The sequence below is a fragment of the Acetobacter tropicalis genome (genome assembly GCF_030644465.1).
In the GTDB taxonomy this organism is placed as follows: Bacteria; Pseudomonadota; Alphaproteobacteria; order Acetobacterales; family Acetobacteraceae; genus Acetobacter; species Acetobacter tropicalis.
On record NZ_JAUYUW010000001.1, the window covers coordinates 1 to 57,153 of the forward strand.

The 57,153-nt window shown below is 53.3% G+C and carries 57 protein-coding genes and 1 pseudogene (1 of these 58 only partly in view); 42 read left to right on the forward strand and 16 right to left on the reverse strand.

Annotation, left to right across the window (positions count from 1 at the left end; translation table 11 throughout):
- The 4 genes from dnaA to gyrB form a co-directional block, all read left to right on the forward strand.
- The coding region (gene dnaA, locus QWU00_RS00005; RefSeq protein WP_035381917.1) for a chromosomal replication initiator protein DnaA at positions 1 to 1,443 on the forward strand (1,443 nt) is incomplete at its 5' end.
- Between the two features lie 145 nt (positions 1,444 to 1,588).
- The gene (dnaN, locus tag QWU00_RS00010) at positions 1,589 to 2,713 is read left to right on the forward strand and encodes a DNA polymerase III subunit beta (protein WP_035381915.1); all 1,125 of its coding nucleotides are present in this window, start codon (positions 1,589 to 1,591) and stop codon (positions 2,711 to 2,713) included.
- A 120-nt stretch (positions 2,714 to 2,833) separates the two neighbouring features.
- Positions 2,834 to 3,943 (forward strand): DNA replication/repair protein RecF, encoded by a 1,110-nt coding sequence (gene recF, locus QWU00_RS00015; RefSeq protein ID WP_035381913.1) that lies wholly within the window; start codon positions 2,834 to 2,836, stop codon positions 3,941 to 3,943.
- Positions 3,944 to 4,042: 99 nt separating this feature from the next.
- Entirely contained in the window at positions 4,043 to 6,484 is a 2,442-nt protein-coding gene (gyrB, locus tag QWU00_RS00020; protein ID WP_035381911.1) for a DNA topoisomerase (ATP-hydrolyzing) subunit B, read from the forward strand.
- 121 nt (positions 6,485 to 6,605) lie between these two features.
- Here the strand turns inward: gyrB and kdsA are convergent, their stop codons facing one another.
- From kdsA to tpiA, 4 genes are all read right to left on the reverse strand, one after another.
- Positions 6,606 to 7,442, reverse strand: a complete 837-nt coding sequence (kdsA, locus tag QWU00_RS00025) for a 3-deoxy-8-phosphooctulonate synthase (RefSeq protein ID WP_035381909.1) — start codon at positions 7,440 to 7,442, stop codon at positions 6,606 to 6,608.
- The gene (locus QWU00_RS00030; protein WP_035381908.1) at positions 7,439 to 9,070 is read right to left on the reverse strand and encodes a CTP synthase; all 1,632 of its coding nucleotides are present in this window, start codon (positions 9,068 to 9,070) and stop codon (positions 7,439 to 7,441) included. Before QWU00_RS00030 ends, kdsA begins: the two co-directional genes overlap by 4 nt.
- Positions 9,071 to 9,208: 138 nt before the next feature.
- Complete coding sequence (gene secG, locus QWU00_RS00035) at positions 9,209 to 9,568, reverse strand: preprotein translocase subunit SecG (RefSeq protein WP_035381907.1); 360 nt, start codon at positions 9,566 to 9,568, stop codon at positions 9,209 to 9,211.
- Positions 9,569 to 9,594: 26 nt separating this feature from the next.
- The gene (tpiA, locus tag QWU00_RS00040) at positions 9,595 to 10,335 is read right to left on the reverse strand and encodes a triose-phosphate isomerase (RefSeq protein WP_035381905.1); all 741 of its coding nucleotides are present in this window, start codon (positions 10,333 to 10,335) and stop codon (positions 9,595 to 9,597) included.
- 221 nt (positions 10,336 to 10,556) lie between these two features.
- On the opposite strand from tpiA, the gene QWU00_RS00045 reads away from it, so the two are divergent.
- The 13 genes from QWU00_RS00045 (at position 10,557) to QWU00_RS00105 (ending at position 24,456) form a co-directional block, all read left to right on the forward strand.
- Positions 10,557 to 12,473: a peptidylprolyl isomerase gene (locus QWU00_RS00045; protein ID WP_035381903.1), complete on the forward strand. Its 1,917-nt coding sequence runs from the start codon at positions 10,557 to 10,559 to the stop codon at positions 12,471 to 12,473.
- Complete coding sequence (trpE, locus tag QWU00_RS00050; RefSeq protein WP_035381902.1) at positions 12,470 to 14,008, forward strand: anthranilate synthase component I; 1,539 nt, start codon at positions 12,470 to 12,472, stop codon at positions 14,006 to 14,008. Before QWU00_RS00045 ends, trpE begins: the two co-directional genes overlap by 4 nt.
- Positions 14,009 to 14,061: 53 nt before the next feature.
- The gene (locus tag QWU00_RS00055) at positions 14,062 to 14,658 is read left to right on the forward strand and encodes an anthranilate synthase component II (protein WP_035381900.1); all 597 of its coding nucleotides are present in this window, start codon (positions 14,062 to 14,064) and stop codon (positions 14,656 to 14,658) included.
- Positions 14,659 to 14,661: 3 nt separating this feature from the next.
- On the forward strand, positions 14,662 to 15,786 hold the full coding sequence (trpD, locus tag QWU00_RS00060) for an anthranilate phosphoribosyltransferase (protein ID WP_035381898.1): 1,125 nt from the start codon (positions 14,662 to 14,664) through the stop codon (positions 15,784 to 15,786).
- Positions 15,783 to 16,655, forward strand: a complete 873-nt coding sequence (trpC, locus tag QWU00_RS00065) for an indole-3-glycerol phosphate synthase TrpC (RefSeq protein ID WP_392388287.1) — start codon at positions 15,783 to 15,785, stop codon at positions 16,653 to 16,655. The genes trpD and trpC overlap by 4 nt, the downstream gene beginning before the upstream one ends.
- A gap of 1 nt (position 16,656) precedes the next feature.
- Positions 16,657 to 17,136, forward strand: coding sequence for a cyclic pyranopterin monophosphate synthase MoaC (gene moaC, locus QWU00_RS00070; protein ID WP_035381896.1), 480 nt, complete (start codon positions 16,657 to 16,659; stop codon positions 17,134 to 17,136).
- A 127-nt stretch (positions 17,137 to 17,263) separates the two neighbouring features.
- Positions 17,264 to 18,274: a pyruvate dehydrogenase (acetyl-transferring) E1 component subunit alpha gene (gene pdhA, locus QWU00_RS00075; protein WP_035381894.1), complete on the forward strand. Its 1,011-nt coding sequence runs from the start codon at positions 17,264 to 17,266 to the stop codon at positions 18,272 to 18,274.
- 6 nt (positions 18,275 to 18,280) lie between these two features.
- Entirely contained in the window at positions 18,281 to 19,657 is a 1,377-nt protein-coding gene (locus QWU00_RS00080; protein ID WP_035381893.1) for a pyruvate dehydrogenase complex E1 component subunit beta, read from the forward strand.
- A 10-nt stretch (positions 19,658 to 19,667) separates the two neighbouring features.
- Complete coding sequence (locus QWU00_RS00085; protein WP_035381892.1) at positions 19,668 to 20,930, forward strand: pyruvate dehydrogenase complex dihydrolipoamide acetyltransferase; 1,263 nt, start codon at positions 19,668 to 19,670, stop codon at positions 20,928 to 20,930.
- Positions 20,931 to 20,945: 15 nt separating this feature from the next.
- The gene (lpdA, locus tag QWU00_RS00090) at positions 20,946 to 22,358 is read left to right on the forward strand and encodes a dihydrolipoyl dehydrogenase (protein WP_035381890.1); all 1,413 of its coding nucleotides are present in this window, start codon (positions 20,946 to 20,948) and stop codon (positions 22,356 to 22,358) included.
- Between the two features lie 134 nt (positions 22,359 to 22,492).
- The gene (gene lipA, locus QWU00_RS00095) at positions 22,493 to 23,467 is read left to right on the forward strand and encodes a lipoyl synthase (RefSeq protein WP_035381889.1); all 975 of its coding nucleotides are present in this window, start codon (positions 22,493 to 22,495) and stop codon (positions 23,465 to 23,467) included.
- On the forward strand, positions 23,467 to 23,943 hold the full coding sequence (locus QWU00_RS00100; protein WP_035381887.1) for a type II toxin-antitoxin system RatA family toxin: 477 nt from the start codon (positions 23,467 to 23,469) through the stop codon (positions 23,941 to 23,943). The genes lipA and QWU00_RS00100 overlap by 1 nt, the downstream gene beginning before the upstream one ends.
- A 144-nt stretch (positions 23,944 to 24,087) precedes the next feature.
- Entirely contained in the window at positions 24,088 to 24,456 is a 369-nt protein-coding gene (locus tag QWU00_RS00105; RefSeq protein ID WP_035381885.1) for a hypothetical protein, read from the forward strand.
- Positions 24,457 to 24,533: 77 nt separating this feature from the next.
- On the opposite strand, the gene QWU00_RS00110 is transcribed toward QWU00_RS00105, so the two are convergent.
- The 4 genes from QWU00_RS00110 to QWU00_RS00125 form a co-directional block, all read right to left on the reverse strand.
- Positions 24,534 to 25,061: a CinA family protein gene (locus tag QWU00_RS00110; RefSeq protein WP_081939122.1), complete on the reverse strand. Its 528-nt coding sequence runs from the start codon at positions 25,059 to 25,061 to the stop codon at positions 24,534 to 24,536.
- Between the two features lie 12 nt (positions 25,062 to 25,073).
- Positions 25,074 to 25,556, reverse strand: a complete 483-nt coding sequence (locus QWU00_RS00115) for a phosphatidylglycerophosphatase A family protein (RefSeq protein ID WP_035381883.1) — start codon at positions 25,554 to 25,556, stop codon at positions 25,074 to 25,076.
- Positions 25,553 to 27,526, reverse strand: coding sequence for a lytic transglycosylase domain-containing protein (locus QWU00_RS00120; RefSeq protein ID WP_035382046.1), 1,974 nt, complete (start codon positions 27,524 to 27,526; stop codon positions 25,553 to 25,555). The genes QWU00_RS00115 and QWU00_RS00120 overlap by 4 nt, the downstream gene beginning before the upstream one ends.
- A gap of 81 nt (positions 27,527 to 27,607) precedes the next feature.
- Positions 27,608 to 28,222, reverse strand: a complete 615-nt coding sequence (locus tag QWU00_RS00125; RefSeq protein WP_035381881.1) for a TerC family protein — start codon at positions 28,220 to 28,222, stop codon at positions 27,608 to 27,610.
- Between the two features lie 165 nt (positions 28,223 to 28,387).
- On the opposite strand from QWU00_RS00125, the gene purB reads away from it, so the two are divergent.
- From purB to QWU00_RS00170, 9 genes are all read left to right on the forward strand, one after another.
- Positions 28,388 to 29,737 carry an adenylosuccinate lyase gene (gene purB / locus QWU00_RS00130; RefSeq protein ID WP_035381880.1) on the forward strand — a complete coding sequence of 450 codons (1,350 nt, stop codon included), beginning with the start codon at positions 28,388 to 28,390 and terminating at the stop codon, positions 29,735 to 29,737.
- 136 nt (positions 29,738 to 29,873) lie between these two features.
- Positions 29,874 to 30,641 carry a phosphoribosylaminoimidazolesuccinocarboxamide synthase gene (gene purC, locus QWU00_RS00135; protein ID WP_035381878.1) on the forward strand — a complete coding sequence of 256 codons (768 nt, stop codon included), beginning with the start codon at positions 29,874 to 29,876 and terminating at the stop codon, positions 30,639 to 30,641.
- Between the two features lie 29 nt (positions 30,642 to 30,670).
- A complete protein-coding gene (gene purS, locus QWU00_RS00140; protein WP_035381876.1) occupies positions 30,671 to 30,913 on the forward strand; it encodes a phosphoribosylformylglycinamidine synthase subunit PurS in 243 nt (80 codons plus the stop codon).
- Positions 30,910 to 31,281 (forward strand): Rap1a/Tai family immunity protein, encoded by a 372-nt coding sequence (locus tag QWU00_RS00145; protein ID WP_035381875.1) that lies wholly within the window; start codon positions 30,910 to 30,912, stop codon positions 31,279 to 31,281. The genes purS and QWU00_RS00145 overlap by 4 nt, the downstream gene beginning before the upstream one ends.
- Complete coding sequence (gene purQ, locus QWU00_RS00150; protein WP_035381874.1) at positions 31,278 to 31,979, forward strand: phosphoribosylformylglycinamidine synthase subunit PurQ; 702 nt, start codon at positions 31,278 to 31,280, stop codon at positions 31,977 to 31,979. The genes QWU00_RS00145 and purQ overlap by 4 nt, the downstream gene beginning before the upstream one ends.
- Positions 31,976 to 34,174, forward strand: coding sequence for a phosphoribosylformylglycinamidine synthase subunit PurL (purL, locus tag QWU00_RS00155; RefSeq protein WP_035381872.1), 2,199 nt, complete (start codon positions 31,976 to 31,978; stop codon positions 34,172 to 34,174). The genes purQ and purL overlap by 4 nt, the downstream gene beginning before the upstream one ends.
- A 24-nt stretch (positions 34,175 to 34,198) precedes the next feature.
- A complete protein-coding gene (locus QWU00_RS00160) occupies positions 34,199 to 34,429 on the forward strand; it encodes a BolA/IbaG family iron-sulfur metabolism protein (protein WP_035381870.1) in 231 nt (76 codons plus the stop codon).
- A 36-nt stretch (positions 34,430 to 34,465) separates the two neighbouring features.
- A complete protein-coding gene (gene grxD, locus QWU00_RS00165; protein ID WP_035381868.1) occupies positions 34,466 to 34,804 on the forward strand; it encodes a Grx4 family monothiol glutaredoxin in 339 nt (112 codons plus the stop codon).
- A gap of 73 nt (positions 34,805 to 34,877) precedes the next feature.
- The gene (locus tag QWU00_RS00170; protein WP_035381867.1) at positions 34,878 to 35,171 is read left to right on the forward strand and encodes a hypothetical protein; all 294 of its coding nucleotides are present in this window, start codon (positions 34,878 to 34,880) and stop codon (positions 35,169 to 35,171) included.
- 99 nt (positions 35,172 to 35,270) lie between these two features.
- Here the strand turns inward: QWU00_RS00170 and QWU00_RS00175 are convergent, their stop codons facing one another.
- Positions 35,271 to 35,687 (reverse strand): YraN family protein, encoded by a 417-nt coding sequence (locus QWU00_RS00175; protein WP_231551863.1) that lies wholly within the window; start codon positions 35,685 to 35,687, stop codon positions 35,271 to 35,273.
- Positions 35,688 to 35,720: 33 nt separating this feature from the next.
- On the opposite strand from QWU00_RS00175, the gene cls reads away from it, so the two are divergent.
- Positions 35,721 to 37,148, forward strand: coding sequence for a cardiolipin synthase (cls, locus tag QWU00_RS00180; RefSeq protein WP_035381866.1), 1,428 nt, complete (start codon positions 35,721 to 35,723; stop codon positions 37,146 to 37,148).
- Here cls and QWU00_RS00185 read toward each other — a convergent pair.
- Together QWU00_RS00185 and QWU00_RS00190 are read right to left on the reverse strand one after the other, a co-directional pair.
- Positions 37,139 to 37,846, reverse strand: coding sequence for an endonuclease/exonuclease/phosphatase family protein (locus QWU00_RS00185; RefSeq protein WP_035381864.1), 708 nt, complete (start codon positions 37,844 to 37,846; stop codon positions 37,139 to 37,141). The two genes, cls and QWU00_RS00185, sit on opposite strands and share 10 nt — an antisense overlap.
- A complete protein-coding gene (locus tag QWU00_RS00190; protein ID WP_035381863.1) occupies positions 37,843 to 38,934 on the reverse strand; it encodes an AI-2E family transporter in 1,092 nt (363 codons plus the stop codon). The genes QWU00_RS00185 and QWU00_RS00190 overlap by 4 nt, the downstream gene beginning before the upstream one ends.
- A 219-nt stretch (positions 38,935 to 39,153) precedes the next feature.
- Between QWU00_RS00190 and QWU00_RS00195 the strand changes: the two genes are divergently transcribed.
- Together QWU00_RS00195 and metC are read left to right on the forward strand one after the other, a co-directional pair.
- Positions 39,154 to 39,996 (forward strand): sulfurtransferase, encoded by an 843-nt coding sequence (locus tag QWU00_RS00195; RefSeq protein ID WP_035381862.1) that lies wholly within the window; start codon positions 39,154 to 39,156, stop codon positions 39,994 to 39,996.
- Positions 39,997 to 40,000: 4 nt separating this feature from the next.
- Positions 40,001 to 41,215, forward strand: a complete 1,215-nt coding sequence (gene metC, locus QWU00_RS00200; RefSeq protein WP_035381860.1) for a cystathionine beta-lyase — start codon at positions 40,001 to 40,003, stop codon at positions 41,213 to 41,215.
- Between the two features lie 20 nt (positions 41,216 to 41,235).
- Here metC and QWU00_RS00205 read toward each other — a convergent pair.
- The 4 genes and pseudogenes from QWU00_RS00205 to QWU00_RS00220 form a co-directional block, all read right to left on the reverse strand.
- A pseudogene (locus tag QWU00_RS00205) lies at positions 41,236 to 42,733 on the reverse strand (YifB family Mg chelatase-like AAA ATPase).
- 22 nt (positions 42,734 to 42,755) lie between these two features.
- Positions 42,756 to 44,009: a phosphoglycerate dehydrogenase gene (gene serA / locus QWU00_RS00210; protein ID WP_035381858.1), complete on the reverse strand. Its 1,254-nt coding sequence runs from the start codon at positions 44,007 to 44,009 to the stop codon at positions 42,756 to 42,758.
- Between the two features lie 98 nt (positions 44,010 to 44,107).
- Positions 44,108 to 44,902, reverse strand: coding sequence for an inositol monophosphatase family protein (locus QWU00_RS00215; protein ID WP_052051500.1), 795 nt, complete (start codon positions 44,900 to 44,902; stop codon positions 44,108 to 44,110).
- Between the two features lie 24 nt (positions 44,903 to 44,926).
- Positions 44,927 to 45,412 carry a c-type cytochrome gene (locus tag QWU00_RS00220; protein WP_035381856.1) on the reverse strand — a complete coding sequence of 162 codons (486 nt, stop codon included), beginning with the start codon at positions 45,410 to 45,412 and terminating at the stop codon, positions 44,927 to 44,929.
- A 151-nt stretch (positions 45,413 to 45,563) separates the two neighbouring features.
- Here QWU00_RS00220 and QWU00_RS00225 point away from each other — a divergent pair, with 151 nt between their 5' ends.
- From QWU00_RS00225 to smpB, 4 genes are read left to right on the forward strand one after another with little or no spacing between them, the layout of a single operon-like run.
- Positions 45,564 to 46,298 (forward strand): 3-deoxy-manno-octulosonate cytidylyltransferase, encoded by a 735-nt coding sequence (locus QWU00_RS00225; protein WP_035382041.1) that lies wholly within the window; start codon positions 45,564 to 45,566, stop codon positions 46,296 to 46,298.
- Positions 46,299 to 46,307: 9 nt separating this feature from the next.
- Complete coding sequence (locus QWU00_RS00230; RefSeq protein ID WP_035381855.1) at positions 46,308 to 47,204, forward strand: prephenate dehydratase; 897 nt, start codon at positions 46,308 to 46,310, stop codon at positions 47,202 to 47,204.
- 10 nt (positions 47,205 to 47,214) lie between these two features.
- Entirely contained in the window at positions 47,215 to 48,105 is an 891-nt protein-coding gene (gene dapA, locus QWU00_RS00235; protein ID WP_035381853.1) for a 4-hydroxy-tetrahydrodipicolinate synthase, read from the forward strand.
- The gene (gene smpB, locus QWU00_RS00240; protein WP_035381851.1) at positions 48,105 to 48,602 is read left to right on the forward strand and encodes an SsrA-binding protein SmpB; all 498 of its coding nucleotides are present in this window, start codon (positions 48,105 to 48,107) and stop codon (positions 48,600 to 48,602) included. Before dapA ends, smpB begins: the two co-directional genes overlap by 1 nt.
- A gap of 116 nt (positions 48,603 to 48,718) precedes the next feature.
- On the opposite strand, the gene QWU00_RS00245 is transcribed toward smpB, so the two are convergent.
- A complete protein-coding gene (locus QWU00_RS00245) occupies positions 48,719 to 49,426 on the reverse strand; it encodes a cold-shock protein (protein ID WP_081939121.1) in 708 nt (235 codons plus the stop codon).
- 370 nt (positions 49,427 to 49,796) lie between these two features.
- Here QWU00_RS00245 and QWU00_RS00250 point away from each other — a divergent pair, with 370 nt between their 5' ends.
- The 9 genes from QWU00_RS00250 to fabF all read left to right on the forward strand — a co-directional run.
- A complete protein-coding gene (locus tag QWU00_RS00250; protein ID WP_052051498.1) occupies positions 49,797 to 50,858 on the forward strand; it encodes a lipid A deacylase LpxR family protein in 1,062 nt (353 codons plus the stop codon).
- A 207-nt stretch (positions 50,859 to 51,065) separates the two neighbouring features.
- Positions 51,066 to 51,422 carry a hypothetical protein gene (locus QWU00_RS00255; RefSeq protein ID WP_145912806.1) on the forward strand — a complete coding sequence of 119 codons (357 nt, stop codon included), beginning with the start codon at positions 51,066 to 51,068 and terminating at the stop codon, positions 51,420 to 51,422.
- 293 nt (positions 51,423 to 51,715) lie between these two features.
- Positions 51,716 to 52,468, forward strand: a complete 753-nt coding sequence (locus QWU00_RS00260) for a glycine betaine ABC transporter substrate-binding protein (RefSeq protein ID WP_035381849.1) — start codon at positions 51,716 to 51,718, stop codon at positions 52,466 to 52,468.
- 11 nt (positions 52,469 to 52,479) lie between these two features.
- Positions 52,480 to 53,739, forward strand: a complete 1,260-nt coding sequence (locus tag QWU00_RS00265; protein ID WP_035381848.1) for a class I SAM-dependent methyltransferase — start codon at positions 52,480 to 52,482, stop codon at positions 53,737 to 53,739.
- Positions 53,736 to 54,305, forward strand: a complete 570-nt coding sequence (locus tag QWU00_RS00270; RefSeq protein ID WP_231551860.1) for a YdcF family protein — start codon at positions 53,736 to 53,738, stop codon at positions 54,303 to 54,305. The genes QWU00_RS00265 and QWU00_RS00270 overlap by 4 nt, the downstream gene beginning before the upstream one ends.
- A gap of 203 nt (positions 54,306 to 54,508) precedes the next feature.
- Positions 54,509 to 55,453, forward strand: a complete 945-nt coding sequence (gene fabD / locus QWU00_RS00275) for an ACP S-malonyltransferase (RefSeq protein WP_035381846.1) — start codon at positions 54,509 to 54,511, stop codon at positions 55,451 to 55,453.
- Positions 55,454 to 55,472: 19 nt separating this feature from the next.
- Positions 55,473 to 56,216, forward strand: a complete 744-nt coding sequence (fabG, locus tag QWU00_RS00280) for a 3-oxoacyl-[acyl-carrier-protein] reductase (protein WP_035381844.1) — start codon at positions 55,473 to 55,475, stop codon at positions 56,214 to 56,216.
- Between the two features lie 271 nt (positions 56,217 to 56,487).
- Positions 56,488 to 56,727: an acyl carrier protein gene (locus QWU00_RS00285; RefSeq protein WP_006557907.1), complete on the forward strand. Its 240-nt coding sequence runs from the start codon at positions 56,488 to 56,490 to the stop codon at positions 56,725 to 56,727.
- A 78-nt stretch (positions 56,728 to 56,805) separates the two neighbouring features.
- On the forward strand, positions 56,806 to 57,153 hold the 5' end (the start) of the coding sequence (fabF, locus tag QWU00_RS00290) for a beta-ketoacyl-ACP synthase II (protein ID WP_035381843.1). It continues 939 nt past the right edge of the window; only the first 348 of its 1,287 coding nucleotides appear in the window; its start codon is at positions 56,806 to 56,808; its stop codon lies off the right edge, out of view.

A 57,153-nucleotide genomic window follows, 5' to 3' on the forward strand; every position in this document is an offset into this window, starting at 1 on the left:
ATGACAATCGGAGTGGACGATGATGAAAGCGCCTTCTCACGCATGGATGACAGCAAGCCTGTTGAGGAGTCATGGCTTCGTATCTGCTCAAAGCTGAAAGGGGAGGTCGGTGAGGTTGAATACCGCACATGGCTGACCAAAATTGCACTCGGCCCGATTGACGGGGACGAGATCACTCTCCTTTTGCCTACCCGCTTCCTGCGCGATTGGGTGCGCAGTCAATATGGCGACCGCCTGAGCGAATTGTGGAATCAGGAAATCTCTTCCATACGCCGGGTAGAACTTCAGGTTGCCCGCCCCGGAGATCCGGTTGCGCCGCCTATCATGCTGGATGAACCTACCACACAAGCAGCACCGCCCCCGGCAACCGGAAGCATCTTTGAGGATACACCGCGCACCGCTCCTGAAGTGAAAAGTGATATTGTCGCCTCTCTGGATACGCGCTTCACATTTGATACATTTGTGGTCGGCAAACCAAACGAATTTGCTTATGCTTGCGCGCGTCGCGTGGCAGAAAAGCCGTCCAGTGTTGGGTTCAATCCTCTATTTTTGTATGGCGGTGTTGGTCTAGGCAAAACGCATCTGATGCACGCAATCGGGGCTGAACTGCTCCAGCGCGGGAATGTCTCTGTGGCCTATATGTCGGCAGAAAAGTTCATGTATCGGTTTATTGCCGCCATCCGCTCCCAGTCCACTATGGAGTTCAAGGAACAGCTTCGCTCTGTAGATGTGCTGATGATTGATGATCTCCAGTTCCTGATCGGCAAGGACAACACGCAGGAAGAATTCTTTCACACCTTCAATGCGTTGGTGGATGCAGGACGGCAGATAGTGGTGTCTGCGGACAAATCACCGTCTGACCTTTCTGGCCTTGAAGACCGACTACGAACCCGCCTCGGTTGCGGTATGGTGGCTGACATTCATGCCACAACCTTTGAACTGCGTATCTCCATTCTGGAAGCAAAGGCTGCCGCATCAGGCGTGGTTGTTCCTGCGAAAGTTCTGGAGTTTCTTGCCCACAAGATCACATCGAACGTGCGAGAACTGGAAGGCGCCCTTAACCGCCTGATTGCGCATGCCAACCTGTTTGGCAGACCTGTGACGCTGGAAGCCACCCAGGATGTGCTGCATGACATTCTCAAAGCGCATGATCGCCGTGTCACCATTGAAGAAATTCAGAAAAAAGTGGCGGAACACTGGAACATCCGCCTAACTGACATGTCATCCGCTCGCCGAGCCCGGGCCGTGGCGCGCCCACGGCAGGTTGCCATGTATCTGGCCAAACAACTGACCAGCCGTTCACTTCCGGAAATTGGGCGCAAGTTCGGCAACCGTGACCATACAACAGTCATGCATGCCGTTTCCCGCGTTGCCGAACTGATGGAACGGGATGCAGCATTTGCGGAAGATGTGGAGCTGCTACGGCGTATGCTGGAGAGCTGATTTTTTCAGTTTTTTCCGATGCTTGCTGCCGTATTTTCAGCCCGTAAGGATTGACTGATTTGAGGCGGCTGATAGGTTTTGGCGGAATGATTTTCAGGCTCCCATGAATTCCCGCCGGGAGCTGGCATGCAGGGAAGAGGCATAGATGAAGTTTTCGGCTGAGCGCACAACACTGCTCAAGGCTTTGGCGCACATCCAGAGTGTGGCGGAAAAGCGCAATACCATTCCCATCCTTGCCAATGTCCTTATTCATGCGGCAGATGGGCAACTGAGCCTGAAGGCCACGGATATGGAAATCGAGGTGGTGGAGGTTATTCCTGCCACCATTAAGCGGGAAGGGGCGACCACTGCTCCCGCGGCAGTTCTCTATGAAATTGTACGTAAATTACCAGACAACGTGCTGGTGGAACTGGATCAGGCCGATGGGGACACCCCATTGCAATTGCGGGCTGATCGCTACGCCACAAGACTAAACGTTCTGAGCGTGGATGATTTCCCTTCAATGGGGGCAGGTGATCTACCATGCCGCTTCAAACTGAATGCGGGCGTTCTCCGCTCCCTCATCGATAGAACACGCTTCGCCATTTCTACGGAAGAAACGCGTTACTATCTGAACGGTATCTTTTTCCATGCTGCTGATGCGGATGGTATTCCGCTGCTACGCGCCGTAGCAACAGACGGCCATCGTCTTGCTCGTGTGGAAACGGACCTGCCGGAAGGAGCTGCTGAAATGCCGGGCGTTATCATCCCGCGCAAAACAGTAGCGGAACTGCGCAAGCTGATTGATGAAGCCCCGGAAGAAATTGAAGTGGCCCTTTCTGAAACGCGCGTGCAGTTCACTGCCGGTTCCATCATGCTAACATCCAAGCTGATTGATGGCACGTTTCCGGAATATGACCGCGTTATCCCGCGTAACAACACCCGCATCCTTCGTGTTGGGAAGAAAGATTTCTCTGATGCCGTGGCACGCGTGGCGGCCATCAGCCAAGAACGCTCACGGCCTGTCAAGCTGACACTGGAACCCGGCCTTCTCACCCTTTCCGCCAGCAGCCCGGAGCAGGGAGTAGCCAAGGAAGAACTGGACGACAATCGAATTTCCTACGATGCAGAGGCTTTGGAAATTGGGTTTCAGGCCCGCTACCTGAACGATATCACCGATCAGGTCGAAAAAGAGGTGGAGTTTGCATTCTCGGATAGTGCTGCCCCTACCATTGTGCGTGATGTTGATAGCCCCTCGGCATTGTATGTGCTGATGCCGATGCGCGTCTGATCCTGCTCCTGAATGCGCGCCATTGCATGATCCTTTCAGAAAGGAAAAAGCTGCTTATGGCGCGCTCGCTCCCTGTTGGGAGTAGCCTCAAGTGTTTCCAGTGTTAGCCGGGTAATCTTTATGCCCCGGCTGCTCAAACTGACACTCACCCATTTCCGCAATTATACCCGGCTGATCTGGTCACCTGAACGTCCTCTCGTTGTCCTCACGGGGGAAAATGGGAGCGGTAAAACCAATCTACTGGAAGCTCTTTCTCTCCTCGCTCCTGGTCGCGGGCTCCGTCGGGCCTCCTTAACAGAACTTGCTCAAAGCGGCGAAACGGAATGGGGTGTATCAGCCCGTCTCCTCCAGAATGCGGAAACCCTTGATCTTGCGACAGGGGTGACTGCTGGCAACGCCACTTCCAAACGCACTTATCTGCTCAATGGACGCGTAGCCCGCACTCAGGGAATTATCGACGAAGCACTCTCTGCTGTGTGGATAACCCCTCAAATGGATCGGCTCTTCAGCGAAGGAGCTTCCGGACGCCGCCGTTTTCTGGATAGATTGGTGATGGGTGTCACCCCGGATCATACCCGCCAACTACTGGCGTATGACCGAGCCATGACACAACGAAACAAACTACTCCAAACCCGATATTCTGAACAAAGCTGGCTCTCTGGATTGGAAGCTTCCATGGCACGCCACGCCATAGCCATTGCAGCCGCACGGGCTGATCTAGTGCAGCATCTGAACCAGTTTTCCCAAACCAGCTTGGGAGAGTTTCCCGCCGCCACTCTCGTTCTGGACTGCGAACTGACAAAGCAGCTTGAACACCACCCGGCTTTGGGAGTGGAAGACTGGTTCAGAGAGCAATTATCCTCAACCCGAGAACAAGACCGTGAAAGAGGGCGCACAACTAGAGGTCCGCATCGTAGCGATTTTTCCCTGTCTGATTTCACAACGGGCCAACTGGCTGCAACAGCCAGCACCGGTCAACAGAAATCCATGCTGCTTGGCGTTGTGCTCGCTCATGCCCGGCTCGTCACAGACCACAGGGGGACGGCTCCTTTGCTTTTGTTGGATGAGCCTCTTGTGCATCTGGACCAGAAACGACGGGGCGCACTGATGGAAAATCTCCGGTCTTTTGACACCACCGCTATCCTGACCGGAACAGACACGGCTCCCTTTGCACCATTACAGGACACAGCACAGTTTATTTCTCTGAAAAGTGGTGATTTTCTGCCATAAAGAGAGAAATGCCGCCTTACAATCTGGCCTCAGTGGAATGGCCGGAGTATAAGGATTCAAACAGGTTTTATTCTTTCTTCGCCGGAGTACCCTTCGCTTATGACTGACCTTTCTCAGCCCACGCCATCTGCCGGTATGGAAGAAGAATATGATGCAGCCTCCATCTCTGTTCTGAAGGGTCTGGACGCCGTACGCAAACGGCCTGGTATGTATATCGGTGACACGGATGATGGCTCCGGCCTGCACCATATGGCGTTTGAAATTATCGATAACGCCGTTGATGAAGCACAGGCGGGCTACGCAACCGAATGCGTTGTCACCCTCAATGCGGATGGAAGCGTAACCGTGCGGGATAATGGGCGCGGCATTCCCACGGACATTCATTCAGAAGAAGGGATCAGTGCGGCCGAAGTCGTTCTGACCCGCCTTCATGCGGGCGGCAAGTTCAACCAGAACTCCTACAAGGTTTCAGGCGGACTCCACGGTGTGGGGGCGGCTGTTGTCAACGCGCTTTCAGAAAAGATGGAAGTGCGGATATGGCGTGGTGGGCTGGAGCACGTTATCCGTTTCCAGCACGGCGAGCGGGAAGGGCCTCTGGAAGTTGTCGGCCCCTCAGAGCATGAGCGGGGAACCCAAGTTACCTTCAAGCCAAGTAATCAGACTTTCCCCAAAACAGAATTTGATTTTGTTATTCTGGAACGGCGTCTGCGGGAGCTGGCTTTTCTTAACTCAGGCATGAAGATCGTTCTGCGTGATCAGAGGACTGAGGAAAAGAAAGAAGAAACCTTTTATTATGAAGGCGGGCTTGAAGCCTTTGTGGAATGGCTTGACCGCGCACGCACGCCTCTGGTCACGCCCCCCATCACTGGCAGCCTCGAAAATTCGGAAAACGGCATCAAGGTTGAATTTGCCCTCACATGGAACGACAGCTTCCATGAAACAATGCTGTGCTTCACCAACAACATTCCCCAGCGGGACGGAGGAGCACATCTGGCTGGTTTCCGGCAGGCATTGACCCGCATTGTTGGCAAATATGCTGAAAGCATTGCCAAGAAGGATGCTCACTCCCTTGTTGGGGAAGACATGCGCGAAGGACTGACGGCAGTTCTTTCTGTAAAAGTCCCTGACCCCAAATTTTCTTCCCAGACCAAGGACAAGCTCGTTTCCTCTGAAGTGCAGCCCGTTGTGCATGCCGCGGCTGCCGACATGATTGGTCACTGGTTTGAAACGCACCCCAAGGAAGCCAAAATTGTGGTTTCCAAAGTACTGGATGCCGCCTCCGCCCGTGAAGCCGCCCGCAAGGCACGCGAACTGACGCGCCGCAAAGGGGTGCTGGATATTTCCTCTCTTCCCGGCAAATTAGCGGACTGTCAGGAACGGTCTCCGGAAAAAGCTGAAATCTTCATAGTGGAGGGTGATTCTGCAGGGGGGACGGCTAAACAGGGCAGGGACCGGCGTTTTCAGGCGATCCTGCCTCTCAAGGGTAAAATTCTGAATGTTGAGCGGGCTCGTTTTGATCGGATGCTCGGCTCAGCTGAAATTGGCACCCTGATCACCGCACTGGGCACCGGTATCGGCCGAGGTGAGGCTGATCAGGGCGGTTTTTCCATTGAAAAGCTCCGCTATCATCGCATCGTCATCATGACAGACGCCGACGTGGATGGTTCTCACATCCGCACCCTTCTTCTGACTTTTTTCTTCCGTCAGATGCCGGAACTGATTGAGCGCGGCTATCTCTACATTGCACAGCCGCCGCTTTACCGCGCCAAACGAGGGAACGAGGAGCGCTATCTGAAAGATGATTCTGCTCTCGAACAGTATCTGCTCGATAAAGCCCTTAACAACGCACTCTTCGTTTATAGCGACGGACGCGAAGTGAAAGGTGAGCCTCTGGCCGCAGACCTGCCATTTATCCGACAGGCTACTCAGGCCATCACGCGTCTTGCCAATAAAACTCCTAATTGGATTATTGAGCAGGCAGCTCTGGCGGGCGCCCTCACGTCAGATCTTGCAACGCTTCAGAAGCGAGTTCCTGATTTACAGAAACGACTGGACGGAGCATCAGCAGAAACAGAACGGGGCTGGAAAGCCGTCGCCAGTGACGACGGGCTGGAACTGGCACGTAATGTTCGTGGCGTAGGTGAAGTGTACCGCATTGATCCAGCAGCACTAAGCAGTAACGATGCACGCTGGCTCACAAATCAGCTTGAACGGTTACAGAAAGACTTCGGCACAGGCGTTATTCTGCGTCATGAAACAACTGAAGCCTCTCTTGCTGGCCCGTCAGAACTTTACACTCGCCTCCTGACTCAAGGCCGCCGCGGCCTTGCCATTAACCGCTTCAAAGGGCTCGGTGAAATGAATGACGAGCAGCTTTGGGAAACTACGTTGGACCCTGCCATGCGTACACTTCTACAGGTCAAGATTGGCGATGTAGAAGAGGCTGGCCAAGTATTCACCACGCTTATGGGTGACGTAGTAGAACCACGTCGCGATTTTATTGTTGGCAATGCGCTAAAAGTCGCCAATCTGGACGTGTAAGACAGGTAAGCTAATCAACGGTGTAATAAAAAAGGAGGCTCACAAGCCTCCTTTTTTATTGGAATATTATGTATTTAAGGTCGCTATCTCATTGGAATGTAATGAGTTTCCTAAAATAGAATCAGGCTAGACTTTTAATAAATCCATCAATTTTTTTAAACTGTGCCAACAAATCTGGTAGTGATTTTATGGGCAACATATTAGGTCCGTCGCTGGGTGCCTGATCCGGGTCTTCGTGCGTTTCAATAAAAAGGGAAGCGACCCCTACAGCCAGGGCGGCACGAGACAGAATAGGGGCAAACTCCCTTTGACCACCAGATGTTCCACCCAGCCCGCCTGGTTGCTGAACAGAGTGCGTGGCGTCATACACAACTGGGTAGCCAGTTTCCGCCATGATCGGCAAGCCGCGCATATCATTGACTAAGGTGTTATAACCGAAGCTTGTGCCACGCTCGCACAGCATGATGCGCTTATTACCTGTAGAGGCAATTTTGGCGGCTACGTGTTTCATATCCCACGGAGCCAGAAACTGTCCCTTTTTCACATTGACCACAGCTCCTGTCTGGCCAGCAGCCAGAAGCAGATCTGTCTGGCGACATAAAAAAGCTGGTATCTGCAATACATCCACAGCTTCTGCTACCGGTGCACATTGGTCAGCCGCGTGCACATCCGTCAGAACCGGTAATTTCAGCGTTTCACGAATATCCGCCAAAATACGCAGACCGTGCTGCATCCCGACCCCACGCGCACTGGACAGGCTGGTGCGGTTCGCTTTGTCATATGAGCTTTTATAAATCAGCCCAATTCCGGCAGCTTCGCATATCTCTTTCAGCGCAGTTGCCGTTTCCATGGCATGCGCTGCGGATTCAATCTGACATGGCCCTGCGATCAACACAAAAGGCTGATCATTGCCAACCGTCAGAGAATTGATCTGAAAATTATGATTGGAGACGCTCATACCAACCGGGCTTTTTCAAGAGCCGCCCCAACAAAGCCGGAGAACAACGGATGCGGCGCAAAAGGACGAGACTTGAGTTCGGGATGATACTGTACAGCCACAAACCATGGATGATCAGGATATTCGACCACTTCAGGCAGAATACCATCAGGAGAGAGACCAGAAAACTTCAGGCCGGCCTTTTCCAGTTGATCACGATAGTGAATGTTCACCTCGTAACGATGCCGATGCCGCTCCCGAATAGACGTCGCGTTATAGATTTTTGCAACGCGAGATCCATCCACCAGGGAAGCCGGATAAGCCCCAAGGCGCATGGTTCCGCCAAGCTCACCCCCTTCACTCCGACGCAGGCGCTCAGCACCACGGGCCCATTCGGTCATAAGACCAACCAGAGGCTCTTTGGTATAACCAAACTCGGTTGAGGAGGCATCAGACAAGCCTGCCAGATTACGAGCACATTCAATAACCGCCATCTGCATGCCAAAGCAGATCCCCATAAAGGGAATTCCATTTTCACGCGCATAACGAATGGCCGCAATTTTCCCTTCTGATCCCCGCTCGCCAAATCCACCAGGCACAAGAATGCCATGAGCACCCGCCAGCCGATCAAGGGCACCATCTGATTTTTCAAGCGCTTCCGCTTCAACCCAATCCAAGGTCACTTTGACCCTATGAGCAATCCCACCATGCAGCAAAGCTTCGTTGAGGGATTTATAGCTATCCAGCAGGGCAGTATACTTCCCCACTACCGCAATACGCACTTCACCATCCGGGTGACGAATGGCGTCAACAATTTTACCCCAGCCGGCTAGATCTGGCTCTTCTTCAAAAGGCAGACCGAAGTATCTGAGAACTTCGTTATCCATACCTTCTGCATGATAGGAGAGTGGGCAGGAGTAGATTGTATCTACATCACGCGCAGCAATAACGGCTTCGGGACGCACATTGCAGAAATTTGCAATCTTACGGCGTTCCGTGTCGGGAATGGCGCGATCACAGCGGCACAGCAGGATTTGCGGCTGAATCCCTACATTCTGCAATTCCTTTACAGAATGCTGGGTCGGCTTTGTTTTCAGCTCACCCGCAGAAGGTATCCACGGCAGAAGTGTCAGATGCACCACCATGGTCTGCGCCTGACCCAAGTCATTCCGTAGCTGACGAATGGCCTCCAGGAAAGGAAGGCTTTCAATATCCCCTACGGTGCCACCAATTTCGACCAGGACGAAGTCAACATCATCCGTATTCGCGACAACAATATCCTTAATGGCGTCCGTGATGTGCGGAATAACCTGAACCGTCCCCCCCAGGTAATCTCCACGCCGTTCCCGAGCGATCACATCGGAATAGATCTTGCCAGTAGTCGTGTTGTCTTCCTTGGTCGCGTTGACGCCCGTAAACCGTTCATAATGGCCGAGATCAAGGTCTGTTTCGGCCCCATCATCCGTCACAAAAACCTCACCATGTTGGTAAGGGCTCATGGTGCCGGGATCAACGTTCAGGTAGGGATCCAGCTTGCGCAGCCGGACCTTATAGCCCCGCGCCTGCAGGAGAGCCGCAAGAGCAGCGGACGCAATGCCCTTTCCGAGAGAGGACACCACACCACCGGTGATAAATACAAAACGGGTCATGGACAGACTTCCTACACGGACAGAACCGGGTGGGTAAAGGTGGACACACGAATTCCTCCGCAGCTTTCAACAAGCGCAGAGGAATAGAGGCAACTCATCCCTCCAATCCTTGTGGGAATGGAGGGAGAGGAATTCATTTTATGGCTTGGAAGGTTCAGCAGCCTGCGGGGCTGGCTGAGCCGGGGCAGGGGGAGCAGAAGGCGTTACAGCTGGAGCCGAAGTGGTTGCAGCCGGAGGCTGCGCCAGAATATCGTGCCCGTCTCCACTCACAGCACCACGGTTAAGGACTGCCAGAACGAGCGAAAGCAACATAAACAAACCCGCAAGAACAGCCGTGGTGCGTGTCAGCAAATTAGCCGTACCACGCCCGGACATGAACGCTCCCATACCCTGACTGCTGCCAATTCCCAAGCCACCACCTTCACTGCGCTGAATAAGCACAGTGCCAATCAAGGCAATGGTAACGCAAAAATGCAGAATCAGCAGGGCAGTGGTCATGGTGTATTCCAGGTAAAATGCTGAAATCAGGCAGCAGAAGCCGCGCCGATAATGGAAAGAAACGCCTCGGCCTTCAGGCTGGCACCCCCAACAAGCGCTCCTGCTACATCCGTAATGGCCAGAATGGAAGCCGCATTCTTATCATTAACCGATCCGCCATACAAAATTCTTATTGTCTTGCCGGCTTCACCAAACTGACGAACCAGCTCCTCACGCAGGAATTTCATGGTTTCGGCAATTTCATCGGTTGTTGCGGCACGGCCCGTCCCGATCGCCCAGATTGGCTCGTAAGCAAGAATACCTGAAAATCCATCAGGCAGAGACCCTTTGATCTGCCACCCCAGCGTATCAAAATGTTCACCACTATCGCGCTGATCTTCTGTCTCGCCAATACACACGATAGGTGTCAGTCCTGCCTTGCCTGCGGCCACCGCTTTTTCCCTAACGGTTTCATCCAGTTCACCATGTTCCTGCCGCCGCTCGGAGTGACCGAGAATAACGTAGGACACTCCGAGATCCGTCAGCATGGAGGCGGAGATATCACCCGTATGCGCGCCAGAGACATCCTTATGGCAATCCTGAGCGCCCAAAGCCACCGCAGTCGGCTTCAGGGCATCGCTCAACAAGGCCAACTGAGTAAAGGGTGGGCAGACCACAACATCCGGCACGGACGGGGGCAGACCTGCTAGCAGAGCTTGCACAAGCACCTGCGAGTCACGGCTAGTACCGTTCATCTTCCAGTTGCCGACGATAATCTGTCTGCTCATGTCCGCTTCCTTACCCTGATTGCACATATAGCCAAGAGGAGACCCTATGCTTGCACCACACGCTAAACCATACAGTTGCCCTGTGGGGCAAGATGCGACTGGTGAGTTTCCTCGCCAGAACACCGTTACGGCTAGTCAAGTGAGCGCCAGATGCTTATGGTGCCGCGTTTGCGGCATGCCTGTGGCATGGTCTCCTGATTTTTCTACGGATCCTTGGGTTCATGATTTCCTATCTGCGTCGTGTTTTTGTTGAATCCTGGCTGGGGCGTGTGTCGGCCATTGTCATTTTCCTGGCTTTTATTGGCTGGGGCGTGGGCGATGTTCTGGGCTACATGGGCACCGAAACCGATGTGGTCGCCAAAGTTGGGCAGAATCGTGTCAGTTCGACAGATCTGGGTCAGGCTTTCCAGGCGGAGCTACCTGCCATTACCAAGCAGATGGGGGTTTCCGATCCGTCTCAGATACCTCCGGCTATGCGTCGGCAGGTAGCACATCAAATCCTGCAACGGCTGATAGGGCAGGCTGAACTTATGGAAGCCGCACGTCACCTGAATGTAGCTGTGCCTGATAGCGCCGTGCGGGATGAAGTCTTCGCGCAGCCCTATTTCAAAGGGGCAAACGGACAGTTTGACCGGAATATTTTCAATGCGCGGTTGAGGGAGCACAACCTGAATGAACAGCGCTTTCTGAACATGATCCGCGATGACCTGACGACGCGCACCATTCTTCAGCCCATCGCTCAAGCAGCCAGCGCGTCCGCCACCATGGCGACACGCCTGTCCGCCTACGGATTACAGACGCATGTGGTGGATATGCTGCGCATCCCGTTTGCGGAGCAGCCAACGCCCGCAACGCCTGATGATGCCGTATTGCAGCGTTTTTATTCGAACCATCCCTGGCTTTTCCGCTCCCCAGAACTACGCCACGCCCGCATTGTTGTACTGTCCCCCGCCACGGTAGCCGACACAATTATCGTGGATGATAAGGATCTGAAGCGCGTCTATGAAGAACAAAGCACGCGCTATAATGTGCCCGAAACCCGGGATGTTCAGGTTGTCACCCTCACAGATGAAAGTCAGGCCCACACGGTTGCCTCCTTGTGGGAAAAAGGGGCTGACTGGGAAGCTGTTCAGGCCGCCGCCAAAGGCGGCGCATCTGTTGAAATGCCGGGCGCACGCCCTTCCACCATTCCATCCGAAACACTGAGTAAAGCTATTTTTTCTGCTCCTCTTTCCTTAGTGCAGGGTCCACTCAAAACAGAATCTGGATGGGTTGTGTTCCGGGTGAACAAGGTCATCGCCCCGAAAAGCACATCCTTTGAAAACGCCAAACAGGACATCCTAAACCAATTCCGCAAAGCACAGGCTCCAGCCGTCGTCAGCGCACGGAGCCGCCAGCTTCAGGATGCCATTGCAGGTGGGGGGCTGGATTCCATTCCCACGGACCTTGGCGCGGCCGCTGCCGCCGGAACACTGGATGCTCAGGGCAATACGCAAGACCGACAGCCGGCTCCGCTTCCTGCTTCAGGCAAGCTGCGTGACGCCATTTTGCAGAAAATTTTCTCCCTACCCAAAGGAAACCAGCCCAATCTTGTGGAAGGGCCGGATAACAGTTGGTACGCTGTTCAGGTTGATACCATTACACCAGAATCCCCACGCACGTTTGAGCAGGCAAAGGCAGACGTTCTGGCCGCATGGCAGGCTGAAGCCCGAAAGCACGCTGCGGACGAGCATGCAACCAGCCTGTATACGGCAGCCAGAGGCAAAGGGGGGATCACCAATGTCGCTGGCGGTGCCCCTATTCAGCGTGACCTCTCATTTTCACGCGCAGCGCCCAACGAGGCCATTCCTTCTGAACTGATGAACTACCTCCCGCAAATGAAAGCTGGGCAGTCCATCATGGGTGAAGATGCTTCGGGTTTTCTGGTGGCAACAGTCACCAAGGTATTCACGCCAGACCCGAAAGCAGATCTGGTTGCTTTCCAGCGCGTGAAAGATGCTCTCAGCCAATCAGAAGGAGATGACCTTGTGGCCTCCTATGTCGATGCCTTGGCAAAGCACACACCCCCTAAAATTGATGAACGCGCCGTCAGCGCAACACTTTCCTCTCTTGGCTTTGATGGAACGGCAGAGCAATGAGCGTGACCGCACGGATTGCCGCATCTCCCGCCCGCCATGAAGTTGAGGCAAGATGGCGTGAAGGCAAGGGGGCTGTTGTTTTTTCCGTAGAGCCCGCAGATCTGTTAACACCGGTTTCAGCCTATATCCGGCTGGCAAACTTTAACGGCGTGGATGGACGCTACACGCTCCTGCTGGAAAGCGTGGAAGGTGGCGTATCACGCGGGCGCTACTCTGTTATCGCTCTCAAACCGGATCTGATATGGGCGTGCCATGACGGCGCTGTCACACTGGACACAAATCCAGATAACCCTGATCAGCCTCCCATTCCCAGCGACAAACCTGCTTTGGAAAGCCTCCGATCTCTGATCCACCAAACACGCATGGATCTGCCGGAAGGTCTTCCACCAATGATTGCTGGCCTGTTCGGGTATCTAGGTTACGATATGGTTCGTCAGATGGAGCGTCTCCCGAACGCCCCTGCGGATGATCTTGAACTTCCCGAAGCCATTCTGATGCGGCCCGGCCTGTTCGCAATCTTTGACACCGTAAGCGATGAGCTCATTCTGGCTGCACCAGTTCGTCCCCAGGTAGGTCAGACCGCGAATGAGGCGTGGGAGAAAGCACACGCCTTGTTAGGGCAGGCTCGAACCTGCCTGAATGGCGCATTGCCAGTCACCCAAACTGAAACAGCCACAGCTCCGTTTGAAGCGCCAACCTCCACTTTTACCAAGGAGGAATTCTGCGCATCTGTCGAACGTATTCAGGACTATATCGCCGCAGGTGATGCTTTTCAGGTTGTGCCCAGCCAGCGCTTTTCGTCGCCATTTCCGCTGCCTTCTCTGGCATTATATCGGGCATTACGTCGCATCAATCCGGCACCATTTTTGTTCCATCTGGATTTTGGCACATTCTCTCTTGTGGGCTCTTCTCCAGAAATTCTGGTGCGCCTGCGCGATGGGAACATGACGGTGCGCCCCCTAGCTGGCACGCGCCCCCGCGGGAAAGATGCGGAAGAGGATCTGCGGCTCGAACAGGATTTGCTGGCAGACCAGAAAGAACTCGCTGAGCACCTGATGCTGATTGATCTGGGCCGCAATGATGTCGGGCGCGTTTGCTTGCCCGGCTCAGTCAAGGTTACGGAACGGTTTGTTATTGAACGTTTTAGTCATGTCATGCACATCTCTTCCAACGTGGAAGGACGTATTCGTCCTGATCTGGAAGCTCTTGATGCATTGGTTGCAGCATTCCCGGCAGGAACTCTTACCGGCGCGCCAAAAATCCGTGCCATGGAAATTATTGATGAAATAGAACCGACACGTAGAGCAACATATGCTGGATGTATTGGTTATTTTGGTGCAGGCGGAGATATGGATACCTGCATCGGATTGAGAATGGCCGTTGTCAAGGATGGCATGATGCACGTTCAGGCCGGCTGCGGTGTGGTAGCCGACAGCGTGCCTGAAGCAGAATATGAAGAAACCCGCCAGAAAGCACGGGCTGTCTTCCGTGCAGCCGCAGAGGCCGTGCGTTACGCAAATCAACAGGGAAATTAAGGTCTCGCTCTATGCTATTTGACCCGAAGGCAGCATAAGGCCATCATATCATCATGATCCTTCTGATCGACAATTATGACAGCTTTACGTTCAATCTTGTTCACTATCTTGGTGAACTGGGTGAAACGTGTGATGTCCGCCGGAATGATGCCCTCACTGTAGAAGACGCCTTTGCGCTTCAGCCTGATGCCATTGTTCTTTCTCCCGGCCCATGCTCTCCTAATGAAGCAGGCATATGCTGTGATCTGATTTCACACGCAGCCAACACTATTCCCATTTTTGGTGTCTGCCTGGGCCACCAAGCCATCGGGCAGGTATTTGGCGCGAGCGTGGTGCGATCACCCGTTCCCATGCACGGTAAGGTTAGTCCCGTTTTTCATAATGGAGCGGATGTTTTTACCGGGCTGCCCAATCCATTCAATGCGACCCGTTATCACAGCCTCACACTGGAGCCTGCTAGCATTCCGGACATACTGGAAGTAACGGCGTGGACAGAAGACGGGGTCATTATGGGAGTGCGGCATAAGCAATACCCTATCTCAGGTGTGCAGTTTCACCCTGAGAGCATTGCCTCTGACTGTGGCCATGATCTTTTGCGCAATTTTTTAAAACAAGCCCGGACATGGGCCTCTAATAAAGCCGCTGCCTGATACATGCCAGAAACCAATTTGTCCCTGCAAAGTGCCCAACAGGACGACTTTTTTTCCACTATTCTAACAAAGTTGGGTGACGGCGCGAAACTGACGGCTCTGGAAGCAGAAGAAGCCTTCGGGGCCATTGTTGACGGAAGCGTTTCATCAGAGCGTATTGCCGCTTTCCTAATGGCCTTGCGCGTCCGCGGTGAAAGTGGAGATGAATTGCTGGGTGCCGTTACTGCTCTGCGCACCCGAATGCTGCCTGTGCCCCATGCACCTGTGGACACAATAGATGTCTGCGGAACAGGTGGCGATAATTACGGCACATTAAACGTCTCTACCGCAACTGCCTTCATTTTGGCCGCGCTGGGCATTCCTGTAGCCAAACACGGCAACCGAGCAGTTTCTTCACAGTCAGGCGCTTCAGACGTACTGGCAGCTTTAGGAATACCGCTCTCCCCAGATCCCCAGCTTTTATCTGCTCAACTCCAAAAGCATCATCTGGTTTTTCTCGCGGCACCGCACCATCATCCCGCCATGCGTCATGCTGCCCCGACGAGAAAAGCATTAGGAGTCCGCACGCTTTTCAACCTCATCGGCCCCCTGGTGAACCCGGCAGGAGTAAAGAACCAGCTTGTAGGTGTGTTTTCTGAGGCATGGCTTTCTATCATTGTGGATGTGCTGGCACAGCTTGGATCGGAGCGTGTCTGGGCTGTCTGTGGGCAACCCGCAGAAGGAGGGCAGGGGATAGACGAAGTAACCTTGGCTGGTCCTACCAAGATTATTGCCCTTGAAAACAGGCAGAAAAAATCCCTAATTCTGGAACCCGGGATGGCAGGCTTTTCTGGTGCGCCTATTGCAGCCATCAAGGGTGGAAATGCTGCTGAAAATGCCGCAGCGTTGGAAGCGCTTCTCCGTGGCGCGCCGGGACCTTACCGTGATACTGTTCTCTTGAATGCAGCCTGTGCGCTCCATGTAGCTGGACGCAGGACAATTCTGCGGGGATCAGAAATTGACACGCAGGCACTTCGGGAGTGCATTGTGGAAGTCAGTCGCCCGCTCGCCGATGGCACAGCACTGGCTGTGTTGAATGGTTTGCGTACGTCATCTTCTGAGACGCATGCTCAAAACGTGACAGGATGATTATGAACGAAATACCCAATTCAGCCGCAAATGCAGTGACTGATGCTGAAGCATGTATCAAGGCGGAAGAACAGCCTGATGTGCTTTCGCGCATTGTCGCGCGGACAAGAGTTGAGGTTGAGCATCGTTCAACCCTTCTGCCCCTCAAGGAGATCATTGCCAGAGCGCAGGAGAGTAAAGATGCTCCTCGCGGCTTTGGGCGAGCTCTGAAGGAAAAGGCTGCTGACAGGACCATTGGCCTGATTGCCGAAATCAAGAAGGCCTCTCCTTCTGCTGGTATCTTGCGAGAAGAGTATGATCCTGCACGCATTGCCGCCAGCTATGAGCAGGCAGGAGCGGCTTGCCTTTCTGTTCTGACAGAAAGTTCGTGCTTTCATGGCCAGAACGAAGATTTGCAGATTGCTCGGGCTGCCTGCTCTCTGCCGGTCCTCCGCAAAGACTTCATTCTAGATCCCTGGCAGGTTTATGAAAGCCGGATGCTGGGCGCTGACTGTATCCTGCTGATCATGAGCATTCTGAAAGATGAAGAAGCTCTAGCCCTCGTTGATCATGCCAAAGGTCTTGATATGGACGTTCTGGTTGAGGTGCATGATGAAGACGAACTCAACCGCGCTTTGGCGCTAGACACTTTCCTGATTGGCATAAATAACCGCAATCTCAAAACATTAGAGACCAATATTCAGACAACGTGTGAACTGGCACCGCTTGTGCCACCTGACAGAATCATTGTCTCTGAAAGTGGTATCAAAACGCATGCAGACGTTATGAAACTGGCGGAAATCGGCGCAACCGGCTTTCTTGTCGGGGAATCCCTCTTGCGCACACCTGATCCCGGCAAAGCGGCACGGGCTCTTCTCGGATTTGCCTGAAGTGACGAACCCTTCCCACCTCACTCACCTGAATGAAGCAGGGCAGGCGCGTATGGTGGATGTTTCCACCAAACATGCAACCAAACGAAAAGCCATTGCCTGCGGTGTGGTGCAGATGAAAAGCACCACACTGGATCTCATTACGTCAGGCACTGCTCCAAAGGGAGATGTGCTCGCCACAGCACGTATTGCAGGCATTATGGCTGCAAAAAAGACGGCGGAGATCATTCCTCTGTGCCATCCGCTGGCGCTAAGCAGTGTAACGGTGGATCTGGTTCCTACAGATAACAAGATTGAGATCACGGCCACTGTTGTTACAACAGGGGCAACTGGCGTAGAGATGGAAGCGTTGACAGCGGTATCTGCTGCTGCGCTGACCCTCTACGATATGTGCAAGGCCGTTGATCGGGGTATGCTGATTACCGACATTCGCCTTTTTCATAAAAGTGGCGGTCAATCTGGAGACTATCACGCCCAGTAAGTCTATCAGGAACAAGACATTAGATGCTTCGCAGATAACCAGTCCGGTCTTTATATGACAACCTCATGCTCACAAAAGACAGTGCTGCAGATCTTTGAGACCACTCAAAACATAAAAGGAAAAGCCCATGGAGGCGGGTAAGACTATTGCTCAGAAAACTGGTGGGAACGGGCCATCCCTGACCCGGGAACAGTTCACGCAAGCGTTTCATGATATGCTGCTTATTCGCCGATTTGAGGAAAAAGCCGGGCAGCTTTATGGCATGGGTCTGATTGGCGGTTTCTGCCATCTGTATATCGGTCAGGAAGCGGTGGTCGTCGGCATCCAGATGGCTCTCAAAGATGGTGACAAGATTATCACGTCTTACCGTGATCATGGGCAAATGCTGGCTGCAGGCATGACACCCCGTGGCGTTATGGCAGAACTGACAGGCCGCGCCACCGGCTATTCGCATGGAAAAGGCGGCTCCATGCATATGTTCTCGCGTGAAAAGAATTTTTACGGCGGGCACGGCATTGTGGGCGCTCAGGTCGCGCTAGGAATAGGCTTGGCTTTTGCCAACAAATATCGGGAAACTGATGAAGTTTCCATCGCCTACTTTGGGGATGGCGCCGCCAATCAGGGGCAGGTGTACGAAAGTTTCAATCTGGCAGCCTTGCACAAGCTCCCCTGCATTTTTGTCATTGAAAATAATCTTTACGGCATGGGGACCAGCATAGAACGTGCGTCTGCATCGCACGAACTCTGGCGCAACGGAGAACCATGGGGCATTCCGGGTCGCCGCATTGATGGCATGGATATTGCCGCCGTACACGAGGCGGCCTCTGAGGCCGTTGCTCACTGTCGCGCAGGCAAGGGCCCCTATCTGCTGGAAATGATGACCTATCGGTATCGTGGTCATTCAATGTCTGACCCCGCAAAATACCGCAAACGTGAAGAAGTGGATGCCGTGCGCAAGACACGTGATCCCATTGAGCACGTTCGTCAGATTCTGTTGGATGCGGGAGTGGAAGACACAGCTCTGCGATCCATTGAGAATGATGTCAAAGCCGTTGTTAATGATTGTGCTGAATTCGCGCAGACAAGCCCAGAGCCTGATCCTGCCGAACTTTATACAGATGTTCTGCTAGAGGCTTGATCGATTATGGCTATTGAAGTTTTGATGCCGGCCCTCTCTCCCACAATGACAGAGGGCACTTTAGCCCGCTGGTTGAAAAAAGAAGGAGAGGCCGTTTCAAGCGGCGACATTCTTGCTGAAATCGAAACCGACAAGGCAACGATGGAAGTAGAAGCCGTGGACGAAGGTATTCTAGGCCGTACCCTTGTGGCCGAAGGCACGCAAGGCGTTGCCGTCAATACTCCTATTGCAATTCTTGTTGCAGAAGGGGAAGAGGTTCCGGAAAATCTGGAACAGCCCCCCCCTGCTACTACCAAGACGAGTGCGCCACAAGAAAAAGCACCTTCCGAGGAAGCCGCCCCCTCAAAAGCACAAGCGTCGGTGTCTTCCTCACTTCCAGAAGTTGAGCCCGAAAGAGAGTGGGGTGAGACGACCGAGATAACTGTTCGTGAAGCCCTCAATCAGGCAATGGCTGCTGAATTGCGCCGCGACCCAGATGTATTTCTGTTGGGCGAAGAAGTGGCTCAATATCAAGGTGCCTACAAGATTTCCCAAGGGCTTCTGGCTGAATTTGGTGAGAAGCGCATTATTGATATGCCGATTACCGAACACGGCTTTACGGGCATGGCGGTAGGGGCCGCATTAACCGGTCTCAAACCCATTGTTGAGTTCATGACCATGAACTTTTCAATGCAAGCCATTGATCATATTATAAATTCTGCTGCCAAAACCCTCTATATGTCTGGCGGACAGATGGGCTGCCCGATTGTTTTTCGTGGTCCTAATGGTGCAGCGGCACGCGTAGGGGCTCAACACTCCCAATGTTACGGAAGCTGGTACGCCCATGTTCCTGGGCTGAAGGTGATTGCGCCTTGGTCTGCCGCAGATGCCAAAGGGCTCCTGCGCGCCGCCATTCGCGACCCCAATCCGGTTGTCTTTCTGGAAAATGAAATTCTTTATGGTCGCAAATTTGAATGCCCGACAGATGAAGATTTCATCCTGCCGATTGGCAAGGCAAAAATTGAACGTACCGGAACAGATGTTACCATTGTAGCCTTTTCCATCATGGTGGGTACGGCTCTTCAGGCTGCCGAAAAGCTGGCGGAGCAGGGCATCCAGGCGGAAGTCATCAATCTACGCACTCTTCGTCCACTTGATACGGCAACCATTGTTGAAAGCGTGAAGAAGACCAGCCGTCTGGTAACCGTGGAAGAAGGATGGCCGTTCGCTGGCATTGGTGCGGAAGTGGCCATGCAGATTATTGAGCATGCCTTCGACTGGCTGGACGCACCGCCGGTGCGTATCGCTGGCGAGGATGTGCCCATGCCGTTTGCCGCCAATCTGGAAAAGCTTGCACTTCCGCAGCCCCAGCACATCATAGATGCCGTTAAGGGCTTGGTCTGAGGAAAACACAATGGCTATTGAAGTTCTGATGCCGGCCCTCTCTCCCACAATGACAGAGGGCACTTTAGCCCGCTGGCTCAAGAAGGAAGGGGACACTATTTCCAGCGGGGATGTTCTTGCGGAAATCGAAACCGATAAGGCGACCATGGAAGTGGAAGCCGTGGACGAAGGCATTCTCGGAAAAATCCTGGTGACAGAAGGTACGCAAGGCGTGCCTGTCAATGCGACTATCGCCATTCTGGTTGAAGAAGGTGAAGCCGTTCCGGACGTTGCGGCACCACAAAAAGCGGCTTCTACTGCTCCCAAAATTCAAGAAACCGCTCCGGCTGAACCTGCGGTCAAGGCCGCACCGGCCCTCTCTCAGACTCCACCTGCGCTCTCCGCTGTAGGGGCAGGCCGCAAGATTTTCGCATCTCCTCTTGCCAAACGGATCGCAAAACAGAAGGGCCTTGATCTCGCCGCGATAAAAGGCACAGGCCCCAACGGCCGTATCGTTCGGCGGGATGTGGAAAACGCATCTGCCAAGCCCCAGTCTGCGTCTCCTTCGGCACCAAAGTCGGGTAGCGCTGGGGCGGGTAGTAGCACGAGCGTTCCGCACTCAACGATGCGTAAGGTGATCGCCCGTCGCCTCAGTGAAGCTAAAAGCACCATTCCGCATTTTTATGTGTCGGTTGATATTGAGCTGGATGCGCTGATGGCTCTTCGCTCCCAGTTGAATGCCACATCACCAGAAGAAGGACCCGATGCGTTCAAGCTTTCCGTGAACGACATGCTGGTCAAGGCTGCCGCAGTCGCTCTGAAACGCATCCCAACGGTCAATGCTTCCTTCACGGAAGAGGCAATGATCCTGCATGATGACGTGGATATTTCTATTGCAGTCTCCATTCCCGATGGATTGATCACCCCTATCGTCCGGCAGGCTGACAAGAAAAGCCTGAAGCAGATCAGCCTGGAAACCAAAGATCTGGTAAAACGGGCACGGGCAGGAAAGCTGAAACCAGAAGAATTCCAAGGCGGAACGTTCTCCATCTCCAATATGGGGATGTATGGGGTGAAAGATTTCTCGGCCATCATTAACCCGCCCCAGGCCGCTATTCTCGCCATCGCAGCAGGACGGAAACAGCCTGTGGTGAAGGGAAATGAACTGGCCATTGCAACAGTCATGACAGTGACACTCTCCGTTGATCACCGCGTGGTGGACGGCTCTGTAGCTGCTGAGTGGCTTTCCGCTTTCCGGTCAGTGGTGGAATCTCCCCTGACTTTGGTCATTTGATACAAGGGGACGATCATGAGCCGGACTGATTTTGATATTCTCGTTGTAGGCGGTGGCCCGGGTGGTTATGTGGCTGCACTCCGAGCTTCTCAGCTTGGGCTTTCCGTGGGGTTGGTAGAGGCTCAGCATCTTGGAGGCATTTGCCTGAACTGGGGATGCATCCCCACAAAGGCGCTTCTTCGGGCTTCTGAAATCAACCACCTCCTGCACGATCTCGGCCCTTACGGTTTCAAGGCTGACAATGTCAGCTTCGATTTCACCAAGGTTGTGGCCCGCTCACGGGCGGTCTCCAAACAGCTCTCCTCGGGCGTGGCGCATTTGCTCAAAAAAGCAAAAGTGCCTGTGTTTGACGGTTACGGTAAACTGGATGGAGTGACCCCTGACGGTAAGCGCAAAATTCTTGTCACCCAGGATAAAAACGCTCCTGTCACGTTGACCGCAAAGCACGTCATTCTGGCCACAGGAGCGCGGGCTCGTGCATTACCCGGCATAGAGCCTGACGGTAAGCTGATCTGGTCTTATCGGGAAGCGCTGGTGCCGGATGCCATGCCCGCCAGATTGCTGGTAATTGGCTCGGGGGCAATCGGCACAGAATTTGCCTCATTTTACCGGAATATGGGAGCCGACGTTACTTTGGTAGAAGTCGCGCCTCGTATTCTTCCGGTAGAAGATGAAGAGATCAGTGCGTTAGCCCAGAAAGCATTTGAAAAACAGGGCATGAAGGTCCTGACGAATGCCAAAATCGGCGCATTCAAAAAAACGGAGCAAGACGTTACAGTCCCGGTGGAAGTCAACGGTAAAATCCAGAGTTTCACTGTTGATCGGGTGATCTCTGCCGTCGGCATTGTAGGAAATGTTGAAAATCTTGGGCTGGAAGGCACCAAGATCAAGGTAGAACGAACCCATGTGGTGACAGATGCCCTATGCCGCACAGGCGAACCTGGGGTCTATGCCATTGGTGATCTGGCTGGTGCACCATGGCTGGCGCACAAAGCCAGCCATGAAGCTGTCATGTGCGTAGAAGCCATTGCAGGAAAAACTGTCCATCCCATTGATATTACAAAAATTCCGGGTTGCACTTATTGCCGCCCACAAATCGCTTCCGTTGGCTACACTGAAGCGCGAGCAAAAGAGGCAGGTTACAAAGTTCGTGTGGGCAAATTCCCTTTGATTGCTAACGGGAAAGCTATCGCCATGGGTGAAACCGAAGGATTCATCAAAACGGTTTTTGATGATAAAACCGGCGAATTGCTTGGAGCCCATATGATCGGCGCGGAAGTGACAGAAATGATTCAGGGCTATGTGATTGCCCGCACCGGGGAACTGACAGAAGCGGAACTGGCAGAGACCATATTCCCACACCCGACCATTTCTGAATCCATGCATGAAGCCGTTCTGGCAGCATACGGTGGCGCACTGCATTTCTAGACACCAAAGAGTGACTTGCTCTGTTATCTCGTGGGTGTGATGGCACGATAAGCGGAGTTGGAATGTTCTTGCCTTGACGCTCGGGAAAGGGCGTTCCAGTTCTGGTATAAATTAAGGTGTTAGCGGGTAATATCATGTCTACACGTGTGTTGATTGATCATAGGAAAGGGGGGGCCAGCAAAACCCGGCACCCTGAAAAGGCACACCGGCCCGATAACCCTATCGCCCGCAAGCCGGAGTGGATACGCGTTAAAGCGCCATCTCATCCAGTCTATCACGAAACCCGTAAACTGATGCGGGATAACAGGCTTGTCACGGTATGCGAGGAAGCCGCTTGCCCGAATATTGGGGAATGCTGGTCACAACGCCATGCCACCATGATGATCATGGGGGAAATCTGCACACGCGCCTGTTCTTTCTGCAATGTCACCACTGGGCTCCCCAATGCTCTGGATGTAGATGAACCAGAACGGGTGGCAGAAGCCGTTGCCAAACTCGGCCTCCGTCATGTTGTCATAACGTCTGTGGACAGGGATGATCTTGTTGATGGTGGAGCGCGCCATTTTGCTCGGGTCATTCAAGCGATACGCGCCATTTCTCCCGAAACAACTATTGAAATTTTGACACCAGATTTTTTACGCAAAAACAACGCTTTGGAAGTTGTTGTTGAAGCAAAGCCTGATGTCTTCAACCACAATCTGGAAACTGTACCCCGGCTTTATCCTACCATCCGGCCTGGTGCGCGGTATTATCAGTCCTTACGTCTGCTTGATCGGGTAAAGCAGCTTGATCCTTCCATCTTCACCAAATCCGGACTGATGCTTGGGTTAGGGGAGGAAAAGATGGAACTCGCACAAGTCATGGATGATTTGCGTATTGCAGATGTGGATTTTATTACGATGGGCCAGTATCTCCAGCCTACGGTCAAACACGCGGCTGTCGCCCGGTTTGTTACCCCGGCAGAGTTTGAGGAGTATGGCACCATGGCGCGTGTAAAAGGGTTTCTTCAGGTAAGTTCCAGTCCGCTGACACGCTCTTCCTATCATGCGGATGCAGACTTCGCAGAACTACGGGCATCCCGCGCAGCCCGACTGAAAGGAACCGTCTGATGCCTAAACACGCAGAAAAGCGTGTTCTCGCGTATAGGCCGGAGCAGATTTTTGACTTGGTAGCGGATGTTGGGCATTACCCGGAGTTTCTGCCATGGTGTGTGGCAGCCCGGGTCAGATCCCGCACGGCCAAAGAACTTGTTGCCGACCTGACAGTCGGGTTTGGTCCCTTCCGGGAAAGCTTTACCTCTCGCGTCACGCTGGACAGGCCGACCTATATTACCGTCCAGTACGAACGCGGACCCTTTCGTTATCTGAAAAATATCTGGAAATTTACACCGGATGAGAAAGGGTGTCTGGTCGAATTTTTTGTAGATTTTGAGTTTCGTTCCAAAATCCTTCAGGCGGCCATCGGGGTCGTATTTGGTGAAGCTGTGCGCTTGATGGTGTCCGCTTTTCTGCGACGAGCCAAAGATGTTTACGGCCCTCCCATCAGTACCCCCCCAACAGTACGCGAAGAAAGATCTGTTACTTAACAGAAAATCGTTTCCCGCCGGTTACGTTTTGCCTTGTGCTACGTTGTTGTTGAAAGAACGAAAGTTCGATACATTACAAAAATGTTGGAAAATGGTTTTCTAGCCTGAAAATCATTCCAATATCTGGGATAAGGACAAACCGTCATGAAGAAACTCTTCGCCGTTGCTGCTCTCGCCTCTGCCTTAGTGGTAGCTCATCCGGTTTTTGCAGCCCCTCATCATGGCCATAAATACGAACATGCCCATAAATCAGCCAAAGCTGATAACGGCAGCGCTTCCACAGATGATTTGAACAGCAAGAGTCTGGCCGCAGCTCAGGGTGGGCAAGCTGCACCTCCCAATGGTGTAACACCTCCCGCCACTACGCTCCCGACAGCCCCCGGGCTGAAAGCCCCGAGTGTAGATGCGCCAGTGCCTGCTTCTGGAACCGGTGTGACTGTACCGCCAGCCCCCGCTGCTCCAAAGCTACCTTCCACCACAGAACCAGCTAACGCACCTACCGGCGGCCAGTAAGACGCTATTATTCTCTTTAGAATTTAACTGCCTCTCCGAACGAACCCCTGAAGAGTGCAAACTCCTTGGGGGTTTTCTTATTCTCTCTCCAGCCGCTGCCCTACCAGCCGCAAGGCATGCAAGGCAGCAAGGCTTCTTACTCTCGTGCGATCACCGGCGAAATTCTGGGCATCCGACACTGTAGGCCCATTTCTTACGGCAGTAGCAAACCAGACCAAGCCCACAGGCTTGGACACAGACCCTCCAGAAGGGCCTGCAATACCTGAAACTGATACAGCAACGGTTGCATCTGGAGCCATACGCAGTGCTCCCTCTGCCATTTCTGAAACAGTCTCAGCACTTACCGCACCATATTGTACGAGAGTAGTCTCTCTTACCCCAAGAACCACCTGTTTCATGAGGTTGGAGTACGTAACAAACCCTCCCTCAGTCACATCTGACGATCCTGCATGATGGGTCAGTGCGGCAGCAACCAAACCGCCTGTACAGCTTTCCGCCGTTACAATTTTTCCTTGATTTACTCGCAACAGATCCAACGTAAGAGAAGACTGAACCAACAGCTCTTCTGAAACTGCTGACTCAATAAGAAATGTGGCATTGTGCATTGAGCACTCTCCTTAAGAAGACTTCCACCACTTGCCTAGTCGCCTCAACGTTTTGATACATCCGGCGGTCATGACACCCGCAACAATGTCATCTCCCATAATACCAAGCGCATCATGGCGTCGATCGAGAACACCTACGGGGCCAGGCTTCTTGATGTCGAACAACCGGAAAAGGGCGAACGCAACAAGAGACCAGATGAGAGTAGCGTCTTTTCTGACATTATCTTTCGGACAGAACGCAGCACACGCCAGAAGGCTGATCCACATACCAGCAACTTCATCAATCACAATCCAGCTATGATCTTCACCTTCGCCAGCCCGGTCTGCCGCCCACCAGCCTGCAACACTTGCCACAACAGCCCCCGTTGCGAGCACACGTGGACGATTGATAAAGGGAAGCGCTACGACAAGCGCCGCAAGAGATCCAACTGTACCTGGCGCTTTTGGTGACAAACCACACCCGGCAAATGTTGCAATAAAGCGTGAAATTTTCATGTTTTCTGGCCCAGAGCCGCATAAATGGTCATATTTTCCCACACACGCTCTACATAGTTTCTTGTTTCTGAAAACGGGATGCCTTCTATCCAGTCGATCATCTCCGATTGAGATGCGCCTGTCCGTCCCGGATCTCCTCCTGTGGAAAGCCACCGCGCCAACCGGGTTGGGCCTCCGTTATAAGCGGCAGCTATATAGGGTACGACACCCCCAAACCGATCCTGCAAGTGAACAAGATAGGCCATTCCCAGCCGCATATTGTTATCAGGATCATGCAACCCATTTGCCGTAGCCGCAGAAGCAGAAAGTCCGGCGGCAGGTACCATATCTCCGGCAGTGGAGGGTTTGATTTGCATGAGACCAATGGCGTTGGATGAACTGACGGCATCCGCGTTGAAATTACTTTCCTGCCTCATAAGACCAAGAACCAGCCCTGGGGGCAGGGAACTGGACGGGGGCGCATAGGGCTGTGGCCACCCCGCATGCAAAAGAAAAACACCTTCTCGACCCACATCCCGCGCCACGGCTACAGAAATATCTGGAAGATTGAGCTGGAGCGCCAAGCTGGAAAGAGCCAGTTTATCAGGGAGCGTAACAAGCTGCTGCCTGAGTAGCGCAAGGAAGTCCCGTGCATGGGGCCGGTCTCCCCAAGAGACGAGAATCTGTGCGGCCTGTGCCAAATCACTACCGGAAAGGCGAACCGTTTCCGCTGTCGCTACTGAAGGATCATGATCGGCCTTCAGGCGGCGCGGAACATCATCAGGGATCTCAGTTGGGGTAAGAAGCGTGGCTTTGTTGTCAGCAAGCTCAGCGGCAGCCATCTGTCCGTAAAACGTGCCGGGGTAAGAAGTCGCCTGACGGAAATCAGACTCCGCCGTTGCCTCATCATGGACAGCACGATGAACTCTCCCAAGCCAGTAAAATCCTCTGCTCTTGGTGATCAAGGAAGAAGAAGACGCAAGATGCCGGAAAAACGGCTCGGCAACGGTGGGCGCATTCTGCTTTTGCAAAGCAATCCAGCCGCTCAAAAACTCAGCGTCCAGATGACTGGAGCCACTGCTTGCGCCATCATTGGCTAGGAAAAAAGCCTGTTCATTCTGACCAAGCAACAGGAACTCTCGAGCCAAAGCGTCGCGCTCTCTCCAGAAAGATGCCTGATGAGTCGAGGCTTCGGCCTCCAAACCTTTGCTTTTCCACAAGGCAAGAGCATCATCATAGCGTTTCTGGAGACGGAGCCAGCGGGCAAAATCAAGAATCAGACTGGGGTCTGACGCATCAGCGGAGTTCAGACTGGCGACTCTGGTTTGCGCAGAGACATCCCCGGCACGCAAAGCCACTCTGGCTTGCGCAAGAGGCTGACGCGCGGGACTTACATACGCCATAGTCTGGCGGGCGGCAGATAACAGACCCGCTTTTTCTTCTCGCTCAAACCGCAACCATGAGGCTGCGGGAGTGATGGCCTGAGGAAACGCGCCTGTTAGAGCGTTTGCGCCCTTGGGAGTGTCATTCCCGTTCATCCAAGCCTGATGCGCTTCCGCTGCAAGTTTTTTGGAGAGAGCCGCATCTGAGGCGCCAACCTGTCCCTGACACTGAGCCAAGGCAGGGCCGTAGGTGAGGGGTTCCTCGCGGCATAGCCGACTTAAGATTGCCGTATCCTGCTCTTCCGCTAACGCCTGCTGCATACGCAGTTTCAACAACTGCCAACGGGGCCAGACTGGCCGTGTATTCAGAAAATCCGCATATTCCTGCGCACTGCCATGGGATGAGCCCACCAGACTGAGCCAGACCGTCAAACGGCTAGCCACAGGATCAACTGGGGAGGTGCCTGCCGCCGCCTGTTGGGGGGAAGGCCATGCAGGCTGAGCGGCTGACGTGGGTGCCTGAGCACTCGGTGCTGAACAGCCGCTCAGAAGCAGAGCGATCAGGGGAAGAGCGACGCAAGTTCGCGGCGCAGAAGAAAAAAACACCATGCAGGAAAGATGAGTCATCCGGGGATGGCTGGCAAGCCATCCCGTTACCTGAAAGAAGGAAGCTTCCTTCAGTCTCACACCTTAATGAGGTATGTGCCCCCAGATTTCTCCGCCACCTTTCACAATAAGTTCAATGGCAACCCCTAGCACAATCAACAGGCCCACCCAGGAAATCCATTTGTACCGATCAAGGAGACGTGCAATATAAGATGCTGCAATCCCCATCAGCAGTACGGACAAAACCAGCCCCATAACAAGAATGCCGGGATGCTCAGCCGCTGCACCCGCCACAGCGAGCACGTTATCCAGACTCATTGAAAGATCAGCGATCAGGATACGGAAAACCGCTTTCCCCAGACTACCCGGCGGCCGTGTAGTTTCATTCTCTTCATGATGCTGATCTGAACGCATTTCACGATACATGCGCCAGCAGACCCAGAGCAGAAGGAAACCTCCAGCCAGTGTCAGTCCTACAATTGCCAGAAGCTTGACCGCCACCAGCGCCATAAGAATGCGGATGAGCGCAGCCGCCCCAATTCCTGCAAAAATGGCTCTCTTACGATCATGCGGCGAGAGGGAGCGAACTACCAGCCCGATAACAACGGCATTGTCTCCAGCCAGTGTCACGTCAATCAACACAACCTGCAAAAAGGCGATCACTGCTTTCAGACTGAAGGCATCAAGAAAACCGTGCACAGAAACTCCGATTCGACTGAGTAGAGGATGACGAACAGCGCCAGATGGACTGAAATTCCTTAAAGCCTACCTCAAGTCAAAGTTTTATTCATTACGGGAAGACGGGGAGCCCGAAATCGGTTAGAGAAGCGCGCATTATCCCGTTCTCAGGAGGAACACCGCGTTATGGTGCCGCGCTACACCCGCCCTGTCATGGCCGCTATCTGGTCACCTGAAAATCGCTACCGTATCTGGTTTGAGATTGAAGCACTGGCCTGTGAAGCCATGGCGGAATACGGCGCTGTGCCGAAAGACGCCGCAAAAGTGGTACGTGAGAAGGGTGATGCCGCTCTGGCTGCCTTTTCTGATGCCGATCTGGCCCGCATTGATGAAATTGAAGCCGAAACCCGGCATGACGTGATTGCCTTCCTGACATGGCTTGCTGAGAAAGTCGGACCGGAAAGCCGCTTTGTGCATCTGGGCATGACCTCTTCTGACGTGCTGGATACCTGTCTGGCCGTTCAGCTTGTTCAGGCCACAGACCTGCTCCTAAAGGATCTGGATGATGTTCTGGCAGCGCTGAAAGCACGGGCGTTTGAACACAAACATACCCTGACCATTGGCCGCAGCCACGGCATCCATGCGGAACCAACCTCCTTCGGGCTCAAGCTGGCCGGGCATTACGCCGAGTTCGTGCGCAACAAATCCCGCCTTGAAGCCGCCCGGGCAGAGATTGCAACCTGCGCTATTTCTGGTGCCGTGGGCACGTATGCCCATCTTGACCCGCGCATTGAAAGCTATGTGGCAGAACGTCTGGGCCTGAAACCGGAACCCGTTTCCACACAGGTCATCCCGCGTGACCGCCACGCTGCCTATTTCTGCACTCTGGCCGTGATCGCCAGCGGCATTGAACGACTTGCAACAGAAGTCAGACATTTACAGCGCTCAGAAGTACGCGAGGCGGAAGAGTTCTTCCATCCCGGGCAGAAGGGCTCTTCCGCCATGCCGCACAAGCGGAATCCTGTCCTGACCGAAAACCTGACGGGGCTGGCTCGCCTTGTCCGGTCTGCCGCCATCCCGGCACTTGAAAACGTGGCGCTATGGCATGAACGCGACATCAGCCACTCATCGGTTGAACGGAACATCTGTCCGGATGCCACCATTGGGCTAGACTTTGCGCTGGCTCGCCTGTCTGGCCTGATCAATAAGCTGCTGGTTTACCCGGATCGCATGGCTGCCAATATTGAAAGCCTTGGGGGAGTTGTCCATTCCGGCGAAGTCCTGCTGGCACTGGCCCGTGCAGGCCTCTCTCGGGAGGACGCTTACCGCATTGTACAGCGCAACGCCATGGCCACATGGACCAAGCTAGGCACACCAGAATGCCGGACATTCCGCGAAAATCTGGACGCAGACCCTGAAATTTCCGGTCGGATTGCACCAGATGTTCTGGATGCAGCAATGGATAGTCGTCAGCACCTCAAAGCGATCGATGCCCTTTATGAAAAAGTGTTCGGTGAGCCGGGACCCGCTCAGTAAGGCAGGATGCGTAACTATATCTTCAATTTCCGAAGCCTGCTATGACGGCGTCTGAGCAGGGGAGGGCATGGATCAGCCCTTCCGCCAGACCGGTTATCAGGGATCGGTTTCTAGTGACATACAGGTAAGGATGACCATGGCCCGTCGCCGCCAGCTTTACGAAGGTAAAGCCAAAATCCTTTTCGAAGGGCCCGAGCCCGGCACCGTTGTGCAGTATTTCAAGGATGACGCCACTGCCGGCAACGGGGCCAAAAGTGGAATCATTACCGGGAAAGGCGTGCTTAATAACCGTATCAGTGAGCATCTGATGCTGCGCCTGCAGGAAATTGGTATTCCCACTCACTTCATCCGTCGCATCAACATGCGCGAGCAATTGGTGAAGGAAGTTGAGATCATTCCTCTGGAAGTGGTTGTTCGCAATATCGCAGCAGGCAGCATAGCGAAGCGGTTTGGTATTGAGGAAGGCACGCGTCTGCCCCGCAGCATCATAGAATTCTACTACAAGAACGATGCACTGGGCGACCCTATGGCGTCAGAAGACCATATTATCGCATTTGGATGGGCGGCTCCGCATGAGCTGGAAGAAATGACCGGCATGGCCATGCGGGTGAATGACTTCCTGTGCGGTTTGTTCAATGGGATCGGCATTCAGCTTGTGGACTTCAAACTTGAGTTTGGACGCCACTGGGAAGGCGATGACATGAGCATTGTGCTGGCAGATGAAATTTCACCCGACAATTGCCGCCTATGGGATATCCAGACCAGCGAGAAACTCGACAAAGACCGTTTCCGTCGTGATCTTGGCAGCGTTAAGGAAGCTTATCAGGAAGTTGCCCGCCGTCTGGGTATTCTGCCCGAAGCTGGCAATAACGGTGATCTGAAGGGCACGGAGACACTGCAATAATCATGCCGACAGGAACAGGGGCTCTATCAATGAAAGTGCGTGTAACCGTCATGCTGAAGGAAGGTGTGCTGGACCCTCAGGGAAAAGCCATCAGCCATGCTTTGCAGACACTTGGCTTTCCCGGTGTGAACGATGTTCACGTTGGCAAGATTATTGAACTGGATATAGCAGGAACCGATCGCGCCGCCGTGCAGAAGCAGGCGGAAGATATGGCACGTGATCTGCTGGCCAATCTGGTGATTGAAGATTTCACGGTGGAGGTGCTTGGATGAAACGCCTTGTTCTGATTGCACTTGCCGGGGCCTGTCTCGCTCCCGTTACGGGGCACGCCCAACGTATTTCCCCCATGCAGGCTGGCAATTTTGCCCGCGTGTGCGCCAAACCCGCTGGGGCCAGCGTGTGCGATGCCTACATCACAGGTATGGCGGACGCAGGCGCGCTCTCCAAGATCAATGACCGTAATGAAGGAGATGCCTCGGCTCCGGCAGGGTTCTGTATCCCTCCATCAGAAAACGCGTCTTCCATGCGGTCCAAGGTTATGGGCTGGCTGAAAGCCCATTCTGACAGCCTGTCCAAGCCGGTGGGGGAAAGTGTCTTCCGCGCCCTGCATGACTCCTATCCGTGTAGCGTGAAAAAATGAAATCTGCGATTGTCGTTTTTCCCGGCACCAACCGTGAGCGCGATATGGCAATCGCGCTCAAGCGTGTAACTGGCAAAGCCCCGGCCATGCTGTGGCACCGGGACACTAGCCTGCCGGATGTTGATCTGGTTGTGCTGCCCGGTGGCTTCAGCTACGGCGATTATCTGCGCTGTGGGGCCATGGCGGCCCATTCCCCCATCATGGCTGAAATCCGGTCTTTCGCGCAGAAAGGTGGTCACATTCTGGGGGTCTGTAATGGTTTCCAGATACTCACAGAAACAGGCCTTCTTCCGGGTGCCCTGCTACGTAACGCCAATCTGCGTTTTCTATCTCAGGACTGCCACTTACGGGTTGAACGCACAGATACACCTTTTACCCACAAATGGGAGAAGGGTGCCGTTTTTCGCACCCCTCTGGCACATGGTGATGGGAACTATACCGCAGACGCCCAAACGTTGGAACGACTTGAGGGAGAAGGGCTGGTTGCATTTCGCTATGCCGGAGCCGATGGTACAGTGCGCGCCGAGGATGCCACAACCAACCCCAATGGCAGCATCAACAGTATTGCCGGTATTATCAGCGAAAATACACGCATCTGCGGCATGATGCCTCATCCGGAAGACCTTGTTGATCCGCTTATGGGTGGAGAAGATGGTCTGCCGCTGTTTGAAGGTCTGATGGAGGCTTTTGTCCGGTGAAAAAGACCGTCGATCTTTCTCTGGCTCAGGAATTTGGGCTGACACCTGAAGAATATGACCGTGTTCTCAAGATTATGGGCCGTACGCCCAGCCTGACAGAACTGGGCGTGTTCTCCGTCATGTGGTCCGAACACTGCTCTTACAAATCATCACGTAAGTGGCTCCGGACCCTGCCGACCCAAGCTCCCTGGGTTATCCATGGCCCCGGTGAAAATGCAGGTGTGGTCGATATTGGAGAAGGCTATGCCGCCATCTTCAAAATGGAAAGCCACAACCATCCCTCTTTCATTGAACCGTATCAGGGGGCCGCAACAGGGGTTGGGGGCATTCTGCGAGATGTCTTCACCATGGGGGCACGTCCAGTCGCCAACCTGAACGCGCTGCGCTTTGGTAGTCTGGAAACGCCCAGAACCCGCCAGATCATTGATGGTGTGGTACGGGGTATTGGCGGATACGGTAACTGCGTGGGTGTCCCGACTGTAGGGGGAGAAATCAACTTTCATCCCGCCTATGATGGCAACCCGCTTGTAAACGCCATGACTGTGGGTATTGCCCGCAAGGATCGCATTTTCCTCTCTGCTGCAGCAGGTGTTGGAAATCCGGTTGTGTATGTCGGCTCCCGCACCGGACGAGACGGCATTCATGGCGCCACCATGTCTTCCGCAGAATTTGATGAAAATGCGCTCGCCAAACGCCCCACAGTGCAAGTGGGTGACCCTTTCATTGAAAAGCTGCTGATTGAAGCCTGTCTGGAACTGATGGCGACTGACGCCATTGTGGCCATTCAGGACATGGGCGCGGCAGGGCTGACGTCTTCTTCCGTCGAAATGGCAGGAAAGGGCGGTGTCGGCATTGAACTGGATCTTGATGCCGTACCTCAGCGCGAACCGGGCATGACAGCCTATGAAATGATGCTGTCTGAAAGCCAGGAACGTATGCTGATTGTCCTGCGTCCTGATCGTACGGAAATTGCACGCAAAATCTTTGAGAAATGGGAGCTGGATTTTGCCGTTATCGGTCATCTAACCGATACGGGGCATATTGTGGTCAAGCATAAAGGATATGTGGAAGCCAATATTCCGCTTGATCCATTGGCTGAGCAGGCTCCCATTTATGATCGCCCCGCCACCAAACCGCAAACACCAGCACCCCTTGATGGCATTCACGCGCCGCTCTCTCTGGATGCCATGCTGCTGCGATTGGTTGGCTCCCCCGATCTTGCGTCCAGAGCATGGGTATGGAACCAGTATGACAGCACGGTAGGGGGACAAACCGTCCGCCGCCCTGGTGCGGCTGATGCCGCAATTGTTAAAATTGAAGACACCTCTCTCGGTCTGGCTCTGACAACGGATTGCACGCCGCGTTACTGTCAGGCTGATCCAAAAACAGGCGGCGCGCAGGCTGTTGCAGAAGCATGGCGTAATATTACAGCAACAGGAGCACGCCCCTTGGCGGTGACGGATAACCTGAACTTTGGTAATCCGGAAAAGCCGGAAATCATGGGCCAGTTTATCGCTGCTATCGAAGGTATGGGTGAAGCCTGCCGTGCGCTCGACTTCCCGGTCGTAAGCGGCAACGTTTCTCTCTATAATGAAACTCGCCAGCCAGATGGCTCAACCATGTCCATTCTCCCCACCCCTGCAATCGGGGCGTTGGGTGTGCTGGAAGATGTCTCCAAGGCCATCGGTCTGGGCATGATAGATGGGGCCGATGTGGTTCTGGTTGGGGAAACAAAGGGCGAATTGGGCCAATCTATCTGGCTACGTGAAATTCTAGGCCGCGAGGAAGGACCTCCTCCTGCCGTTGATCTGGCCGTGGAAAAGCGGAACGGTGATTTTGTACGTAACGAAATCCTGATTGGCGCGATTTCGGCCTGCCATGATCTTGCAGATGGCGGTATTCTGGTCGGGGTAGCAGAAATGGTTATGGCCAGCCGGGTAGGGTGCGAACTGGAAAGCCCAGATTCAGGCATACGCCCGGAAGCCTTCTGGTTTGGTGAAGATCAAGCCCGCTATCTTGTGTGTGTCAGCAACGCGACAGAGTTCTGCGACCGAGCCCAAAAAGCTGGCGTGCCAGCTAGGCTGATAGGCCGTGCAGGCGGAAATGATTTGATTTTGCCCAGTGGCGTCACAATATCTTCAGCGCGCCTTGCCGTTGCACATGAGGCTTTTTTCCCAGCCCTGATGGAACGCTGAGAAGACAGCTTAGGAGTTTTACCAATGGCGATGTCTGCCACAGAACTTGAAACTTACATCCGCCAAGCCTTTCCAGATGCCCAGATCAAGATTGATGATCTGGCTGGAGACGGAGACCATTATGCCTGTTCCGTTACCAGTGAAGCGTTCAAGGGGCTTTCCCGCGTAAAGCAACATCAGCTCGTCTATCAGGCCCTGCAAGGTCACATGGGGGGCAAACTTCACGCTTTGGCCCTTCAGACTTCAGCGCCCTGAAAACGGCATTTTCTTTCTCATTCAAGGACGTCTATCATGTCTGAAACCGTAAAACAGCATATTCAGAACGAAATCGACACCAACCCTGTTGTTCTGTTCATGAAAGGGGATGCCGATTTCCCACAATGTGGGTTCTCTGCTCGTGTGGTGCAGATTCTTTCTCATCTGGGTGTGCCCTTCAAATCCATCAATGTGCTGGCAGATCCAGCCATTCGTCAGGGCATCAAGGATTTTTCCAACTGGCCGACCATCCCTCAGCTTTATGTCAAAGGGGAATTTATTGGCGGCTGTGATATTGTTATGGAAATGTTCCAGTCAGGTGAGCTTCAGACACTACTCAAAGAAAAAAATATCGCCTGTAACGCTGAATCCTGATTTTTAAGTTGTCAGCTCTTTGGGTAGCTGTGTAGTCTACCCAAGAGTTTGATGAGGTGAGGAAGCTTTTTTGATGATGCGTCTTCCGTTTGTGCGTTGTGCTTTTGCGTTTGTTGGCCTGAGTGCTGGCTTTGCTGCTGTCAGTTCTTCTGCACATGCAGAACGTATTATTTCCGATCTGGAAGCAAGCAAGCTGACCTTTGCTTCCCTAACGGCTCCCCCTCCTGTTGTGCGTATCCACCATGTCACCCACACCACCCGACAGGTTGCAAGCAACCATCATACGTCCGGTCGCAGCATGGTGCGTCTGGTGTCTTATCACCCCAAGCACGCCACTGCGCACACCACACGTCGGCATCGCACCTGATACAGAACGTGAAGAAATCTTTGCTTTTTTGTGAATTGTAAAAAAGCAAAGATTTTTTACAACTCTTCTGTGCTTGAATGGCTGAATAATTCCTTCATTTTACATCTGTCGGATAATATCTTTTATCCACACAATTTCTTTTTTCTCATCCACAGTGATGAGATCAAATCTTAGTTCTTCATAATACCATTCAGGATGTTGAGCGAGCAGACATTCGGCTGCACGAAACAACCTTCTCTGTTGAGCAGGAAGCAGACATTCAGCCGCTTCTCTCCCTATTTTGCGTTTTTTGACCTCCACAAAACAGATCAAATTATCCTTACGCATAACAATATCTATTTCGCCGCGTCGCGTTCTTGCTCTTTGCAGCAAAATGGTCCAGCCCTCCTGCATGCAAGACACCTTAACGGTTTCTTCCGCAGACAGGCCATCATTGTAAGCTACATATCCACGTACCTTGCGGGCAAATGAAACCTGCCCCTGTTGTATGGGCTTTTTGTCAGTTATCGTACGCACAGCCTCATCCTTTACAAGGATTTACCCAGAACCATGCCGTTTGATATTCTGCCGCATTTACCTTTGCTGACAGTAACGGTCATACGTTTTGTTCTGGTTACCTCAGTTTCACTCCATATTCTGCTTACAAAACGGAATACGTCCTCGGCAATAGGCTGGATCGGCACTTGCGTCATGATGCCTGCGCTCGGTACCATCCTGTATCTCATGTTCGGCATAAATCGGGTACGGCGGCTGGCAAAAAAACTGGTAAGCGGTCGCTCCATTCATCGCTTTCAGGCTACCCAGAACTCATCATGGAACAGAGACCTGGACGGACAATTTGCGCCCCTAGCACTTATGGTTGGCAAATTAACCAGTCGCCCGCTTGTCGGCGGAAATTCCATCTCCTGTCTTCATGATGGTGATGGTGCTTACCCACACATGCTTGCTGCCATTGATGCCGCAGAAAAAAGCATCCTGCTTTGCTCTTATATTTTCCGCAATGACACAATCGGGGGTGAGTTTATTGAAAAACTGACGACTGCCCAGAAGCGGGGCGTGCAAGTACGCGTACTAGTTGATGGTATTGGAAGTGGCTACTTTATTTCAGGAGTGTATCGCCGCCTGAGAAGAGTTGGTATTCCCTGTGCGCGTTTTATGCATTCCATGCTGCCATGGCGTATGCCGTTTCTTAACTTGCGCAATCACCGCAAGATTCTTGTCGTAGATGGAAAAATTGGTTTCATGGGCGGGCTGAATATTGCCGATGAAAACCTCATTTCACGCAAGCCTAAAAACCCCGTTTCGGACACACATTTCAAGCTGGAAGGCCCCATTGTCAGACAGTTGGCAGAAGCCATGGCATGGGACTGGTATTTTGCCACAGAGGAAGAACTGGATGGCGATATCTATTTTCAGGAACATGAAGGGGAGGGGCAATCCATAGCGCGGATTGTCACCGCGGGCCCAGATACAGATCTTGAAAAAATAGAATACACCATGCTGCAGGCCATCACGCTCGCACGCAAACAGGTCAGACTCATGACCCCTTATTTTCTTCCTGGGTCACGCCTCCTGTCTGAATTGGCGCTGGCGGCATTGCGAGGGGTGCAGGTGGATGTCATTATTCCGCTCAAAAGCAACCACCCACCGCTAGACTGGGCATGTTCTGCCAATATTTCCCCTTTGCTTGATGCGGGGGTTCGCGTCTGGCTGGTCAATCCTCCCTTCAACCATTCCAAGCTTATGGTCGTAGATCGGGCCTGGTCCTGTGTGGGAAGTTCAAACCTTGATATCCGCAGCCTGCGCCTAAATTTTGAGATCAATATGGAAACATATGATGTCACTCTTGCAGGCATATTGGATGATTTCATGATCCGCCACCGCAACAAGCGCCTGACTCATCATGATCTGGACAAGCGCCATAGCCTCACCAAAATAAGGGACGCAGCAGCTCGCCTGTTTATGCCTTACCTGTGATTCACTTTTGCGAGCACGCTGACAAGCGGCTTCAAACGCACCGCTATCGGCCGATGATCTGAAGCAAAAACGGGCAACACGCGGGCGTTAAGGCACGCCATACCATCCACAAGACAGCGGTCAATACGAATGGGCAACAGGTCAACCATTTTATGTGTGGGGGCTTTCGGGCCAACATCATGAAAGCCAGGCACCAGAGTGGGGCCCACCAGATTGAAATCTCCCAAAATAGCGCAGGGAGGCGGCAACAACGCTGCAATACGTCGCAGTTGCCGCCTATTTAACATCTGCCCATGTGAGAGATGAACGTTAGCCAGAGAAAACGGGCCGTAATCAATAATCTGGGCATGGCGCTTGACCACAGCACCAGAGGGAATGGTGCAGGCGCGTGGAGCACGGGCAAAGGGTGTACGGCTCCAGCACGCTACGCCATGGATACGCCCGGGTAGAGGGGCGCGAGCATAGTAGCCCCCCATGATATCCGGAAGCATATCAATCTCTTCCGTCGCTTCCTGCATCAGCAGAATATCAGGCTGCTCTGTTTCTATCAGGGCGACCACATCATGAACCGTTGCGCCCGTCCGGCGCAGAAGGTTCCAACTGATAACCTTGGTACCTTCACCATCCACGAAATTCAAAGCAGAGCGAGCCTGATGGCGCTTCCTACCATCCATGAGACGAAGAAAATGACGCCTCATAAAGGCATGCTCCTTTTATCATCAGAGGGTAGAAGCGAAGATCGCTCCCGCCCGGCAAATTCCACAGTAAGGGTGAAACCAACAGCTAACAGAATGGGGCCAAGAAATATTCCCAAACCCCCAAAGGCCAGAACCCCACCAATAACGCCCAGAACAGTAAGGAGATAAGGAAGCTTGGTGCCCCGCGCAATGAAGAGAGGCCGAATTATATGGTCTGCGCCAGAAATAAACACCACACCATACAGAAGCAGAAAAACGCCCCGCCACAGATGATGATCTGCCATAAGCCACAGCCCGGCAGGCACCCAGACCAAAGGAGCCCCTACAGGCAAGACAGCGAGGAAGGATGCGATTACTCCGAACATGACGGGCTCGGAGAGATGAGTGAACCAGAAACCCAGTCCTGTCAGCAATCCCTGAATAATTGCGGTACCCAAAATGCCGTAAACTGTTCCGCGAACGGTGCCGCCAATAATGTGCAGATGCCGCCCAGCATGGGGGCCAGCAACCCGTGTAACAACCGCCGTGAGCGTATCCGCCAGAGACGGGCCACTGAGCCAGAAAAAGAACGCTATAAATAACGCCATAACCAGATGCAGAGCGCCATTGGCTACCTGCATGAGCAATACAAGGAGAGACTGCACAATGTCCCCCGCATAGGGCCGTAGCTCTGCGCCGATATGATCAACGTTGTGAGCCAGATGCTCCCACTTTACCGCCAGCTCCTGCCCAAACATGGGCAGTTTAATGAGCCACTGGGGTGGGGGAGGCAGTTCATGAGACACACTGAATAGAGTATTCAGCCGATAAGCCCACCGTGGCCCTGCGGAAACAGTGGCGGAAGCCAGAAACGCCAACGGGAGAACAAAACAGAAAGCGCAGAGCCCCGCCATGGTCATGCTGGCGGCAACCGGCTGCATCTGCCGCCGTAGATATTGGAAAACGGGCCAGGTAGCGTAGGTCAACACGGCGGCCCACAAGAGGGCAGAAGAAAAAGGTGCCAGAACGATCACACAGCCATAAGCAATGCCGCCGAGGAGAAGCCCCAGCATGATACGTTCGATTGTGATGCCTGACCCATTGACCATGTAGCTAGTAAAACACGGAAAGCGCCTTCTGTCTGGCACTTTTATGCTCATCCCTGATCAGAGCTGTCAGATTAGGAACACAAATCACCCACTGGCCCGATAACTCTCCAGAAGCTGCTTGAGCGAACGCTTCATTCAGACAATCTGGCTTTACCCATATGCCTGATCATGCGTTAGACTTCATACTTATATGCTGCGGCAATGGAATGAGTATGACTGATGTTTCCTCTATTTTCCGTAAATGAACTTTCCGATACGCTCTCCTCAGAAAACGTTCGCCTTTTTGATGCAACAGCTCTTCTACCAGGCGAGAGCTTCAATCCCTACACGCGCTTTGAACAGGCCCATATTCCGGGTAGCCAGTATTTTGATGGAGACGAGTTTTCTGACCCCGAGAGCACCCAGCCCCATACTGTTCCCACACCGGCGCGGTTTGCTAAACTCTTTGGCCAGTTAGGAGTGAGAGATACGGATACAGTTGTTTTCTATGATCAGGGAAACGTTGCGTCCGCCTGCCGTGCCTGGTGGTTGGCCAGGTTATTCGGGCACAAGTCAGTTTATGTGCTGGATGGCGGCCTTCCAGAATGGCAACGCAATAACCTGCCCACCGTAGAGGGGAGAGCCTCCACGCATGCGGTGATCGCATATCAGCCTCGTCCGCATTATAAACGCCTGAAGGGGCTGGGCGACATGCTGGACTGCATCCTGAATGACACAGCCCCTATTCTTGATGCTCGCTCGGCGGATCGTTTTTATGGCCGAACTCCAGAACCTAGGCCCGGGCTTGCCTCAGGCCACATGCCAGGTGCCCTGAACATTCCATTCAAACGGATACTTGATGAAAAAGGCTGTTTTCTGCCAACGGAGCAACTTAGGCACATTTTTTTGGAAGCCGGTGTACCTGAAGACCGAGGAGCCATTACAACCTGTGGATCGGGTATGACCGCAAGTGTGCTCAATGTGGGGCTATGCAGAGCCGGTTTTCCTGACAGCGCCTTATATGATGGATCATGGGCAGAGTGGGGCGCCATACCGGACGCCCCCGTAACAAAGGACGCATAAGGGTATGGACGCAGAGTTTCCAGTTAGTAAAGGATGGGAAAAGCTCTCTTCCACCCTTACTCGTCAGGGGCGCCCTCCGCAAAATGAGGAGGGGGCTCCCGTCAACCTGCCTTTGACGCGCGGATCAACCGTGCTCTTTCCGTCATTGGATGCCATGCAGAAGCAGGGCCACAGACGTTATGATCACGAGTACATCTACGGTGCCATGGGCACACCAGTACAGCATGAACTTGAAAAAATTATTGCGTCTCTGGAAGGTGGAACAGACTGCCAGATTGTCAGTTCCGGTCTTGCTGCCTGTACAACGCCGCTGCTGGCTTTTCTAAAAGCGGGCGATCACTGCCTTTTGCCAGATAGCGTGTATGGACCCACTCGACGTTTTGCAGAAACACTTCTCAAGCGCTTTGGTGTCACGACCACTTATTATCCGCCTTGCGCGGATGCAGCGACAATACAGAGCCTGATGCAGCCCAATACGCGGGTTCTGTTTGCTGAAAGCCCTGGCAGCCATACTTTTGAAGTGCAGGATATGTCCATGTTGGCCTCCGTTGCGCATGCCGGGCAGGCCAAACTCATGCTGGATAACACATGGGGGCTAGGCATCTTTGCGCCCTTCAAGCACGGCGTGGATATTTCCATTCAGGCTTTGACAAAATATCCTTCAGGACACTCCGACGTTATTGCCGGGGCCGTTACCGTCAATACACAGGAAGACTGGCACATGCTGCGGGATGCTTCCATTCAATTGGGACAACTTGCCAGCCCGGATGATTGCTGGCTGACACTACGCGGTTTACGCACGATGGGTGTACGGCTGGCGCATCAATCTCGCGCTGCTTTGCAAATTGCTCACTGGCTGAAAAATCGGCCTGAAGTGGCACGCGTTCTTCATCCTGCTCTCTCCGATTGTCCGGGACATGAAATCTGGAAACGGGATTTTACAGGAGCCGGAAGCCTGTTCGGCGTGGTGCTCAGCCCCCAAATCAGTCAGCATGCCATGGAAACCATGATTGATTCCCTCAAGACGTTCGGCATCGGAGCGTCTTGGGGCGGATATGAAAGTTTGGTTCTTCCAACATCCGGCGGCATCATCCGCAAGCATCCTGTTACCGGAGCCCCTCAAGGACCAGCCTTCCGTTTGCAGATTGGCTTGGAATGTCCAACCGATTTGCAGGACGACCTGGCTCAGGCTTTTGAAATTTTCAAAACGGCAGTTTGAAGACCTCAAAAAGCCTTTTCTTAATCCAGCCCAGCTCGAAGTCGATAAGTCGCGGCTTCAGCCACATGGGCGGGCTGGATTTCCTCTTCTCCTGCCAGATCCGCAATTGTTCTCGCCACACGCAGGAGGCGTGTATATCCACGCGCTGAAAAGCGAAATCGGGTTGAGATTTTTTGTGCCATTGCCTGTCCTGCAACAGAAAGACCAAGCTCCTCCAAAGAAGCTTCCGCATTTTTACGGCCATTCTGGCGGGCATATTGCACGATACGCGCCCCGCTTACCCGCTCGGCAACAGGAGCACTGCTTTCACCCGGTTGCTGAGTCATATAATCCAAGGGCGTAAACGGCTGCATGGCAACATGCAGATCAATACGATCCAATAGTGGGCCAGAAAGACGGGCGACATAATCTTCACCACATCGAGGCGCCTTCCGGCATTCCCGCTCGGCATCTCCCAGATAGCCACATCGACAGGGATTCATGGCGGCAATAAGCTGGAAACGGGCAGGGTAGGTAACGTGGGCGGCTGCACGCGCGATACTGACGCGCCCCGTCTCTAGCGGTTGACGCAATGCTTCAAGAGCACCCCGCGTAAACTCCGGCAGTTCATCCAAGAACAGAACACCATGATCCGCCAAACTAATCTCTCCCGGCCGGGCGCGTGTTCCCCCCCCCAATCAACGCAGGCAAACTGGCAGAATGATGAGGCTCCCGATAAGGAGGCCGACGAAGAGGGCGGCCGTCTTTTAACAACCCTGCAGCACTATAAATACGGGAAACGTCGAGGCTTTCTTTCGGTGTCAGATCTGGCAGCAATCCGGGCAAACGCGCCGCCAACATGGATTTTCCTGCTCCCGGCGGCCCTGATAAAAGAAGGGAGTGCCCTCCAGCTGCAGCAATTTCTAAAGCACGACGACCCGTTTCCATTCCTCTGATATCAGCAAGATCAGGTACTGCCTCTTGCAAATCTGGCAGTGCAATAGCCAAGAGAGGAGGGAAAATTATTTGCAAACCATTAAAATGATTAATCAAGCTTAGCAAAGTGGGCGCGCCAATTACGGCAATATCTCCACCACAAAGCGCTTCCTGAGCTTGAGAGGCCGGGCATACCAACCCCAATTCCATGGAAGACGCTTCAATAGAGGCAGACAGCACTCCTGCCACAGGATTAAGAGAACCATCCAGAGACAATTCTCCCAATGCCGCAAAGCGGGACACTTCTTCGAAAGGAATAACCTCCATAGCACTTAACAATGCGAGTGCTATCGGAAGATCAAAATGTGAGCCTTCTTTGGGAATATCCGCAGGAACCAGATTGATCACAATCCGCTTGGCGGGCAGGGCAAGGCCCATGGACGTAAAGGAGGCACGAACACGCTCCCGCGCTTCTCCCACGGCCTTATCTGGCAAGCCGACAATCAGAAATGCAGGGAGGCCAGACGAAATCTGGACTTCAACCCAGACAGGTCTGGCCTCTATGCCTGAAAAAGCAAAACTCCGAATGCGGGAATTGATCATTCCCGCACTCCGAACGCAGACCTCACTGCCCTTTATAGATCAGGCGGGCACGAATTGTTCCGTCAAGCTCGCGCAGAGCGTGCAGAATCCGATCATCAAGATCCGTATTCTTTCCTGTATCCGCCTCTACCACCACATACCCGATTTCCCCATCTGTCTGGAGGAACTGGGCCGTAACATTGCAGGTTTCACGCAGAAAAATTTCGTTCAGACGCATCATCATACCGGGCACATTATGGTGCACGTGCATGAATCGTGTTCCACGGGGGCTTTGCGGCAACTGCACACCTGGGAAATTCACAGACCCAAATGTTGAGCCTACATCAGAATACTCAACCAGTTTGCGCGCCACTTCTACGCCAATCCGTTCCTGAGCTTCTGCCGTAGAGCCCCCGATATGTGGGGTCAGGATCACGTTATCTATGCCCTGAAGGGGCGTTTCAAGGCGATCATTCGGCCCTTTTGGCTCTTTGGGGTACACATCAATTGCTGCCCCCAGCAAGTGACCATCTTTAAGCGCTTCGGCCAGAGCATCAAGATCAACAACGTTTCCACGTGCGTTGTTGATCAGGAAGGAGCCTTTTTTCATGGCTCGGATCTGATCTGGCCCCATCAGATTTCTGGTGGAAGGCAACTGTGGCACGTGCAGACTGACCACATCACTTTCGGCCAGCAATTCTTCCAATGTGTCCACAGACCCTGCATTGCCGTGGCCCAGTTTATCCACCACGTCAAAATACATCACACGCATGCCAAAGGCTTCCGCCAGCACGGAAAGCTGGGAGCCAATGGAGCCATACCCCACAATACCCAGCGTCTTGCCCCGTACTTCCCAACTATTGCTGGCAGACTTCTTCCATGTGCCAACATGACACTCGGTAGAACGCGGGAAAATTTGGCGCATGAGCATCACAATTTCGCCCATAACCAGTTCGGCTACAGAGCGGGTGTTGCTGTATGGCGCGTTGAAAACAGGGATACCGTTCAAACGTGCTGCATCCAGATCAACCTGATTGGTCCCGATGCAGAAACATCCGATGGCCACAAGCCGATCAGCGCCTTCGATGACTTCTTTAGTCAACTGCGTGCGCGAGCGAATACCAACAATATGCACACCTTCCAGCGCTTTTTTCAGGGCATCGCCCTCAAGCGCGCCTTTATGGCGGACGACGTTCTCATATCCACTGGCTTTGAGCAAAGCGACGGCACTGTCGTGAATGCCCTCAAGCAGCAGAATGCGGATCTTGTCCTTCGGAAGGGACAGTTGCGTGCTCATGCGGAATAACCATACCTGTTGTGCCGATGCGCAGGCCTATCGCAAATTGCGACAAATTCATAGATCCTGCGTCATGATAACTTTCGTAAGTCTCGCGCTTACGGTCGCGTCGCAAGGGCTTGAACCGCTGCGGAATGGAGGGAGGCATCTCCCACGGCGAGCACTGTTCTGTCTCCTTCAGCATGTAGGGGGGAGCCATCCCAAGCTGTTATTCTGCCGCCTGCGCCTTCAATCACGGGCACCAGCGCAGCCCAGTCCCATGGGTTCATGTCACACTCGGCAATGATATCAATCTGGCCGAGCGCTAGCAGGCCATATGCATAGCAGTCACCGCCCCATGTCATGCGTTTTGCCCGCTTTTTAAGGGTTTTCCATCCCTCATGCGGAGCGCTTTCCAGCATTTCAGGAGAGGTACAGGAGAGTTCTGCTTGACCAAGTTCCAGGCAGGCACGTGTTCCTGCCAGCCCGCCAAAACGGGAAGAAAAGCGGGTAGGCTGACCTGAAACGCCAACCCAGCGCTCCTCGGTAACAGGCTGATCAATAATCCCCAAAACTGGAACCCCATTCTTCAGAAGGGCAATCAGAGTTCCAAACAATGGACGGCCTGTCACAAACGAACGCGTTCCATCCACAGGATCAAGCAGCCAGCGATAGGAGGCGTTTTCATTTTCCAGCCCAAACTCTTCTCCAAATACGCCATGTCCTGGCAGCCGTTCGCTCAAAATAGCCCGCATCACACGCTCCGCCGTCCGATCCGCCAAAGTCACGGGGCTTTGATCTGCCTTGTCGATCACTGCCACAGAAGACCGAAACCAGGGCCGCACGACGCATCGGGCGGCGTCAGCCATCATGTTAGCTACATTCAGGAAAGGAGTCAGGTCATCTGGGGTCATGAGAAGCCTTTAAAAAAGAATGATCTATTCGGCCAATGTGTGCAGATAGGCTATGATATCCGCTCGTTGTGCAGGGGAGGATATCCCGACAAGCGACATCCGGGTGCCGGGTGCAAAGCGAGCAGGAGAGGTCAACCAGTCTGACAAAGCCTGATCTGACCAGACATGCGCTTTCTGCCCTGCAAGAGCCGACGAATACGCATATCCCGTAATACTTGCTCTTGGTCGGCCCGCTACACCGGCCAGATTAGGTCCCACACCATCGCTCGCTGCACTGACAAGTGCATGACAACTGGAACATATCTGGTGCGCCAACTCTTCTCCATGATCCGCGTCAGCGTGAGCCATGTAGGGCGCGATCGGCACGTTCTCTGTACCGGGCACAGAAAAGGCAGGCTTGGCAGGAGCTGTGATGGGAACAACAGTTGAACCAACTGCGCCACAGATCCAGGCTGTAGCAATGCTCAGCAACACAGCGGCCGCAGCCTTGTTGAGAAACACGCTATCCATTGTCGGCGCTGCTTCCTCCTGTTGCGTTTGGCGTGCAGCTTTCCTAAACTACGTGCCGCTTCGTGTGAAGCAAGTCACCGCGCTGGTTACGCAGCACCGTTTTCACAGTGTTTCCAAGGCTATATTCCGTGCTGAATTGCAGAGCAAGCTGATGGCCACTCCGCTTGTCATTATTCCCGCAAGGCTTGCTTCCACCCGCCTGCCAGGCAAACCGCTTGCAGATATTGCAGGCAAGCCCATGATTATCCGGGTTCTGGAAGCCGCACTGGCCGCTGATATCGGGCCAGTGGTCGTCGCTGCTGCGGAGCAGAGCATCTGTGATACGGTGCAGGCAGCAGGCGGCAACTGCGTTCTGACCGACGCGGCGCTCCCGTCCGGCTCCGATAGGGTCTGGCACGCAACCCAACAAATCGACCCACAAGGCAAGCATGATCTGATTATCAACCTGCAGGGCGACTTACCCACTTTTCCACCAGCCGCTCTTCACGCCATCCTGAAGCCACTAGCAGAGCCATGGGTTGACCTTGCAACCCTTGTGACCCCTATCCTTTCGGAAGAAGAAAAGCTGACTTCTTCCGTTGTAAAGGTCGCATGTGATTTTCCCGGCAATGCCGCTACGGCACCCGCATTATATTTTTCACGCATGCCACTGCCTTGGGGAGAAGGCCCGCTCTGGCATCATGTTGGGGTCTATGGCTGGCGTCGTGACGCTCTCCAGCGTTTTGTAAGCTTGCCAGAATCCGGGCTGGAAAAGCGAGAGAAACTAGAACAGCTTCGTGCCCTTGAAGCAGGCATGCGTATTGGCTGTGCCAAAATTGACATTGCGCCTTTTGGTGTAGATACCCCAGCAGATCTTGAACGCGCCCGACAGGCCTTCGGAGCATAATCTAAAGACATGACCAAAAAGGTTATCGCCTTTCAGGGCACACCTGGCGCCTATTCCGATCTGGCATGCCGCACCGCCAAACCCGGCTGGCAAACGCTACCGTGCAAGACATTTGCTGAAACGATTGAGGCTGTCCACAAAGGTGACGCTGAACTGGCCATGCTGGCGTGTGAAAATAGTCTGGCTGGCCGCGTGCCGGACATTCATTCACTCCTGCCCAATTCAGGCCTCTATATTGTGGGAGAGCATTTCCAGCGCGTGGAGCATTGCCTTCTTGGTGTCCCGGGAGCCCGCATTGAAGATGTGAAACGCGTTCACACCCATCCTGTTGCCATGGGGCAAATCAGCACCTTGCTGAAAACCCATAATTTCACGCCCGTCATTGAGTTTGACACAGCCGGGGCGGCAGAGTTGGTCGCGTTATGGAAAAAACCCGAGGAAGCAGCCGTTGCATCAGAACTGGCAGGGCAATTGAACGGGCTACAAATTCTGCAGAGAAACGTTGAGGATGCAAAGCACAACACAACGCGCTTCTATATTGCATCCCGCTCCGAACAGCGCCCGTCACCTGGCACGCCTGACAATATGACAACGGTTATTTTCAGCGTCAAAAATATCCCGGGCGCGCTTTACAAGGTTCTGGGAGGATTTGCGACCAGTGGGATCAACATGACCCGACTGGAAAGCTACATGACGGGCGGCAGCTTTGCCGCGACCCGCTTTCTGCTGGATGTTGAGGGGCACCCTGAAGATGCCCCCCTTGGCAAAGCGTTAGCTGAACTTGATTTCTTCTCCGAAAACGCCAAAATCCTTGGTGTTTACAAGCAGTCGCCCTTCCGGCGGCAAATGTCAGGCCGTCCCCCTGAAGAACCGTCTTCAGGATGCGCAGACGCCATTGCAGGATAGACGACAGCCCATGTCAGATATAATATTTACCGGCTCCATTACCGCTCTTATTACCCCCATGAACCGGGATGGCAGTCTGGATTTCACCTCTTTCGAAAATCTGGTGAACTGGCAGATAGAGGAAGGCACTTCTGCTCTCTGCGCCATGGGCACCACCGGAGAAAGCCCCACGCTTTCTCACGCAGAACACCATGCCGTGGTAGAGCGGACAATCAAGGTTTCTGGCGGTCGTGTGCCTGTTATTGCGGGCGCAGGCTCCAACAGCACGTCAGAAGCCGTTGATCTGGCAAAACATGCGGAGCAGGCTGGAGCCTCAGCCGCGCTTGTGGTGACGCCTTATTACAATAAGCCCACGCAAGAGGGGCTTTATCGTCATTTCATGGCAATTGCCGATGCCATTTCCATTCCTGTTGTGCTGTATAACATCCCAGGACGCTCTGTGGTTGACATCAGCGTTGAAACGATGGCGCGACTGGCAAAGCACGCCAATATTATTGGCGTGAAAGACGCAACAGCTAACCTTCTTCGCCCCCTGCAAGTGCGCCGCGCCGTTACCAAACGCTTCAATCAGCTTTCTGGAGAAGACGGAACAGCTGTTGCTTTTCTGGGGGCTGGTGGAGATGGCTGCATCAGCGTGACATCCAATATCGCTCCCTCTTTGTGTGCCTCTATACAGAAAGCGTGGCAAGAAGGACGCGCAGGTGACGCCATTGCTGCTCAGGATAAGCTGTTACCGCTGCACGATGCACTTTTCTGCGAAAGCAACCCAGGCCCGGTAAAATATGCCGCAAGCCTGCTGGGTCTGGCAGGGGAAACAACACGCCTTCCACTCGCCCCTTTGTCAGAAACATCTCGCCAGATGGTTCGTGCGGCGCTTGTTGATGTCGGGCTGCTAAACTGATGGCCCAAAAACCTCGTAAAAATACCATGATCTCTCATGGTATTGCCGCTCAAAATCGAAAAGGGCGTTTTAATTACGCCATCAAGGAAACCGTTGAAGCAGGACTTGTCCTAAAAGGTGCAGAAGTCAAAAGCCTGCGTCTTGGCCGCGCCATGATTACAGAAGCCTATGCCGGCGAACGCGATGGAGAGCTTTGGCTTTTCAATAGCTACATTCCTGAATATCAGGGGGGGGTGCTCTCACGCTTTGATACTCGCGCCCCGCGCAAGCTTCTTATGCATCGGAAACAGATTGAAAAATATCTGGGGGCAATCGCACGGGAAGGCGCAACCCTGGTTCCGCTCGACATTCACTTCAACAATCGTGGCGTCGCTAAAGTGACACTTGGCTTGGGGGAAGGGAAGAAGAACGTCGATAAACGTCATGCCATTGCTGAGCGGGACTGGCAACGCGACAAAGCGCGCTTACTACGCAACAAGGGGCAGGGGGACTACTAATCCTACAACCTAAAGACCGGCCCTACACCTTAATAAATCTCTTTAAATTTCCAACGCCTACATACAAAAAACCCCGCCGAAGCGGGGTTTTCTGATTTCCTGCAACACAGAAAATATTAGGCCGGGTCAATCTGTGCAGCTTCCGGACCTTTCTGGCCCTGAACCACTTTCACATTTGCAGTCTGGCCTTCATTCAGGCTGGAAAGACCGGAGCGTTCAAGAGCAGACGCGTGGACAAAAATGTCCTTGCCGCCACCATCCGGCGTGATAAAGCCAAAGCCCTTGGTCGCATTGTACCACTTGACCGTCCCGCGAATTTCTTCTGCGAAGGACAGATCAGGAGCAGGACGCGGAGCGCGCGCAAAGCCACCACGAGGAGCGCCACCACCAAAGCCACCGGGAGCAGAACGAGGACGTTCCGGCTGTGCCGTGCTTTCGTCAACAGAGATCACTTCCGCGACCTGACGACCTTTCGGGCCCTGACCGATACGTACAACTAGTGTTGCACCGGGACTTACGCCTTCGTGACCAATCTGGGACAGAGCATTGGCATGCAGGAATACATCGCCCGAACCATCAGCTAGTTCAACAAAGCCGTAGCCTTTTTCGCCATTGAACCACTTGACAGTCGCTCCGATTTCCGGACCGGAAGCGATAACCTGCGGGCCACCTGCACCGCCACCAGCGGGTCTACGCGGAGCGAAGCCACCACGGTCTGCACCAAAAGAGGGGCGTTCGCCATAAGAGGGCGTTGACATAAAATCGTCGTCAAATCCGCCGCGGCGCGGAGAGCGAGAGCTGCGGTCGGTCCTGTTACTTCTCAACGGTCTTGATCCTGGAACATGGAGAAAGCCGAACTTTCTCCAGATATTGAAAAACGGGCAGATTGCCTAAGACTGGTTGACGCAATACTCATAACTGAGCACAACCCTGTTCCATTCCGTAGCACTGCAACCACACCCGGTATTTTTTCTAGCATACCGTCTGTAGCGTAGCTATAGGAAAGCATGAAACGAGCACGCGTTTCATCCCTTTTCGTGCCTATAACAATTTTGTGATACTCGCATGAATGCTGCAGTTCATCATGCCCGGTTCATGCGTGCCATGCGTAGGTAAATCAGGGTTTTCTGTTGAGGCGCTATCAATTAAAGAAAATAAAGATTACATCTGCGCCTGCAGAGTGAGAGGAAAAATATGTCTGCTGTCGTAAAATTGCCCCGCGTCCGGCATATGGCTGCCACAACCCTTCTTTTAGCTGGCAGCGCTCTTGCTTCCGTCTCTACAGCAGAAGCGACTCCTCTGCAGGACAAGCAGGGCACATGGACCCTACAGGGAGAGAACGATGCCGTTTCCACCCTCAAATCCACATCTGACCAATATTACACAAGTGGCCTGCGGCTAAACTGGACATCCGGCACAGATACACTCCCCACCCCCATAGCCTCCATCAGCAAGGCCATCTGGGGAGAAGGGGTGCAGCGCATCAGCATGGGACTGCAACAATTAATTTTCACCCCACGAGACACGCAATCTCCCAGCCCATGGGCACCTGGCCAAGCTCAAACCAGCCTGCTGCGCGATCGTCCTTACGCCAGCGTTCTTCTGGGCACGATCAACCTTATCAGCGATACGGACACGTCCCGCAGTGTATTCGGCATTCAAGTAGGGGTCATGGGCCCGGCCGCCATGGGCAGACAACTCCAGAATGGTTTCCACGGCGCCATTGGGGACACTAAAAATCAAGGCTGGGGGCATCAGCTTCAGAACCAGCCTATATTTCAGGTGCAAGGCGGACGGACGTGGCGCTTACCCCTCGTCAAGGTTGCAGGCATTGAAATGGACATGCTGCCTTCTGCCGCCGCTGCGATTGGTGATTACCAAATCTACGGACGTATTGGTGACATGATCCGGATCGGGCAGGGGCTAAATAGTGACTTCGGCATCCCAACCATCGGTGGCTCTGGTACAGATGGGACAGATGCCTACAAAGCCACGCGCCCCTTTGCATGGTATTTCTTTGGCGGGGTAACTGGCGAGGCTGTCGGCTATGACGCCACCCTGCAGGGCAATACAATGCGCAGCAATTCTCTGCACGTGAACAAGAAATGGGATGTGGGAGAGATTCATGCCGGGCTTGCCGTCATGTTTTATGGTCTTCGTGTCTCCTATAGTCAGGTCTGGCAGACGCAGCAGTTTGACGGAGCGAAATCCGGCCTCTTCAATTACGGTTCTCTGATGGTATCTGCCAAATTCTAAAAATTAAGCACAAAAAATAGGCATGTGGCTAAAAAATAGCGTCGAAACTTTTCCATTTGATTAGATTTTGTGGTTTTTGCGCAACTTTAGGAACTTTCTGCCTGATTCTGAGGCGATCCCATGCGTTTTATGTTGGCCTGATAGAAAAGACCATTTTACAGTCAACACCAGAAGCCCTCTGGTGTTTGATGGGAATGGAAAAGTCTGATGCTGCACATGAACGAAACACCGTCCGTCTGTAAAATCATTCCGTTTCAGATGGAAATTTTGTCACGACACCGGGAATACCTCTCCCGTTGGATTGAGGCTGGACTACCAATGGGCGTTTGTGATGCGGATGTTTTCTCCGCCTCTCAACGTGAGCCCGGCCTTTCCTCTGAATATGTCGTCATCTGGGTGCGCGAAACACCAGACCCAGCTTACAAAGTGTTCTCTCGCGGAAATAAATGGATCGTTGTGGATGCTGTCCGTGAGCATCAACTCGGACAGTTCAGCTCCTTTGCGGATGCTCTTAATATGGTGCGCCCTGTTCTTCCGCGTCCTGAGAAAATTGTTGCGGCCTGATCCTTCCGCCTAATTTTCTCACCTAAGCCATGAAACGTACTTACCCCATGCCAATGGGGGAGAGTTAATGGCTAAAATTACTCTTATGCTCGTAACACACTGAACGTCATCCACGCGTTATAGTATTTTACAGTTGTGTGTTGGCCTATTCGAGCCCCTGCATAGTGTGTTGTTTAGCACTCTCATCTCACTTTAAAGGGGCAGATACTTCATTTCAGGGATTGCGTCTTAGCGTCTCTCCTGCTGCAAGGAGCAGGAGAAAGACATGCGAGCCCGACCTGAAGGAAGATGATATGACCACCATTACTCTCGCCCATCCTGATAGCACCATCCATGAGGCGACAGCGGCGGCAATCATCCGGGTTCTTGAAGCGAACGACGTTGAACCAGAAATTGTTGTCGGCCCTAAAGCAGCCCTTGGGCAAATGCTGAGTAACGGAGAGGTCGATCTCTATATTTCCGCTTGGCTGCCCGAACTGGATTCAGATCTTCTGACATCAGGCGTAACGCCGCTTGGGCACCTGTTCAACCCAGGTGCATATTGTTGCATCTCTCAGGAAGATGCGTCTGTCACATCGCTGACGGATGTTGCCCAGACCACTCAGAATGAGTTGTCACGGACCATTATTACACCAGCATCCCTGCAACAGCAGGTTGAGCACATGCTCGCCACCTACGCTTTGGCTGATGCAGGCTTTATTCTGGAAGTTATGGAAGATGAACAGGCGTTGGCCTCTCTTTCCCATAAGCTTGGAACGCAAGAACGCATCCTTATGCCTCTGACCCAGCCTTGCTTTTTATTCCATCAAGGCGGCTTCCGTATCCTGACGGACCCCAAAGGCGGAATGGGAAAAGAAATGGATGCGCGCATGTTGCTTCGTCCTGGCCTAGCAGAGGAACTTGACCGAGATCTGATGGACGAGCTGGATGAACTGATGCTGAGCACAAAAGTGATTAGCGCGATGGATTACGCCATGCGTACTGAAGGGTTAACAGCCGACGAAGCAGCGGAATCCTGGCAACGAGGCAAACTGCTTCCACGCTGAAGGGAGCTGTTATGACCATGCCATCGGACACCGATACGCGGGATACGGAACTTGCGGCTCAGTATGAAGCTTATCCTTATCCTGAACGGAACGCGCAAGACGAGACAAAACGCCTGCTTATTGGCAGCCCAAGCCATCTTCGCGAAATAGATTACTGGGTATTTGGGGCCCGTAGATCCCGCAGTAAGCCGCTACGGGCGCTTGTGGCCGGGTGCGGAACAGGCGATGGCGCCATCATGCTTGCCACTCAGATGGCACGCTCCAACCGGCCCGGAGAAGTGGTCTGTATCGACCGCTCCCATCATGCTCTTTCTATTGCTCAAGCTCGCGCAACTACCCGCGAACTGGATAATATCCGCTTTATTCAAGCCTCTCTGACTGACTTGAAAAGTCTAGAGCTCGGCTTGTTCGATTATATCGATTGTTGCGGTGTGCTCCATCATCTGCCTGACCCTGCAGCAACCCTGAAAAGCCTTGTGCATTTGCTCGCACCGCAGGGAGGAATGGGCCTCATGGTCTATGCTCCTTACGGTCGCACTGGAGTTTACATGCTACAGGATGCTCTTGAGCAGTTAGCGCCACATACAGAGCCACCAGCAGCACGGCTGGATACAGCCAAACGAGTGATGCGCTCTCTTCCTGCTACAGCATGGCTTCGCCATAATGGTAATTTTGGAGACCATCTGAGCGGGGGAGATGCAGGGCTGTATGATCTTTTGCTTAATCCGAGAGATCGTTCATACACCATTGACGCATTCCTGGACCTATTGAGCGAAGCGGGACTTGACGCATCCTGCCTTATGGAGCCCGCACGGTATGATCCAACGCTGTTTCTACCCGACCCTCGCCTCAGAAAGCACCTCGGCACATTAAGCTGGCGCGAAAAAGCCATTGTTGCGGAGGCTTTGACTGGCAATATGGCAACGCATGTTGCATACGTTGTTCGACAGGGAGAGCGTATTACCCCCCCAGACTATAATGATTTCGATGCCATTCCACTCATGCGGGAGATCCCGGGCATTGAACTTGCAAAACAGATGCTGGCGGATCACACGCTACCCTTTACCTTTGGCACATTGGCTGTCCCCATACCTCTCCCTCCGCAAACACGAGGTCTTTTGCCCCTTATTGATGGGCAGCGAACAGTGGGAGATCTGGCGGAAATTCTAAGCACCCGCGGCGTAACGGAAGATAAATTCAGAAAAATCTGGAATGAAATCTTTCCAACACTTGAAAGCCTCAACCGAGTGCTACTGCAATCTCCCGCGTGAAACAGAAGACCATTTCAGACGGCATATGTCGTGATGCTGCTTCTACTTCCACAAAAACAGCGCCTGTTCCTATTATCATTTTTGGAGCGGCGCTGAAAAAAGATGGCTCTCCGACACCCGCGTTACGGGATCGGGTCAAAGCAGCTCTGGCATTTGGCAGACATCATAAAAATGTTCTTTATATTCCCACAGGAAATGTTCCCCAGAAAGGGGTGACAGAGGCGGAAGTCATGGCCTGCCTCCTTCTCAAAGAAGGCGTATCAGCCACCGAGATCGTGGTTGAAAAAACGGCGACAGACACTTTTGACTCTATAGTAGCCTGTACAAAGATATTAAAAAAACAAAGCCTTAGTAACACCAGAATTGCCTTAGCCACTAGTCCGTATCACATGCCGCGCTGCATGTTGTTAATGCGACTAGCAGGCTGGAAGGTGCATCAGGTTCCGTTTCCTTACAAAAATCTAGCGCGGACGAACCTGTTCCACAAAATCCTGATCATCGGTCACGAAATCCTTGCGAGTGGATGGGATGCGTTGCTCGTTCTGGCTTGGCGTATTGTGCGCTAGAAAGCGGCGTCGTATCCTCCGCGCCACATCCGCGAGGATTTTATCCGAAGAGCACGGCAGGAGGCTTACTGCAGCCAGCCCGGCATTTCCAAAGAAGCGATCAACCAGACCGCTTTTGCATTTTCGGTTCATCCTCATTTAACCGTCTACCACGGTTATTTTGCCCATATGGGGCCAAGTAACCTTTAGAAACAGTAGGTAAAATGGCCGTTTACGCTTTTGTTTTTCCAGGGCAGGGCAGTCAGTCCGTGGGCATGGGGTCTGAACTGGCCCAGGCCTTCCCTGCAGCCCGTGCCGTATTCGAAGAAGTAAATGAAGCGCTCGGGGAGCGTCTTTCCAAGACGATTTTCGAGGGCCCCACTGAGGCCCTAACCAGCACGGAGAATACTCAACCCGCCCTTATGGCTGTTTCCATGGCGGTAATGCGCGTTCTGGAAACCGAAGGTGGCCTGGACCTTGCGAGCAAAGTTACGCTTCTAGCTGGTCATTCTCTAGGAGAATACGCAGCCTTGGCCGCTGGACGTGCTTTCAGCATTCCGGATGCTGCACGTCTTCTACGGCTTCGCGGGCAAGCCATGCAAAAGGCCGTTCCCGCTGGGCAGGGGGGCATGGCTGCCATTATTGGCGGCACTTTGGGACAAATACAGGAAATCTGCGCTCAAGCCGGAGAAGGAAGCATTCTGGAAATTGCCAATGATAACGGCGGAGGCCAGATCGTTATTTCCGGCTCCATGGACGCGATTGATAAAGCAGTGGCCCTTGCAAAGGACATGAAGATCAAACGCGCACTGAAGCTTCCCGTATCGGCCCCGTTCCATTGCTCCCTGATGCAGCCAGCAGAGGATGTGATGGCTGAAGCGCTGGCAAAGGCTGATATCGCAGCTCCTATTGTGCCGGTGATTGCGAACGTAACAGCTGAAAGAGAAACCGACGCAGATGCGATTCGGAGCAATCTGACAAAACAGGTAACTGGCCGTGTCCGTTGGCGTGAAAGCGTTGAAGCTATGAGCAGCGCAGGAATTGATACGTTTGTGGAAATTGGCGCAGGAAAAGTTTTATCCGGCTTGATCCGTCGCATTGATCCAGAAGTGAGCACCCTTTCTGTCGGCACGCCAGCCGATATCGAATCCCTCCTTAAATCCTTTTAAAACAACTAGGTATAATTTCATGTTCAAACTTGATGGCAAGGTGGCTCTGGTAACAGGAGCTTCTGGCGGGATCGGGGGCGCGATTGCGGCCACTTTGCACGCCCAGGGCGCCACTGTGGTGCTCTCCGGCACACGTGAAGACGCCTTGAAAGCACAGGCTGAAAAGCTGGGTGGTGAACGCGTGCACTATGTGACTGCAAACCTGTCTGATCCGGCAGAAGCCGATGCGTTAATTGGCAAAGCTGAAGAAAAAGCGGGCAAACCTGTTGATATTCTTGTCAATAATGCGGGCCTTACGCGGGATATGCTCGCATTACGCATGAAAGACGAAGATTGGGATCAGGTCCTGAATGTGGACCTTTCCTCACCGTTTCGACTGTGCCGTGCTGCCCTGAAAGGCATGTTGCGCCGACGTTCAGGCCGAATTGTGAACATTGCCTCCGTAGTGGGAGCAACCGGCAATGCGGGGCAAGCAAACTATTCTGCGGCCAAAGCTGGCATGGTGGGGATGAGCAAATCCCTTGCGCAGGAAGTTGGCTCCCGCGGCGTTACGGTAAACGTGGTCGCTCCGGGCTTCATTGTCACCCCCATGACAGACGTCTTGCCGGATGCCCAGAAGGAAAAGCTGCAGAGCCAGATTCCGCTTGGTCGGCTTGGTAAACCGGAAGACATTGCCGCAGCTGTACTTTATTTGTGCTCGGATGAAGCTGGATGGGTTACAGGAGCGACCCTGCATGTTAATGGTGGCATGGCTATGATCTGAAGGCTAGCTGCACGGATAACGCATAACAGGTGGTGCAAAACGTTTTCAGATGTGGCAGACAGTTTCCGTAATTGGTGCTGGCCAGTCCATCTGGAAGAGCCTTCGTACGGTTCATCTTGGCTTGAACCAAAGAAACGTGCTATGCGCCCGCAGCCTTGTTTTCTGGATTGAAGTTCTTCGCTTCATCCAGATGCACAACAGGGAAGCTGGCAAATTAAGCGCCTAGACAACTTGCCCCTTTTTCTCATGGGCATATAGGAAGCAGAGACAGATGAGCGAAATCGCTGATAAGGTTAAGAAAATTGTGGTCGAGCATCTCGGCGTCGAGGAAAGCAAGGTCACGCCGGAAGCGTCGTTCATCGACGATCTGGGAGCAGACAGCCTTGATACCGTTGAACTCGTGATGGCTTTTGAAGAAGCTTTCAACGTTGAGATTCCGGAAGACGCTGCTGAAAAGATCGCCACTGTCAAAGACGCGATTGACTACATCGAAAAGCAGAAAGCGGCCTGATCAGGCCTTTTTGCCAAGCAATATAAGGTCCCTCTTTCCGTGAGGGACCAAACAGATTCAAGCGGGGAGCGGGCTGGTTTGTTGCAGTCGGCCGGAGCAAATTCGGGCCGGAGACGCGTTGTCGTCACCGGTATGGGCATGGTGGGGCCGCTTGGCCTCGGTGTCGAAAACGTATGGTCACGTCTGATTGCAGGCGAAAGCGGGATTGGCAGGATCACGCATTTTGACCCTAGCGATCTTCCTGCACAGGTAGCAGGTCAGGTTCCGGAAGGACCGGCCGCCGAAGGGAGGCTCACGCTTTCTGAATGGATACCTGTCAAAGATCAGCGCAAGATGGACCGCTTCATTCACATGGGGCTGGTTGCTGCTACGGAAGCTGTGGAAGATTCCGGATGGAAACCACAGACTGAAGAAGAGAAATGCGCC

Bases quoted from the DNA above. Each gene is read 5' to 3' on its own strand.
- dnaN (WP_035381915.1), top strand. From the start codon at position 1,589: ATGAAGTTTTCGGCTGAGCGCACAACACTGCTCAAGGCTTTGGCGCAC.
- recF (WP_035381913.1), top strand. From the start codon at position 2,834: ATGCCCCGGCTGCTCAAACTGACACTCACCCATTTCCGCAATTATACC.
- gyrB (WP_035381911.1), top strand. From the start codon at position 4,043: ATGACTGACCTTTCTCAGCCCACGCCATCTGCCGGTATGGAAGAAGAA.
- kdsA (WP_035381909.1), bottom strand. From the start codon at position 7,442: ATGAGCGTCTCCAATCATAATTTTCAGATCAATTCTCTGACGGTTGGC.
- QWU00_RS00030 (WP_035381908.1), bottom strand. From the start codon at position 9,070: ATGACCCGTTTTGTATTTATCACCGGTGGTGTGGTGTCCTCTCTCGGA.
- secG (WP_035381907.1), bottom strand. From the start codon at position 9,568: ATGACCACTGCCCTGCTGATTCTGCATTTTTGCGTTACCATTGCCTTG.
- tpiA (WP_035381905.1), bottom strand. From the start codon at position 10,335: ATGAGCAGACAGATTATCGTCGGCAACTGGAAGATGAACGGTACTAGC.
- QWU00_RS00045 (WP_035381903.1), top strand. From the start codon at position 10,557: ATGATTTCCTATCTGCGTCGTGTTTTTGTTGAATCCTGGCTGGGGCGT.
- trpE (WP_035381902.1), top strand. From the start codon at position 12,470: ATGAGCGTGACCGCACGGATTGCCGCATCTCCCGCCCGCCATGAAGTT.
- QWU00_RS00055 (WP_035381900.1), top strand. From the start codon at position 14,062: ATGATCCTTCTGATCGACAATTATGACAGCTTTACGTTCAATCTTGTT.
- trpD (WP_035381898.1), top strand. From the start codon at position 14,662: ATGCCAGAAACCAATTTGTCCCTGCAAAGTGCCCAACAGGACGACTTT.
- trpC (WP_392388287.1), top strand. From the start codon at position 15,783: ATGATTATGAACGAAATACCCAATTCAGCCGCAAATGCAGTGACTGAT.
- pdhA (WP_035381894.1), top strand. From the start codon at position 17,264: ATGGAGGCGGGTAAGACTATTGCTCAGAAAACTGGTGGGAACGGGCCA.
- QWU00_RS00080 (WP_035381893.1), top strand. From the start codon at position 18,281: ATGGCTATTGAAGTTTTGATGCCGGCCCTCTCTCCCACAATGACAGAG.
- QWU00_RS00085 (WP_035381892.1), top strand. From the start codon at position 19,668: ATGGCTATTGAAGTTCTGATGCCGGCCCTCTCTCCCACAATGACAGAG.
- lpdA (WP_035381890.1), top strand. From the start codon at position 20,946: ATGAGCCGGACTGATTTTGATATTCTCGTTGTAGGCGGTGGCCCGGGT.
- lipA (WP_035381889.1), top strand. From the start codon at position 22,493: ATGTCTACACGTGTGTTGATTGATCATAGGAAAGGGGGGGCCAGCAAA.
- QWU00_RS00100 (WP_035381887.1), top strand. From the start codon at position 23,467: ATGCCTAAACACGCAGAAAAGCGTGTTCTCGCGTATAGGCCGGAGCAG.
- QWU00_RS00105 (WP_035381885.1), top strand. From the start codon at position 24,088: ATGAAGAAACTCTTCGCCGTTGCTGCTCTCGCCTCTGCCTTAGTGGTA.
- QWU00_RS00110 (WP_081939122.1), bottom strand. From the start codon at position 25,061: ATGCACAATGCCACATTTCTTATTGAGTCAGCAGTTTCAGAAGAGCTG.
- QWU00_RS00115 (WP_035381883.1), bottom strand. From the start codon at position 25,556: ATGAAAATTTCACGCTTTATTGCAACATTTGCCGGGTGTGGTTTGTCA.
- QWU00_RS00120 (WP_035382046.1), bottom strand. From the start codon at position 27,526: ATGGTGTTTTTTTCTTCTGCGCCGCGAACTTGCGTCGCTCTTCCCCTG.
- purB (WP_035381880.1), top strand. From the start codon at position 28,388: ATGGTGCCGCGCTACACCCGCCCTGTCATGGCCGCTATCTGGTCACCT.
- purC (WP_035381878.1), top strand. From the start codon at position 29,874: ATGGCCCGTCGCCGCCAGCTTTACGAAGGTAAAGCCAAAATCCTTTTC.
- purS (WP_035381876.1), top strand. From the start codon at position 30,671: ATGAAAGTGCGTGTAACCGTCATGCTGAAGGAAGGTGTGCTGGACCCT.
- QWU00_RS00145 (WP_035381875.1), top strand. From the start codon at position 30,910: ATGAAACGCCTTGTTCTGATTGCACTTGCCGGGGCCTGTCTCGCTCCC.
- purQ (WP_035381874.1), top strand. From the start codon at position 31,278: ATGAAATCTGCGATTGTCGTTTTTCCCGGCACCAACCGTGAGCGCGAT.
- QWU00_RS00160 (WP_035381870.1), top strand. From the start codon at position 34,199: ATGGCGATGTCTGCCACAGAACTTGAAACTTACATCCGCCAAGCCTTT.
- grxD (WP_035381868.1), top strand. From the start codon at position 34,466: ATGTCTGAAACCGTAAAACAGCATATTCAGAACGAAATCGACACCAAC.
- QWU00_RS00170 (WP_035381867.1), top strand. From the start codon at position 34,878: ATGATGCGTCTTCCGTTTGTGCGTTGTGCTTTTGCGTTTGTTGGCCTG.
- cls (WP_035381866.1), top strand. From the start codon at position 35,721: ATGCCGTTTGATATTCTGCCGCATTTACCTTTGCTGACAGTAACGGTC.
- QWU00_RS00185 (WP_035381864.1), bottom strand. From the start codon at position 37,846: ATGAGGCGTCATTTTCTTCGTCTCATGGATGGTAGGAAGCGCCATCAG.
- QWU00_RS00190 (WP_035381863.1), bottom strand. From the start codon at position 38,934: ATGGTCAATGGGTCAGGCATCACAATCGAACGTATCATGCTGGGGCTT.
- QWU00_RS00195 (WP_035381862.1), top strand. From the start codon at position 39,154: ATGTTTCCTCTATTTTCCGTAAATGAACTTTCCGATACGCTCTCCTCA.
- metC (WP_035381860.1), top strand. From the start codon at position 40,001: ATGGACGCAGAGTTTCCAGTTAGTAAAGGATGGGAAAAGCTCTCTTCC.
- serA (WP_035381858.1), bottom strand. From the start codon at position 44,009: ATGAGCACGCAACTGTCCCTTCCGAAGGACAAGATCCGCATTCTGCTG.
- QWU00_RS00215 (WP_052051500.1), bottom strand. From the start codon at position 44,902: ATGACCCCAGATGACCTGACTCCTTTCCTGAATGTAGCTAACATGATG.
- QWU00_RS00220 (WP_035381856.1), bottom strand. From the start codon at position 45,412: ATGGATAGCGTGTTTCTCAACAAGGCTGCGGCCGCTGTGTTGCTGAGC.
- QWU00_RS00225 (WP_035382041.1), top strand. From the start codon at position 45,564: ATGGCCACTCCGCTTGTCATTATTCCCGCAAGGCTTGCTTCCACCCGC.
- QWU00_RS00230 (WP_035381855.1), top strand. From the start codon at position 46,308: ATGACCAAAAAGGTTATCGCCTTTCAGGGCACACCTGGCGCCTATTCC.
- dapA (WP_035381853.1), top strand. From the start codon at position 47,215: ATGTCAGATATAATATTTACCGGCTCCATTACCGCTCTTATTACCCCC.
- smpB (WP_035381851.1), top strand. From the start codon at position 48,105: ATGGCCCAAAAACCTCGTAAAAATACCATGATCTCTCATGGTATTGCC.
- QWU00_RS00250 (WP_052051498.1), top strand. From the start codon at position 49,797: ATGTCTGCTGTCGTAAAATTGCCCCGCGTCCGGCATATGGCTGCCACA.
- QWU00_RS00255 (WP_145912806.1), top strand. From the start codon at position 51,066: ATGCTGCACATGAACGAAACACCGTCCGTCTGTAAAATCATTCCGTTT.
- QWU00_RS00260 (WP_035381849.1), top strand. From the start codon at position 51,716: ATGACCACCATTACTCTCGCCCATCCTGATAGCACCATCCATGAGGCG.
- QWU00_RS00265 (WP_035381848.1), top strand. From the start codon at position 52,480: ATGACCATGCCATCGGACACCGATACGCGGGATACGGAACTTGCGGCT.
- fabD (WP_035381846.1), top strand. From the start codon at position 54,509: ATGGCCGTTTACGCTTTTGTTTTTCCAGGGCAGGGCAGTCAGTCCGTG.
- fabG (WP_035381844.1), top strand. From the start codon at position 55,473: ATGTTCAAACTTGATGGCAAGGTGGCTCTGGTAACAGGAGCTTCTGGC.
- QWU00_RS00285 (WP_006557907.1), top strand. From the start codon at position 56,488: ATGAGCGAAATCGCTGATAAGGTTAAGAAAATTGTGGTCGAGCATCTC.